Here is a 51,240-nt window from a genome sequence, read left to right as displayed (position 1 = left end):
AGCGACTCTGATTCTGACAGCGACTCGGACTCTGACAGCGATTCGGACTCTGACAGCGACTCAGACTCTGACAGCGACTCAGACTCTGACAGCGACAGTGACTCAGACTCTGATTCCGACAGCGACTCTGATAGCGACAGCGACAGTGACTCTGATTCTGACAGCGACTCTGATTCTGACAGCGACTCAGACTCTGACAGCGACTCAGACTCTGACAGCGACTCGGATTCGGACTCTGATAGCGACAGTGACTCTGATTCTGACAGCGACTCTGATTCCGACAGTGACTCAGACTCTGACAGCGATTCTGACTCTGATAGCGACAGCGACTCTGATTCCGACAGCGACTCTGACTCTGACAGCGACTCTGATTCTGACAGCGACTCGGACTCTGACAGCGACTCTGATTCTGACAGCGACTCGGACTCTGACAGCGATTCGGACTCTGACAGCGACTCAGACTCTGACAGCGACTCAGACTCTGACAGCGACTCGGACTCTGACAGCGACTCAGACTCTGACAGCGACTCAGACTCTGACAGCGACTCGGACTCTGACAGCGATTCGGACTCTGACAGTGACTCAGACTCTGACAGCGATTCAGACTCTGACAGCGACTCTGATTCTGACAGCGACTCGGATTCGGACTCTGATAGCGACAGCGACTCGGACTCTGATAGCGACAGTGACTCTGATTCTGACAGCGATTCGGACTCTGACAGTGACTCAGACTCTGACAGCGATTCTGACTCTGATAGCGACAGCGACTCTGATTCCGACAGTGACTCAGATAGCGACAGTGACTCTGATTCTGACAGCGACTCTGATTCCGACAGTGACTCAGACTCTGATAGCGACAGCGACTCTGATTCCGACAGCGACTCGGACTCTGACAGCGATTCGGACTCTGACAGCGATTCGGACTCTGACAGTGACTCAGACTCTGACAGCGATTCAGACTCTGACAGCGATTCAGACTCTGACAGCGATTCAGACTCTGACAGCGACTCTGATTCTGACAGCGACTCGGATTCTGATTCTGATTCTGACTCTGACAGCGACAGCGATTCTGATTCCGACAGTGACTCAGACTCTGACAGTGACTCGGATTCGGACAGCGATTCTGACTCTGACAGCGACTCTGATTCTGACAGTGACTCTGACTCTGATAGCGACAGTGACTCGGACTCTGACAGTGACTCGGACTCTGACAGCGACTCTGATTCTGACAGTGACTCGGACTCTGACAGCGATTCGGACTCTGACAGCGACTCGGATTCGGACTCTGATAGCGACTCTGACTCTGATTCTGACTCTGACAGTGACTCTGATTCTGACAGCGACAGTGACTCTGATTCTGACAGCGACTCGGACTCTGACAGCGATTCTGACTCTGACAGCGACTCGGATTCTGACAGTGACTCGGATTCTGATAGCGACAGCGACTCTGATTCCGACAGTGACTCAGACTCTGACAGCGACTCAGACTCTGATTCTGACAGCGATTCGGATTCGGACTCGGACTCTGATAGCGACAGCGATTCGGACTCTGATAGCGACAGTGACTCAGACTCTGACAGTGACTCAGACTCTGACAGTGACTCTGACTCTGACAGCGATTCGGACTCTGACAGCGATTCGGATTCGGACAGCGATTCGGACTCTGACAGTGACTCGGATTCTGACAGCGATTCGGACTCCGACAGCGACTCGGATTCGGACTCTGATAGCGACTCTGATTCTGACTCTGATTCTGACTCTGACTCTGATAGCGACAGTGACTCTGATTCTGACAGCGACTCGGACTCTGACAGCGATTCTGACTCTGACAGCGACTCGGATTCTGACAGTGACTCGGATTCTGATAGCGACAGCGACTCTGATTCTGATAGCGACTCAGACTCTGACAGCGACTCGGATTCGGACTCTGATAGCGACAGCGACTCGGACTCAGATAGCGACAGTGACTCTGATTCTGACAGCGACTCTGACTCTGACAGCGATTCGGACTCTGATAGCGACAGTGACTCTGATTCGGACAGCGATTCGGACTCTGACAGTGACTCGGACTCTGATAGCGACAGCGACAGCGACTCTGATAGCGACTCAGACTCTGACACTGACAGCGATTCGGATTCTGACAGCGACTCGGATTCTGACAGCGACAGTGACTCAGACTCTGATCTGGTTGCGAATGATGACTTGGCAACGCTTGATGCTAATATCGATCCAACTACAAGCCCAGTACCTACACAATCTAAGACATCTGTAGTTTTACCTTCTTATGATGGTTTGATTCTCGATTGGACATGGGCTGTGAACAACGCCTTGCAAGTAGAAGTTCCTCAAGGAACACTTCAAGATTTCAATATTGATATCAGTGGTTTGTATTTGGGTGCAGGTATTGTGAGTTTAGGCCTCGATGTTCTTCGTTTGAATGAAAACACTGGTCAGTATGAGCTTTATGAGCATATTCCAAATGCTGGAACTGCTTTTGCAGCACTTGTAGGATTCTATACAGGTGGCACCACGATTAATGATTTACCTGAAGGTCAATATGCCATCGTCATGACAAATGACCAAGGACTTAACTTTACAGGTTTAGGTTTCCCAACTTTAACAATCCCATCAGGTGGTGTAGCAACTGATTATGGTGAGGTTGTTGTAAGTGGTAACGTCATTGTTCCTGAGGGAGCAGGGGATGTAGCGGATGTCGATCCTGAAGGTCAGCCATTAGTCGTTACGCAAGTAATCTCTGAAACGGGTAACACGTTAACTGTTGATCAATCTGTTAATGGTTTCCAAAAAATAGAAGGTGCTTATGGTGACCTGTATATTGATAAGGATGGGAATTATGAATACATCCGAAATCCGGAAATTCCTAACTCAGTAGGCAAAGTCGATACGTTTACTTATACAATTCAAGATGTTGATGGAAATACGGCAACAGCTAATCTTAATATCCGAATTGATAGTTCTCAAGTAGACATTAATTGGCCAACTGATCCTACTTTGGATGGCACAGTTGACTTAGTTGCTACTAATGACAGCAATGGAGCTCAAGTAGATTATAAAAACTTTGTTGAAACAAAATCGGCAGATCTTGGTTCAATGACTGCTTCCGTTACTCGTACTGGTAGCTTATTTGGTGGTTATACTTATACGCGTAATCCTGGCACGGATACTTCAGATGTTATTACTGTAGATAAAAATGCGTCAGCTGTCTTATCTATTAAAGTTACTACAACTGATTCATCTGGCGCCAATAATGATACCTTTGGTTATAGCGTACAAAAATTGGTAGGTGGTAGCTGGCAAACTGTATATGTTTCACCAACTACAACTTATAGTCATCCATTCCTAGGGGGGTCAAATGCTACGATCATTGATAATAGTTATTCGATACCAGCGGATAGTGTGGCGACACAATGGCGTGTAATTTATACAAGTACTGAAAGTAATGAGTCATTCCTTGTTAATGGTACTAATTCAACTTCAGTTCAAACTTCAGTTCAACCAACACTGACACATTATGATGCATTTACTGCTTCTGGAGAATTTACTCCAGCTACAGGTAATGTAATTACAGATGATAGCGGTAATGGTACTGATGTAACAGGCGGTATAGGTACTAAATTATTTGTAGAAAATGCAGCTGGAGTATTTGTTGAAGCTACTGGTCAAACTTTAGTTTACAGTAATGGAACATTAAATATTGCAGCAAACGGCACATATACATTTACTCCAAATGCCACAGCAGATGGAAGCCAAACTACAAGTTTTAATTATAAACTTATAGCTGCGAATGGTGATGAAAGTAATGTTGCTGCATTAACAATTAATTTGGGTAGACATTATGAAACTGGCGCTGGAAATGATTTAATTTCTGGCACATCAGGAAATGATGTTTATACAACTAGTACTGGTGCAGATACAGTTATATTTAAGCTTCTTAATGCAACGGATCCTACAGGTGGAAATGGTTTAGATACCTGGAGTGATTTTAATAAAGCACAAGGAGATAAAATCGATATAAGTAGTTTATTATCGGGTCAGTCTGTTAATAATACAAATATCGGTCAATATGTAACTGCTACACAAGTAGGTGGTGACACAGTAATTAGTATAGATAGAGATGGAAGTGGAACTTCTTATAATTCTACAGAAATCTTAACTCTTAAAAATACTAATACTACAATTGATGAATTGCTACAAAATAGTCAAATATTATTTTAATTTGATTGTTTGAATAAAAAGAGGATCTACGGGTCCTCTTTTTATTTTGTTTAAATAATTTTGAAATTAAATGTGATATGTTATAATAAGTTAAAAGATTTTTTGAAGTGATAATATGGAAATTAATACATATAGTAAATTTGAGGAATTCAAAGAAAAATTAAAAAACTGGTTGTTAATTCAATTGAAAACTCATTCTGAATATGAGAATGGTATGTGTATTTTTTTATCTATGGGTGATAATAAAAAAAGATGTGAAGTATGGAACACTTTTGATAAAAATTTTAATACAGTGTTAAAAAGAATATATTCATTTTTGGATAAGTTATATTCTAAAAACAGAAGAATACCTGAGTTTTTTAAAATAGATATTGCATGTAATATTAGTGAAGAGAGCTGGAGTGAAGTTGACTTTGATGTTTTAAATCAAGAACATAATAATCACTACAGGAAAGGAATTAGCTTTGATGATAAATTTCACATATGTTTTCTAGAGCAAGAAATATATGGGAAAGCTATTATAAAAGGTATTTCTTTTGATAAACCTAATTTTTTTGATGAAAAAAACCTTAATGATGCAATAAAATCTAAATATAAAAATATTACTAAGGTATTTAAACTAGATGATATAAAAAAAGTATGGGTTTTTGATACTGTATCTGCTTTTTATGAAAATGAGAAGTTTATTGATTTACAGACTGGAGGAGTTGTAAACGGAATAAGATATAAGTCTGAAAATTATAAGGACGAAATAAAAGAACTTATTATTAATAATTCCGAGTTTTTATATAATCAAATTTTGGATGATGGTCGTTTTATTTATGGTTATTTTCCAGCTTATGATCGAGAAATTAAGAGTTATAATACTGTTCGACATTGTACGTCGATATATGCATTATTGGAAACATTAGAAGTAGTTTTTAATAAAAAATATTTAAATAAAATTGAAAAATCTATTGAATATGCCTTTGATAATTTTTATAAAATTATAGAAGAAAAAGGATTTATGATTGATGGTGAACAAGATTTAGAAATAAAATTAGGATCAAATGCAACTGCAATTTTTATGCTTGCTAAATATCAAGAAATAACTGGTAATGATAAGTATTTGAAAAATGCTGAAATGCTAGCAAAAGGAATACAATATATGATTGATGAATATGGTCAAACTAGCCATATTTTAAATTATCCGTCATTATGCGTAAAAGAAAAGTTTAGAATTGTATATTACGATGGAGAAGCTGCTTTAGGGCTCCTACGTTTATATCAGATTAATAAAAATAAAGACTTACTTGATACTGTTAAGCTAATGTTTGATAATTTTATTTCTAAAAAATATGATAAATATCATGACCATTGGTTGAGTTACTGTACAAATGAATTAACAAAAATCTGTCCAGAAGAAAAGTATTTTAGATTTGGAATGAATAACTATCTTAATCATATGGAATTTATTAAAAATAGAAAAACTGCTTATGCAACATTTTTAGAAATGATGATGTCAGCATATAAAATGGTTTCATATATGAGAGATAATGATTATCTCGAGTTGTTTGAAGAAGCCAAGTTTAATGAATTAAAAGAATTAATTAAATATAGAGTTGAGTTCCAGCGTTCTACAGGATTTTTTTATCCTGAATTAGCAATGTATATGGCTAGGCCAGATAAAATTAAGAATGCATTCTATGTTAGACATGATCGTTTTAGAGCACGAATAGATGATCAAGAGCATAATTTATCTGGTTTAGTAGCTTTTTATAACTATTTTGAGTGATATATGAAAAGACAATATAAAGAGCTAAAAAAAGTTATGAGTGAATATCATATATATTTTACTCGTAATGGTAACTCAAGATTCCTCGACGAAGATTACATTAATTTTCTCGAAAAAGTAGAAATTGAACCCTTTTGCGCATTTTTAGTCGGTAACAATATTTGGAATATGGGAGCATTTTCCTATAGTTGGTCTCTATTGCCAATTACTACTAAAGTAGGTCGGTATTGCTCAATAGCAGAGGGAGTAAGGGTACTAGGTTTAAGGCATCCTCATGAATGGCTAACGACTTCAGCAACAACATATGATCGAAATTTTATAATTTATCAAAAATATTTAGAAATTAATAAGATGGATCAAAATGCTCGAAGGTTACCAAATAATATTGAACAAAAAGTATTGGATATTGGACATGATGTTTGGATTGGGGCAAGGGCATTGTTGAAACCAACAATAACTATTGGAAATGGGGCAGTAATTGCTGCAAATTCAGTCGTTACAAAAGATGTACCACCTTATGCAATTGTGGGTGGTAATCCAGCCAAAATTATAAAATTCAGATTTGATGAAGATACTATTGATAGATTATTAGAGTCAAAATGGTGGGAATATGGATTTTCAGACATCCAAAATCTAGAAATAGATAATATTCAATGTTTTCTAAATGAATTTGATTTTCAAAAAAATAATATAGAAAAAATGAAATTGGAAAAATTAATAATGGAGTAAACTATGAGCACTATTACAAGTACAGATACGAAAGTAATAGGATTAACTGAATTTAATTCAATTATGAAAAAAATTGAGAGAATTTCTGCTAAATCTTTATCAATCTTTATTATTGATAATGAGCATATTATTGAAGTTTATTCTAAGAATAAAAATATCAAAATTGTACCTGGTTCAGTTATAAAATTATTAACATTATTTTTAGTATTTGATTTAAATATTTCTTTAAGAGAAATTGTAAGAGTTAAAAAAAATAATTTAATAGTTGGGAGTGGTTATAATTTATTTGAAAATGATCTTATAACAATCAATGATTTACTTAAAAACATGATATTTAAATCAAGCAATACGAGTGCCGAAGTCTTAAAAGAAGTAATTGAAGAAAAAACGAATATTTCTTATGAAGAACATGTAGAAAGATTAATAAATAGAATTGGGATGAAACTTACAAATATTTTAAATTCGCATGGTTTATATAAAAGTAAACAATATACAACTGTCGATGACTTATTAAAATTAGTTATTAATATATTAGAAAATAAAAAAATAGAGTCTTTTCTATTTTATAGTCATCAGAGTATTGTTGTTCAAAGAAATAAAAGTTATGTCAATATTGATTTTGATACTAATGAAAGAATATTTATTAAAACAGGAACACTTTTTCCTAATGTATTTAATAGCGTACAGATAGTAAAAAAACGCAATAATTATCTTATTGCTTGTCTAGGATATTCAAAAAATGATCACACTAGATTGATTGATCAAGAAATGATTAATGATTTAATTGGAGTAATATAATGTCTGTATTTGGAATTTTAAAACCAGCAAAAAATTTAACTGATGTAGAAGAAATCTTCATCATTGTTGCTCAAAGCCGTGGGCATGAAGCTTATGTTTTTACAGCAAAAGATGTGTGTTTTGAAACTGAAAAGGTGATAGGCAAGACTATATTAAATGGAAAAGTTTTAGAAAAAGAATTTAACTTTCCTAATGTAATTCAAAATAGACTCGCTGTTAAGGCAGAAGATAAGGAAATATATTTAAAATTAGCAGAAAGAATTCCTTTTACATCAAATAGAATTGGGACAAAAAAGAATGTTGATCTAAAACTTCAGAAAATTGAAGATATTAACGAATTTTTGATAAGTGTTGAGGACTGTAAAGAATTTGAGGATCTTTTGGGTGCAATTCAAAAATATAAAAAAGTTATACTAAAGCCCTTATCAAGTAATCAGGGGAAAGGAATTTTTTCCGTCGAGTTTTTAGATAAAAAATATATAGTAAAACAGTTAGATAGAAAAAATGAGTTTAATAAAAATGAATTGAGAAGTTTTTTTGATAAAGAAATTAAGAATAAAGGCTATTCTCTAAGCAGATATTTCAACAGTTCTACAAATAATGCACTAAACACAGTCTTCCGGATGCAAATTAGTAGGGGGGCTGGTGGTAAGTGGAAATTAATAAAATTTTTCCCTTATGTAAATATTAATAATAATATTGATATTACGAATGGTATGCAAGGAGCATTAATCACAACACGTGAAAAATTGTTTTTAGAACAATATTATCCAAAGTCATTTGAAAAAATTAATAAAAGTATAAAGAAAATTTTCGAAAAATTTCCACTCGCTTTTCAAAAGCAATATGCATGGCGCTTAGATTCATTAGGTTTAGATTTAGGTATCGATCAAGAAGGGAATATTGCTATATTTGAAGTTAATGCCGGGCCAGGAATTGGATTTATGGCTTATCCGGTAGCAAAAGCTCAGGTTGATTATTACGAATGGTTGCAAGAAAATGCAAAACCACCTTTCAAGAATAACTTTTTACCTATAAATCTAAGATAAGAGAATTCTAATGTTAAAAGAAAAGGGTATATATATGCTTTATCCTGCAATTAAGCAGGAAAAAAATGGTTTATTAATTGCGCTAATAAAAAGAGCAGATTTATTTAGTAGAAATGGAATTAAAGTAAATATATGTACTCTTTCCTATAATCCTATGGTTAATCTTCTTTATAAGGATTTGTATACAAGCAAATTGTTAGATTTAGATGCAAGTAAAAATATTAATTTTTTCAATTTATATTCTTACTATCAAAAAAGCAAATTTTCAATTGATTTTAATCCAGAAGATAGTAGTAAAATTACCATCGAAGAAAAAAATATTGAAAGTGATAGTTTAGGGAATATTAAAGTTTTTGATGAAAGAAATAAACTCTGCAAATATTATGTTAAAAATAAGCAAGGTCTTTTGAGTCATATAAATATTTTTGAATCTGGCAAAATAGTTAAAAGATTAAAATTTAATGAAAAAGGGATTTTAAGCTCATCACAAGTTTTAGATAGTAACAGATTAATTCTTGCTGAAGATTTCTATGATATTAATAATCATCTTGTCTTATCACGAAATTATAATAAGGAAGGGAAGGTCGTTAGTCTATATTTGTATGAAGACGGTGGCATAATTTCACGAAAATTTAGTTCGGAAATTGAACTATTTGAATATACTTTATCTAAAATTAATGCAAATGAGCATAAGGTTTATATTATTGATAGAGCTATAGTTTTTGCAAAAAATATACTATTGAATAAAAGGGAGAACTCTACTGTTATTGGCATTATTCATGCCGCACATTATTCAAAAGCTAGAGAAAAAGATTCAAAAACTAATGCTCACTACAAGAGTTATATTGAAAACTTAGAGAAAATAGATGATCTCATATTTTTAACAGAGAAACAAAAAAATGATTTTAGTGAAAGATTTGGTTCCTATCCAAACTACACTGTTATTCCCCATTTTTATAAAAAAGCAACATTCGAAAATAGCTTAAATTCCAGACAAAAATATAAGTGTGTTTGCTTAGCACGGTTTGATAAAGTAAAAAGATTAGATCTACTTATAGAATTGTTTGGTGAAATTCATAGAAAAGTTCCTAAAGCAACCCTAGATATTTATGGTTTTGGACCTGAAAAGGAAAACTTAATAAAAACTATAGAAAATAATAATTTGGTAGGTGTAGTACGGCTATGTGATTTCGTTTCTGATGTAAATTCTGTACTCAAAAATGCAGATCTAATGTTATTTACTAGTGGATCTGAAGGATTCTGTATGGCTATATTGGATTCTTTAAAAAATGGTTGCCCAGTAATTTCTTTTGATATTGATTATGGTCCAAGTGAAATGATTATTAATGACTATAATGGCTATTTGATTGAAGATAATGACAATGAGAAATTTATTAACTCTACTATAGAATTATTGAATAACAGGGAGAAAATAAGTTTCTTCCATAAGAACTGCGCTAAATCTGTATGGAGATTCAATGATGAAAATAATTTTAAGTTATGGAAAAATATTATCTTTAAATAATATTTTAAAGATTATTTTCTTTTTTGGAGTCTCATTAATGAGCTTGGCTTGTTTGGCGGCGGACAAAAAAAATATGACGGTCGATGAAGAAAAAAAATATTATAAATCTGCAAAAGTTAGGGTGATTTATAGCCTGAATGAGATAGAGCAGACAGATATCAATAAAAATAATATTCCAGATTATATAGAAAATATTGCAATTCAAGCTAATGCAACTATAGATGCACTGGACTATTTAGGTTTTGTTAATCCTCTTAATAGCCCTCGATATAAATCTCAAGTGAATTATATTGATATTCATGTGGTTAGCATAAGTTATAACGGTATTGCTTACGATAAACCTTACCTAGCTAGTTTTGATGGAATAAAAAAAGATAAAGCATTATTGATTAAATTAAACAATAGATTAGAAAATTTTCCAGGAAATTACTGGACTGTTGTTGCTCATGAGATATTTCATCTTTATCAATACGGATATAGTCCATTAAAACCAAGTTGGTATCTTGAAGGTATGGCAAATTGGTCGGAAAGATTATTAAGAAAAGATGATATTGATAGAAAGGGTAGAATTCTTTTACCAACTAGTACTAGTAGTTTACAAAATAACATTTATCAAATAGCTTACAATAAGTTGTGGTATAGATTAGCTTTTTTGTCTAATAAAATGAATGACATTAAATTAAATTTGCCAGACAGTATAATAAAACGAAAATACGTTGATGGGAGCCCAGTTTTTAAAGATAATTCGTTCTCTGGTTATATATTTATGAGAAATTTTTTATCAAATTTATCATTAGTAGCAAATGATAGGAAGCTTTTACTTCCTTTAAATAAATATAATAACTTTTATAATTCTTCAATAATTGTTAATTGTCTTAAAAAAACAATAGTAGAATCTGGCATAAAACTAGATTCTGATGAGAAGGACTTCTTAAATTTATAACTTTAATCATACTACAAGTTTTAGAACTCTTTTCTTAAAATTTTAGTAATAATTATTTGTATTTAAAACATGTATTTAAAACATTTTTTAAGATGTGCGTAGCTTTAGTGTATGTAAAGTAAGAATATTTTTTTTAATAGGTAAAAATATTTTGAACTTAATTAATTCATAATTGATACTGATGCATTCTCATGTAAATATAATCTTGAGGGTGTTAATTATATAACTATCCTCGTATTTCAGGTTTGAGTGATATTCACTAAGTCCACCGCCTTTTAGGAGGTGGACTCTTCTTAATTAATAGAGAACTTGGAATTATATTGATTTCTTTTATCCTAATTTAAAAGGGTAAGATTAAATTTCACTTAAAATTATTTTATTGATATATCTATTGTTGATAATCCTAATTCTATAAAATTTATTTTAAGAGGGATTTTATGAAAATGGATATTTAAATATTTAACATGAGGATTAAAATTAATGAAGAATTTAATTCTAACTCAGCTCGTACTTACATTGACACTAATCTTGATAGGATGTGTTAATCAGCCATATGGGCATCAATCAGTTTATTCACCAGCTTCTATTAATACCATTGCTAGTCATAAATTGTATTTGATAGCAGAAAAATCAGGCCATCCTAGCTTAGGTACTGGTGAAGTTACAACAGATAAAGCTACTCAATACGCAAGTAATCATAAGAAAACAGTGATTTGTGATAAACATCATTACTATGCCGCGAGTGATGTTAGTAGCGATGTGAAACAGACAAAGATTACTTTAGTAAGTGGTGAGAAGATTAATGTCTCTAAATCGTGTTGGGTAGAAGATGCAAACCCACAAAATTCAATTTACGTTTCTAAATCATCTGTCAGCCATGGTTTTTGATAACTAAGTATAAAAAAGTAGACTAAGCTTTAGGTAGCTTAGTTTTTTTATGAATTATTCAAATAATTTTAAGATCTTGTCTTTAAATCCATTAGCTATTTAAACTAAAGCAATTGATTGATGCGATAGCTTGAAAATAATCTTTATATAATTCTATATTGGAATCTATTAGTTTGTTTTTTTCAATTTTTATTAAATATAGCTTATTAATATTTACTTCATTATGACTTAAAATAAACTCTATTATAGTACCTATTTCATCTTTTTTATTTAATTTTACTATAAAAACAGAAAAACCTATTTCTTTCATTCTTTTTGCATAGAAGTTAGCATAAGTTTTTGTACTTTTCATTAAACCTGTATCAAAAATAATAATTGTTGGAAAAGGTCCAATTCCTGTGGGAATATAAATCTTACCTGTGGTTGAGCCTATTAAAAAATTCAAAAAAATATCATTCATATTAAATATTTATCATATTTTAAAATAAATAAATTTTCATAACAAATACTTTAAGAGCATAAAATCGCTTTTTTAAAGCTAAAATTTATAAATTTCAAATGGTTGAATTGTTAAGTCAGTGTTTTAAATTGATTTTGATTGTCAAGATTTTCTTGATAATTGGATCATTTAAATTTATGCAAAATAACTCTACGATGTAAATATAACATAATCAATAGTAAATATATAAAATATTTTTTTTTAATATATTGAAAATAAGTATTATTTTTACTTATTAAGCACACCTCTATTTAGTAATTATTCTATAGGGAAATAATTATAATAGAAAGTTTAAAAATTACTTTTAACAAATCATAGGAAAAAGTAATTTATAATAAACTATTTCTAAATTTAGATCTTAAAATATTATTTAATTTCAAAGGGTTGAATATATTTTTTCTGGGCTTGAAATTTAATATTATCTCGAATTAAGTATACTTGGTAGTCTAATACTTATTAAAAATAAATTAATCATTACTTTCCTTTTTATATTATTCCATGTGCATATAATAGAGTCTAAAGTTAAAAAAATTAATGATTACAATGCATTACCTTTCGTTGCATTATTTAAAATCCTTTGAATTACTGTTCTTGTAACTGAAAATTCTTTAGCGAGTGAATAGACACTATAACCTTTCTTAAATAGTTCAATTACTCTATTTTTTTGTTCATTATTTAATATTTCTGGCCGACCAACTTTTCTTGTTGGTTTTTGATCCTTCAACCTCTTATTGTCCGACTTGAACAACTTCTCAAATTCGGCTGATAATTTGAGAAAATGGAGGAAGAAAATTTTCAAATCACCATTAATTTCATTTTTAGAATAATCCAAGCAAATTAGTCGGATTTTTTTTTGATCAATTTTATCAACTATCCCTAAAATTTCTTCAAAACTATTACCCAAGCAATCCATGCTTTTTATCACTAAAATATCGCCTTCTTCTAATGAATAACTTATTAAGTTAAGAAATTTATCTCTATAAATAATAGATTTATCAACAGATACTTCTTCTACTACTAATCTATTCTTTTGAATCTTATAACCATACTCACTAAAAAAGGAGATATATCTAGAAAATTCAAATTGCAAATTAGGCTCTATTCTAACATAGGCATATGTACGCATATTAAAAACACCAAAATTAAACAAAAACAAAACAAATCTTAGCATCTTATTTTTTTAAAAAAAACATGAACTAAATCACAAAAGTGTACTATACAGTGTTTAAAACATATTAATTAAATGCATAGTTAAAGCATCACTGTTCATCAGATTTTTTGATCATTATTATATTAGTTATGAATTTTATGAGTTTGTTGTGGGTATTTTTTTTCATGTTTAATTACCTTGTTACTAAGTCTTTCTAAATTTAATATTAATCTAATATTAAAATCTAGCTTTATTTTTTTACTGGATTAATTTGAATATATATAACATAAAAAAGTAGCATATGGCTAATGATGTAATGTTATTTTTTTTAATATCTTTATGATAAATAAGTGTTTTTTATTTTTACTTTATGTTTAAATTTATTAAAATAAAATGCAGGTTTTAAAACATCTTCGTATAATGATTTATGAAAAGTTATAATTTTAAATTTTCTTAATTTTTAAATTTATATCATTTATTTTTTCGTTTTGTCTCTATTTATAATATTCTTATATTACTTTATAAGATCTAAATTTAAATATTAAAGTACTTTTTTACTAATTTGTTATTTATATAATGTTTTAAAATATTATATTTTTAATTGTTGTGATGGTTGAGCTTTTAAAATAGTAGAAATATGAAAATTATTACACTACTATAAAACTATGAAATTAATAAACTAATTATATAACAATCAATAAGTGAAGAACTAAGAGTATATTTTTAATTTACTTTAGTAGACATACTTCACTTCGCTCTAAGGGATAGGGGGGAGCTATGCGTATTTATGCATATATACGAACAAATTCAAATATTGAAGATCTAGGAAAAGAAAAAGAATCTTTTATTTCCTTACTAGAAAGCTTTAATCATAAAGTTCATCCCAATAGAGTAATTTTTGAATTGGTAGCAGTAGATAAATCTATTGCTATAAGGAATATTTTTTTTAATCTAATTAACTATTCCTTGGAAGAAGGTGATTTTCTCATTGTTAAAGGGATTGATTGTCTTGGGAATAGTTTTCAAGAAATATTATCTACAGTTATCTTAATTGAGAAAATGAAAATTAAATTAATTATATTGGATTATGCGAATTTTGAATTGAAAGAAGATATTAAAAATAACTTTATCCATTTTATAGAAATTTGCATTGCTTTTGAAAAGCTTTTTATATCTAATCAAGTTACACAAAAAAATCATAGATTATCTAAAAAGGTAGGTAGACCTGAAAAATTAACGGATTCTCAAAAACAGGATGTTATTAATAAATTTAAAAAAGGATTTACTGTATATTCTTTAGCTAAGGATCTTGCTGTTTCAAGGACTGTAATACAAAGAGTAATTGAAAAATCCAATGATTAATTTTGTGAGTAATATTAAATCTAATAATAGATTGAAATGATTTATTTTTTGTTACGTATTAAATTGTGTTTTAATTTTTAATTTAATGCATATTAAATTAAAAATTAATTTTAAAATTAAATTCATATTGATATTTTTATTTTTTATTCATATTGTTGTATGTGTTGTATAAAATAATTTTAATTTATTAAAAGTTATCTATTTAGTTGATTTTTATGATCTGGTAAAATTAAATATGGATAAGAGTATTGATTTAGAGAAATGGAAGTGCTCTAGATGTAATGGTTTTATTGTAGTTGATCATTCAAAAATTCAAAAAGAAGATTCTGTACAGTTTGTATATAGACGAATAACTAATAATGATTCTATTTATTTTATTTATAGAGTTGGTCTAGTGGTTAGCCGAAAGGAAAAATTATTAACTATTAAATATAAGAGCAGGTTATATAAGGTGCTGGATAGTGGTACTTATCCTGTAAATGCTCCAGCTCTTATTGTCTATAATATGTTTTGGATTTGTGGTTGTTAGTGTCTGAATATTAAAAATGCTTATTTTATCCAGTTGAAATTAATATAAATTTAAATTTATATATTGTTGATTTTGTTATTTATTTTATCTGCTATTTTTCTAATTTAATGAAATATGTCTTAAATAAAAAAACCGCTATAGATAGCGGTTTTTTATTCAGCAGATGCTTAAACTTACCAGCTTAACGCACCACCAGTTTGGTAGTCAGTTACGCGAGTTTCAAAGAAGTTCTTCTCTTTACGCAAGTCCATCATCTCAGACATCCAAGCAAATGGGTTAGTTACACCAGCAAATTGCTCTGGTAAACCAAGCTGCGCTAAACGACGGTTACAGATGAATTTCAAGTATTCTTCCATCATGCTTGCGTTCATGCCCAATACACCACGTGGCATAGTGTCACGCGCATATTCGATTTCAAGCATTGTGCCTTCAACAATCATTTGAACCACTTCTTGTTGGAACTCAGCGCTCCAAAGGTGAGGGTTCTCAATCTTGATTTGGTTAATCATGTCGATACCAAAGTTCAAGTGCATAGACTCATCACGCAAGATGTATTGGAATTGCTCAGCAACACCGTTCATCTTGTTACGACGACCCATACTCAAAATTTGAGTAAAGCCACAATAGAAGAAGATCCCTTCAAGAACACAGTAGAACGCGATCAAGTTACGAAGTAAACGTTGGTCGTTTTCAGGTGTGCCTGTGTGGAAATTAGGGTCAGTTAAAGATTGAGTATATTTCAATCCCCACGCTGCTTTACGAGCAACAGATGGAACTTCACGGTACATGTTGAAGACTTCGCCTTCATCCATACCTAAAGATTCGATACAGTATTGGTAAGCGTGAGTGTGAATCGCTTCTTCAAATGCTTGACGCAAAATGTACTGACGGCATTCAGGGTTAGTAATGTGGCGGTAAATTGCCAATACTAAGTTGTTTGCAACCAAAGAGTCCGCAGTCGAGAAGAAACCTAAAGAACGCATAACAATCGTACGCTCATCTTCAGTTAAGCCGTTTTCAGACTTCCAAAGCGCGATGTCTAGGTTCATGTTTACTTCTTGCGGCATCCAGTGGTTTGCACACCCGTCAAGATATTTCTGCCAAGCCCATTCATATTTAAATGGAACAAGCTGGTTCAAGTCCGCACGACAGTTAATCATTGCTTTGTCGTCAACTTGAACACGTTGCGCGCCCATTTCTAGCTCTTCAAGGCCAGGGGCAACATCTAAGTGTTCTAAGGCTGCAGAGGCTCTAGCCACCGTATCGGAGGCAACTGTTGGTCGCACGGAATGGGTTCCAGCGGATTGTGGAGCTGCCACGCTCTGCGATGATGACTGCGCAGCAGATACATTCTGCGAATCAGACGTTTTTTCCGGTTGGATGGGCGCAGACTTGTGTTCAGGTGCAGCCGGTTTTTGCGAATCATCTTCAAAATCGTCCCAACTAAGGATAGACATATCAATTCTCTCAAAATTTATACGCCCAATTAGGAGAAACTTATGAAACAAATATACCAATATTGTTCAGAAATTCAGTGGGCGAATTTAGTTCTTAATAAGTTGAGTACTATTGTAGTTATCAAATGATAATTTTGATAGCTGTTTTAAGGGTGAATAGATGATTTTTGAGCATAGGGTGGATTATATAATTGTTTTTGAATGCAATAAAAAATGTAAAAAAATCATTAACTTGTATTTTTGTTTTATAGCCTTTATCACCCCGATCTAGGTCGAGGTAATAAGGGACTTTGTTTATATTTAAGGGATAAATTATCCTTTAATATTCCTAGGATCATTTCCGTTTGGAATAGTGTTTTTTTCTCTGATAAGTTGATTAACTCCTTTAATAGTCAATTCACCACCACCAGAGTTTTTCAACATAGTTCTTGCAGAATCAATAGCATCACGTTGTGTGGTATGGGTTGAAGAAGCACGGCTATTGCCATTAGCTTTATTTACCCATTCATTACCACGTTTATATACCATTCTGTCAGTTGATTTGCTCATAAGAATACTCCTAAATTTTGAGCCATTAACATCGGTTAATTTGACGATGGCTTTAAACTAGTTCAGAATATTCCCTAGCTGTTTCGTAAGAATAGTCATCGCCCAAAAGATAACCTTATGTCTTTTGGGAAAAGGGAGACATCGTTGACGCGATGTTTCCCTTTTTCATTTTGGTATTTAGAGAAGAATTTCTCCTACATAACCAAAAGAAATAATTCATTAATTTTAAAATTATTTATTTTGCTTACGCTGTTGCTTACGTATTGTGAAAAATGCGTAAATCAGCGGTATATAAAAGAAAAGAAAGGCAAAGATTAAAACTCCAACACCAAGCATATAGTTATGGCTGAGATGAAAAAGCATAATCTTTACCTCTTAAAATTGCTCTTTAGTGAAAAAGAGCAATTTTATTGAATGTTATTGGCAAGCTTCACAATCTGGGTTGTCGATTGAACAAGCCATTGGAACTGGAGCCGCTTGAGTAAAACCATCTTCTTCAACAGCTTCTGGTTTTTTCGCTTCTACAACAGGGGCAGCAACTGCCGCTGCTTCAACAGTCGCAGGTTTAACTGCGTTTAAAGCACCTGTGTTGATTGTAGATTTTTCAGCAGAAGTTGCGCCTAAAGCTCGGAGGTAATAAGTCGTCTTAAGACCGCGTAACCATGCCATCTTGTAAGTGATGTCAAGTTTCTTACCATTTGCACCAGAGATGTAAAGGTTAAGAGACTGAGCTTGATCAATCCACTTTTGACGGCGTGATGCAGCATCAACGATCCAACGTGTATCTACTTCAAACGCAGTAGCAAAGATTGCTTTTAATTCTTCAGGAATACGAGCAATTTTTTGTACTGAACCTTCAAAGTGTTTCAAGTCATTAACCATCACTGTGTCCCAAAGACCACGATCTTTTAATGCACGAACGAGGTAAGGGTTAATAACAGTGAACTCACCAGACAAGTTAGATTTCACATATAAGTTCTGGAATGTTGGCTCAATAGACTGAGAAACACCACAAATATTAGAGATGGTTGCAGTAGGAGCAATCGCCATCACGTTTGAGTTACGCATACCGTCTTTTTGAACTTTGGCACGTAAAGTGTCCCAGTCTAAACGTTGAGTACGGTCAACTTCGAACATGCGTTCTGGACGAGATTTCGCAACAATTTCTAAAGAGTCGATTGGAAGGATACCTTGATCCCACAATGAACCTTTAAATGTTGAGTAAGAACCACGTTCAACAGCCAAGTTGCTTGAAGTTTCAATCGCGTAGTAGCTAATCACTTCCATTGATTCATCAGCAAAATCAATAGCAGCATCTGAACCGTAAGCGATGTTCATTTCATATAGAGCATCTTGGAAGCCCATGATACCCATACCCACTGGGCGGTGTTTCAAGTTCGAGTTTTTCGCTTGTGGTACAGCGTAGTAGTTAATGTCGATAACGTTATCGAGCATGCGTACTGCTGTTTTAATTGTGCGAGCTAACTTCTCACGGTCTAACACACCACCTTGAACATGTTGTACAAGGTTGATTGAGCCCAAGTTACATACTGCAATTTCGTCTTGATTTGTATTCAAGGTAATTTCAGTACATAAGTTAGATGAGTGAACTACACCAACATGTTGTTGTGGTGAACGTAAGTTACATACATCTTTGAACGTAATCCACGGGTGACCAGTTTCAAACAACATAGAAAGCATTTTGCGCCATAAGTCTTTAGCACGTACTTTCTTGTGTAGCATGTTGGTTTCTTTCGCTACAGACTCATAGTAAGCATAACGCTCAGCAAATTCAGCACCAGTTAAGTCGTGCAAGTCTGGAGTTTCAGAAGGGGTAAATAGTGTCCATTCACCATCTTCAAATACACGTTGCATAAACAAGTCTGGAACCCAGTTCGCAGTGTTCATGTCGTGTGTACGGCGACGGTCATCACCAGTGTTTTTACGAAGTTCTAAAAACTCTTCGATGTCTAAGTGCCAAGTTTCTAAGTATGCACACACGGCACCTTTACGCTTACCACCTTGGTTTACGGCAACAGCTGTATCGTTCGCAACTTTTAGGAATGGAACTACACCCTGAGACTTACCATTTGTACCCTTAATGTAAGAGTTCAAGGCACGTACAGGTGTCCAGTCATTTCCTAAACCACCAGCCCATTTAGAAAGCATAGCGTTATCACGCATTGCGCCATAAATGTCGTAAAGGTCATCACCAATAGTTGTTAAGTAACAACTAGAAAGCTGGGGACGTAACGTACCTGAGTTAAACAGGGTAGGCGTAGACGCCATGTAGTCGAAGCTAGACAATAAGTTATAGAACTCGATTGCACGTTCTTCTTTATCTTGCTCATTTAACGCAAGACCCATCGACACACGCATAAAGAATAATTGTGGTAATTCGAAGCGAACGCCGTTTGAGTGAATGAAGTAACGGTCAAATAGAGTCTGTAAACCTAAGTAGGTAAACTGATTAGAGCGTTCTGGCTGAATTGCTGCTGCCAGTTTCTCTAAATCGAAATCAAGCAAGTCTGGTGAAAGCAAGTCAAGCTCTACACCTTTTTTCAAAAAGGCTTCGAGTGCATTGTTTTCAGGCGTATCTGTAGGTAAGCCTAAGAATGCTAAACCTGTGCTCACTAATTCACTAGAAAGCAAACGTGCAGTTACGTAAGTATAGTTTGGTTCTTGTTCAATACGAGTACGTGTTGCCATCATCATTGTAGTGGCAATATCAGACTCTTTTACGCCGTTATATAAGTTTTTAACGGTTTCATCGACAATAGCCTGAACGTCAATACCTTCCAAACCTTCAGCTGCTTTCGCTACAGTTGCTTGCAATGCACTTAAATCAAGTGGCTGAAGCTGACCGTTAGCATCGGTCACTTGTAACGTAGGATGGTGGTTTGAGTTTGTTTGCTGACGAGCAGTAGTACGTTGTTCGCGGTAAATCACGTAAGCGCGGGCAACTTTCTGTTCTCCGGTACGCATTAAAGCAAGTTCAACCTGATCTTGAATTTCTTCAATATGGATCGTACCGCCTGATGGTAAACGACGAGTGAAAGTATTTAATACCATTTCCGTCAGTTGGGTAATACGGTCGTGAATACGGCTTGAATCCGAACTCTGTTGACCTTCCACAGCAAGAAAAGCTTTACCAATCGCAACAGAAATTTTCTCTGCATCAAATGCAGCAACATCTCCAGTGCGTTTGATCACCTGAATTTGACCGGGAGTCGAAGTAATTACGCTCATGCCAGCATAGCTCCATTGTCACTTTTGTTATGTTTATAGACCGTTTGAACCGAGCAAAAAGTATGCCACGATGTTTGAGGGATAAACACAAGACTTAGTAGTTAAAGTTTATTTTGAACACAAGATACGGGATTTTTCATAGCAGATCAATCTTGACTTTTTAGTAATTTTTTATCTGTATGATTTGATGGGAGATAGCATAGCAAAGCTGTTAAAAAACACTTATAGATAAGTTTGTGGATAACTCAAAAAACAAACACTTAAATAAATTTAAACTAAACAGAGAAATAATTTGTTTAATATTCATACATTGGAAATATGAATAGAATATGAAATTTAATAACAATAAATAAATGTTAAAAACACGTGAAAATTCAAAGGCTAATAAAATGCAACAAAATACGATTGTCATGTATCAGTTTGGTGAACGCCTACTTGTTTACAATGTAAACGTGTGTATATTGCAAATGATAAACGAATGTATCTGCAAGATTTTTAAGATGCATTGAAACGAGATTTATAGGGGCAATGATATGAGCCAAGAAGAAAAGTTACCAAAGATTCTGATCGTTGAAGATGATGAGCGCTTAGCGCGATTAACTCAAGAATATTTAATTCGCAACGGTTTAGAGGTTGGTGTAGAAACTGATGGTAACCGTGCAATTCGTCGTATTATTAGTGAACAACCAGATCTAGTGGTCTTGGATGTCATGTTGCCGGGTGCCGATGGCTTAACTGTTTGCCGTGAAGTTCGTCCACATTATCATCAACCAATTTTGATGTTAACTGCACGTACAGAGGATATGGATCAGGTACTTGGTCTAGAAATGGGTGCAGATGACTATGTTGCTAAACCAGTTCAACCACGTGTGCTATTAGCGCGTATTCGTGCACTATTACGTCGCACAGATAAAACTGTAGAAGATGAAGTTGCACAGCGTATCGAATTTGATGACCTTGTAATTGATAATGGCGGCCGTTCTGTAACACTGCATGGTGAGCTTGTTGATTTCACTAGCGCAGAATATGACCTATTATGGTTGCTTGCATCAAATGCTGGCCGTATTTTATCGCGTGAAGATATCTTCGAACGTTTACGTGGTATTGAATACGATGGTCAGGACCGTTCAATCGATGTCCGCATTTCACGTATTCGTCCAAAAATTGGTGATGATCCTGAAAATCCAAAACGTATTAAAACAGTACGTAGTAAAGGTTACTTGTTCGTTAAAGAAACCAATGGGTTATAAGATCTGAATAAACTTCCTATAAGGTTGGTCGAGTGTTTAAACACAGTATATTCCTGCGAATCTATGCGGGACTGGTAATTCTTGTTGTTTTGGTTGCGGTTTTTGGTTATTTGCTTGTACAAATTATCAATTATCAACGTGCTCAAGAATACCGTGAATCCTTAACTGATGGGATTTCTTATGTCATTAGTGAGGGGGTCGCTCGACAACCCGGGAAGCAACAGAAAATAGACTGGGTTTCAGATGCATCAGATTTATTGGAACTTCCAATTTATTACACTGATGCGAGCAAGGTTGAGTTATCTCGTACTGAGAAAAAACGGATCGAAGCTCAAAAGTCTGTTGTTCGTTACGATGCTAGTAATAGTATTGCGTATATCATTATTGGTTTACGTGACGATCCTCAGCACTTTTTATCGATAAAAGTAGACAAAATTAGTGAGCGCCAAATGAAGGCTCTCCCTATTTTTGTACTTGATTATCTAATGTTTTATCCGGGGCAAGAGCAAGAATATCTTGCCAAGATTCAAAAACATTTTTCATATCCAATTAATATCTACAATATTCAAGATATTAATCTAGACTCTGAGCAAATTGGTCGTTTACGCCAAGATCAAAGTGTCATGTTGTACAAAGATAGTGCAACAATGCGTGGCACAACCATTTCAATCGTATCTCCAATACCAAATCATCCTACACAAGTTCTGGTTCTTGGACCGGTTCCAATGTTTAACTGGATGCCTTTACAGCTTTCTGCCGGAATTACCTTATTTAGCCTATTCTTATTGAGTTTGGGGGTTTATGGTCTCATTTTGCCGTTAGAGCGTAAAATTCGCCAAGTACGTTATGCGTTAAATCGTATGAAGTCAGGTGACTTGTCATTGCGTGTTCCTATCGAGGGAAGTGATGAAATGGCAAACTTGGCGTCAAGTTATAACAATATGTCTGATCATATTCAGCGTTTAATTGAGGCTCAGCGTGAGTTGATGAGAGCTGTATCTCATGAGCTTAGAACACCAGTTGCTCGTATCCGTTTTGGTACGGAGATGTTGGCAGAGGAAGACGATTACAATCATCGTATGCATCAGGTCGATATGATTGATAAAGATATTGAAGCGCTCAATACTTTAATTGATGAAATCATGACTTATGCAAAGCTAGAGCAGGGTACACCTTCATTAGATTTTGCTGAAATTACGCTATTTGATGTATTAGATCAGGTTGCGGTAGAAACCGAAGCTTTAAAAACGCAAAAAGAAATTGAACTTGTTGCTCCTCCTGTTTATTTGAAAGTCGATGCAGAGCGCCGTTATTTACATCGGGTGGTTCAAAACTTGGTGGGCAATGCCGTTCGTTATTGTGATAACAAAGTTCGTATTACAGGTGGTGTTCACAGTGATGGCATGGCCTTTGTTTGTGTTGAAGATGATGGTGCCGGAATTCCTGAGCAAGATCGTCAAAGAGTATTTGAAGCCTTTGCTCGTTTAGATGACAGTCGTACGCGTGCGTCAGGTGGATATGGCCTAGGATTGTCTATTGTAAGTCGTATTGCTTACTGGTTTGGTGGTGAGATTAAAGTAGATGAAAGTCCTACCTTAGGTGGAGCTCGCTTTATCATGACATGGCCTGCAAAACGCTTTAAACAACCTCCTTTGAAAGCCAATAAAAAAGCACCTTCATAAAGGTGCTTTTTTATTGCATTACTTATAATTGAGTTGCATCTGGTTCCAAAATAGGTTTCCCGCTTCTTAAGCTGGTCAACGCATCGGAATTAAAGTCGATCAGTAATGAATTGTTTTTTGCATCAATCTGGTATTTTTGAATAAGAGGTTGATCTCCATTAAGCGTTTCTATTTTATATTCATCTGCAATATGCAAAATACCTTCTAGGTTTGTTGTCGTTGACGCAAAATCCTGTCTAAATATTTCATAGACATCTCGCAAGTCAAAAATTGCATTGTTCGCATCTGGATGTTTGTGAATATAGCTTTCTATATGTCGCACAAGTAACTGAGCAAACAAGTAGTAGTTTGGTTTGTGCGTATATTCTAGAGTCATGCATTTTTCTCCTTATTATCTGTTATTAGCATACATGGCAAAATACAGGTTATTGTATAAAATTCATTACACTAGATGATTAAATGAAAACCTATAAAGATATAAAGACCCGATTACGCCCTTGGCGTTTTGCTTGGTATAAAGCGTCATCTGCTTCTTTAAATAAATTTTCAATCGCTCTATGTGATGAAGGGGAATATAAACTTATACCAATACTGACTTGTATAAAAATTGGTAATTTCCCATAAATATAAATCGGTTGCTGACTAATTTTAATTCGTATTTGCTCTGCAAGGTCAAATGCACTCTCTTTTGTAGTATCTGCAATGAAAATTGCAAATTCTTCACCGCCAAATCGTCCTAATAAATCATGAGGATGCAAAATATTTTGAATAGTAGTGACACAGGTTTGTAGGGCGCGATCACCTATTTGATGGCCGTAGTTGTCATTAACTTGTTTGAAATGGTCTACATCAAGCATGAAAAAGGCTGAGGTTTTATTTTCTTTATACACTTTTTCTTGAAGTAGTCTGACCGACTGCAAAAATTGGCGTCGAGTGAGACTTGAGGTTAGCTCATCATGCGCAATCGCGTGTTGAAGCTTTTGAATTAATTCTGAGTGTAAAACGCTAATACTGGAAACCGTAAGAGGGGCAATCGTCATCATGATTAATCCAATACGAATTGAAATCGTATTGCTGAAATAGTCATTTGGATAGAGTAAAAGATAATGTCCAGAAACATGATAAATAATGTAGGCACTAGTAAGACTTGTAATGAGTGCAACAACAATAGGTTTGTAGCGAATTGCACACCAAATCAGTGCAGCAATTGGGTAGAGTAGCGAACCGGGACCAGAGTCATAATAACTGGCTGCAATAGAAATGAGGACGGCCCCGAAAGGTAAAAGATCGGTTGCTTGTAAGCCACGATTTCTTGAAAAATAATGTTTTATCTGACTATATTGAGGTAAGTTCAATATGATCGGTAAAAGAAGCAAAGCATTTTGCAATTCTGAAGTGAACCAGTAGCCAAATTCATCCCACAAACCACCCAGCATAAATTTAGTATTAAACATGGGCACGAAAGTTGCTGCAAACAATCCACCTGCTACGCTTCCTACTCCGCATAAAGCAAATAAAAAAAGGTAAGAATAACCTCGATAGGCCGCTTTAATATGCTGATTAAAAAACATATAGAGTGCAAATGTAGTAACAACATAAAGAAAATTTGACGTTGTTAAAACGAGTGTAAGAGCAAATGGAGTACCCTGAAGTAGATCAGCGATGACATAGCCGCTATAAGCCCCTACAAATGAGCTTAATCGCCGTGTGCTTGGAAAACGAATAAGTAAACCAAGCAAAACCGAGTTAGCGGGCCAGAAGAACGCGAGAAAGCTTAAAGGACGAGATGCAATGCCAATAAAACAACATACTGCAATAATGAAGCTAAACAGGAGAAAAATTTTTAAAGAGGAGAAAAATGAAAATTCACGAAGTGAGTATGGCATCAGCTGCCCTTAATGATAAATACTCTTATCCAAGAGTAATAAAATATTATGCATGACTAAACATTCATCATAATTCAGAGGAGAAGCTGAATACAATAAAAAACAAACTAATATTATAAAAAAGTAAGTTATTAAAACTTAATAGTCGATGAACTGTGTAAATATTCTAAAATTAAAAAATGAAAAAAATCATCATAAACAAAAAAACTATTAAATAAACCGATTATGTGCGGTGAAACCCCCCTTACAACCCATAGAAGAATAGTTTTGTTTAGAAAATCATCCGAAAGACTAAGACGCTTCAACTAGCATGCGAAATTAGAAATCAGGTACAATTGGCGGGATTAATTTTGTGTTTGGTGTATTTGAAGGCCAATACATACATTCTTTGTTAAATAATAGGCCTGCCAGGAGTTATCCCCGCATGAGTGCCATTACTCCATACGACTGGGCGATTATCGCCTTCGTGATCGGCGTTACATTTCTTTGCGTCTTTATGCTCACAGTTCCCTTACTCCTCGGGGGGAAATCGTGGGGGCGTGCTAAGCAAGAGCAGTTTGAATCGGGTGTCGTGAGTGCTGGTGGCGCTCGCATTCGCCTGTCTGCAAAGTTCTATTTAGTTGCAATTTTCTTTGTTGTCTTCGACTTAGAGGCACTTTACCTCTATGCATGGTCTACTTCTGTGCGTGAAGTAGGGTGGTTGGGATATACCACTGTCGTGATCTTTGTCGTTGATTTATTGATTGCGCTTGTTTATGCCTTCTCTGTAGGTGCTTTAAGTTGGTCACCAGCAGATCGCCGTAAATCAGCAGGTGAGGCGATTAAAATCGGTTCACCAACAATGAACATTGCTGAAATTACACGCTTTAACTCTATTGAAGAGCTCGTAACTGACCCTACAGGCCAGATTCCAGCTCAATCATCAGGTCGTGTTAAGTCAAAAACTACACCTGCATTGTCATCTGAAAAGGAGTAAGTCGGGATGAAATATACTCTGACCCGCGCGAATCCGGATGCTGATCAATACCCATTGCAAGAACGTCAAATCGTGACAGATCCACTAGAAGAGGAAGTGAATAAAAACGTATTCATGACTCGTTTAGAGGATGTCTTGCATACAGCAGTAAACTGGGGGCGTAAAAACTCCTTGTGGCCATTTAACTTTGGTACCTCTTGTTGTTACGTTGAATATGCAACGACCTTAACAGGTGTGCATGACTTGTCACGTTTCGGCGCAGAGGTTATCCGTGCTTCACCTCGTCAAGCTGACTTGATGATTGTTGCAGGAACCTGTTTCGTAAAAATGGCACCAGTTATTCAGCGTCTATATGAACAGATGTTAGAGCCTAAATGGGTCATCTCGATGGGTGCTTGTGCAAACTCTGGAGGTATGTACGACATCTATTCAGTAGTTCAAGGTGTAGACAAAATTATTCCTGTTGACGTGTACGTCCCAGGTTGTCCACCTCGTCCTGAAGCATTAATTCAAGCTTTAATGCTTTTACAAGACCAGATTCAATTAGAGCGACGCCCGCTTTCTGCCGTGATCGGTGATGATCTTCAGCCAGTGTATAAGCCAAAGATGATGCCAGAACGTGACCGTAAGAATGCAGAGCGTATTGCCGTTAAAAACTTACGCTCTATGGATGAGATTAAATAATTTTTTGACGGTGCTTTGACATATCTAACCGATATGTTCATCGAGAAAATTGACAGAATTTGTATTAAATAGGAAGCCAAGCCAATGGCTGAAACTGACATTGCTATGCCAGAGTCAACACCAGTTGATTCACGCCCAGCATTTGCAATCGTAGAAGAACTCAAAACCAAATTTGGTGAGAACTTTTACGTGCAGGCGACTTTTGAAGAGTTTCCAACAGTCTGGGTTGAGCGCGCACGCGTGCAAGAAGTCCTTATGTTCCTACGTAAAGTGGAACGTCCATATGTAATGCTGTTTGACTTATCTGCGATGGATGAGCGTTTACGTGTTCATCGTGATGGTTTGCCAGCATCTGACTTCACTGTGTTCTATCATTTATTATCGCTTGAGCGTAATAGTGACATTCGTATCAAGGTTGCCTTGAACGAAAATGATCTAAACCTTCCGACAGCGACTAATATCTGGCCAAATGCCAACTGGTATGAACGTGAAGCTTACGATATGTTCGGTATCAATTTCGAAGGGCATCCAATGCTTCGTCGTATCTTGTTGCCAACCTATTGGGAAGGTCATCCGCTTCGTAAAGAATATTCAGCACGTGCGACAGAATATACGCCGTACATGCAAGACAAAGCGAAACAAGACTTTGAACAAGAGCACTTACGTTTTGTGCCAGAAGACTGGGGTCTTAAGCGTGGTAACGCTGACGAAGATTTCATGTTCTTGAACTTGGGTCCTAACCATCCATCTGCACATGGTGCGTTCCGTGTTGTATTGCAGTTAGATGGCGAAGAAGTGAAGGACTGTGTTCCTGATATTGGTTATCACCACCGTGGTGTGGAAAAGATGGCTGAACGTCAAACATGGCATTCTTTCATTCCTTATACTGACCGTGTCGACTACTTAGGTGGTTGTGCTCAAAATATGCCTTATGTGATGGCTGTAGAGCAAATGGCCGGTATTAAAGTTCCTGAACGTGCGCAAGTGATTCGTGTCATGTTGAACGAGTTGTTCCGTATCAATAACCACTTATTGTTCTGTGGTACGGCAATTCAGGATGCCGGTGGTATGACGCCAGTATTCTATATGTTCGCAGACCGTCAAAAAGTTTACGACATTGTTGAAGCAATCACGGGTTACCGTATGCATCCAGCATGGTTCCGTATTGGTGGTACAGCACACGACCTTCCAAACAACTGGCAAAAGCTTGTTAAAGAATTGCTAGAGTGGATGCCTAAGCGCTTAAACGAATACTACACAGCAGCATTGAAAAACTCTGTGTTTATTGGTCGTACGCGTAACGTTGCGCAATACGATGCCAAATCTGCACTCGCATGGGGTGTAACTGGTACTGGTTTGCGTGCGACAGGTATTGATTTTGACGTTCGTAAATATCGTCCATACAGTGGCTATGAAAACTTCGATTTTGATGTGCCAGTTGAGTATGAAGGCGATGCATATGCACGTGTACTCGTTCACTTCCGTGAAATTACTGAGTCGTTAAAAATTATTCAACAGTGTTTGGATAACATGCCTTCTGGTCCATATAAAGCGGATCATCCATTGGCTGTTCCACCACCGAAAGATAAGACATTACAAGATATTGAAACCTTGATTACGCACTTCTTGAGCGTTTCATGGGGTCCTGTCATGCCAGCGGGCGAGTCATCATTTATGACTGAAGTGGTTAAAGGCGCAAGTACTTACTACTTGACTTCAGATAAAGCGACGATGAGTTATCGTACTCGTATTCGTACACCGACGTTTACTCACTTACAGCAAATGCCTTCAGTGATTAACGGAAGTTTGGTATCTGACTTAATCATTTATCTGGCGACCATTGACGTGGTTATGGCTGACGTGGATCGCTAAGAGGTAACACATAATGATGATTTTGACTGATAAAAAGCCACGTGTGAATGTTGAAGGAATTTTGACTGCGGACGAAATTCACGATATCGAACATCACATTGGTCACTATCCATACCCTCGTGCAGCCTCTTTGGATGCATTGAAGTGTGTACAGCGCCGTAATGGTTGGGTAGATGACGCTCAAATGAATGCCATCGCACAGTTGTTGTCGATGAGCGTTGCTGATTTGGAAGGTGTTGCAACATTTTACAACCGTATCTATCGCCATCCGGTAGGTCGTCACGTGATTTTGCTTTGTGACTCAATTGCTTGCTTCTTGATGGGTGCAGAAACACTTGCTGAAGCATTCCAGCGCGAATTAGGAATTCAGTATGGTCAAACGACGCCAGATGGTCGTTTTACGCTGCTTCCAATTTGCTGCCTAGGCAACTGCGACAAAGGCCCAACTTTAATGATTGATGAAGATACTCACGGTTTAGTTGAAGTGACATCAGTCAAACAGTTATTGGAGAAGTATGTATGAATACTGAACCAAAACCAATTTATGGCGACGGTAATCCAGAAACTCATCCATTAACTTGGCGTTTAAGTAAACGTGACGAAGTTCGTGGTGCTGATGATTACGAAGCACTTGAAGGCTATGCCGGCTTTAAAAAAGCATTAGGCATGAAACCTGCTGAAGTGTTAGACGTCATTAAAGCTGCAACCGTAAAAGGTCGTGGTGGTGCGGGTTTCCCAGCGGGTATTAAATGGTCATTAATGGCACCAAATGATGGTGGTCCACGTTACTTGATCTGTAATGCCGATGAAATGGAACCGGGTACCTTTAAAGACCGTTTGTTGATGGAAAAACTTCCACATCAATTGATCGAAGGGATGTTAATTGCGGGTTATACCTTAGAAGCAACTCAAGGTTATATCTTTATCCGTGGTGAATACATCGAGGCTGCTCAATATCTAAATGAAGCGTTAGAACAGATTCGTGCTAAAGGTTATTTAGGCGAAAACATCTTAGGTTCTGGCTGGAATTTTGATCTGCATGTGCATACGGGTGCAGGGCGTTATATCTGTGGTGAAGAAACTGCATTGATTAACTCGCTTGAAGGACGTCGTGCTAACCCTCGTACTAAGCCACCGTTCCCGCAAGTTGCAGGAGCATGGGGCCGTCCAACAATTGTGAACAACGTTGAAACTTATAACAACTTGCCAGCAATTATGCTTCGTGGTCCAGAGTGGTATATCGGTTTATCAGCAGGTAAATCAAAAGACCCAGGCACTAAAATTTATGGTGCGTCAGGTAAAGTGAAATTCCCAGGTCTTTGGGAATTACCATTTGGTACAACTGCGCGTGAAGTGATTGAAGATCATGCTGGTGGTATGCGAGAAGGCTTAAAGCTTAAAGCATGGTTACCAGGCGGTGCTTCAACTGACTTTTTACCAGCAGATACCATTGATTTACCAATGGATGCAGACACGATTATGAAAGCAGGTTCTCGTTTGGGAACATGTTTATTGATGGTTGTAGATGAAACCCAGTGCATGGTATCGCTTACTCGTAACTTAGAAGAGTTCTTTGCGCGTGAATCATGTGGTTTCTGTACACCATGTCGTGATGGTTTGCCATGGGCTGTTAAAGCGCTTAAAGCACTTGAAGCAGGCGAAGGTAAGAAAGAAGATATCGACCATTTACAAGAATTGACTCGTAAATTATGGATCGGTAAAACTTTCTGTGCCCACGCACCAGGTGCGATGGAGCCGCTTATGGGCGCACTCAAACATTTCCGTGGTGAGTTTGAAGCGAAAGTGACGACTCGTCCTGTCGTGCAAACCAGCAACGTAGAACAAGCTTAAGGAATTCGACTATGGCTACAATTCATGTCGATGGAAAATCGTATGAAGTCAACGGCTCGGAAAACTTGCTACAAGCATGTTTGAGTCTGGGCATCGACATCCCATATTTTTGTTGGCATCCATCCTTAGGTTCGGTTGGTTCTTGCCGTCAATGTGCTGTTACGCAATATGCGAATCCAGAAGATACGCGTGGTCGTTTGGTCATGTCTTGCATGACACCAGCATCTGACAATACCTATATCTCAATTGAAGACAAAGAAGCAACGGATTTCCGTGCATCTATTGTTGAATTTTTGATGACGAATCACCCACACGACTGTCCAGTCTGTGAAGAGGGTGGTCACTGTCACTTACAAGATATGACTGTAATGACGGGTCATGACCGTCGTCGTTACCGCTTCACAAAACGTACGCATTACAACCAAGAACTCGGCTCATTCATTGCACATGAAATGAATCGCTGTATTGCTTGTTACCGTTGTGTTCGTTACTACAAAGATTATGCGGGCGGTACAGACTTTGGTGTGTATGCCAATGCATCTCGTGTTTACTTTGGTCGCCCAGAATCAGGTACTTTAGAGTCTGAATTCTCTGGTAACTTGACTGAAGTATGTCCAACAGGTGTATTCACTGATAAGACTCATTCAGAGCGTTATAACCGTAAATGGGACATGCAGTATGCACCAAGCGTGTGTCAAGGCTGCTCTTCTGGTTGTAACATTTCTCCGGGTGAACGTTATGGTGAAATCCGTCGCGTAGAAAACCGTTTTAATGGTTCGGTTAACCAATACTTCCTTTGTGATAAAGGTCGTTTTGGCACAGGTTATGTAAACCGTGCAGACCGTCCACGTCAGCCTCAGTTCCGTAACGGTGAAACTGTTGCAACTGTTTCTGTTGATCAAGCTTTAGACCAAACGATTGCAAAGCTTCAAGGCAAAAAAGTCTTGGGTATTGGTTCTCCACGCGCAAGCTTGGAATCGAACTACGCACTACGTGAGCTTGTAGGTCAGGCAAATTACTCAACTGGTGTTGCACAAAAAGAGCAAAAACTTGTTGAACTTGCTGCATCTATCATGCAAACCGAGGGTATTTACAACCCGAACATGCGTGAAATTGAAAGCTACGATGCTGTTCTGATTTTAGGTGAAGACCTGACTCAAACTGCTCCACGTATGGCATTGTCTGTTCGCCAGGCTGCGAAAAACAAAGCTCGCGAAATGGCTGCGAAAACACGTACTCCAGATTGGTTGGCTGAACCTGTACAACGTATTGGTCAAGAAGCAAAATCTCCAATCTATATCTTGGCTGCAACTCAAACTCGTCTTGCCGACGTTGCAACTGGTGAAGTTGTTGCTTCTCCAAATGATATTGCACGTTTAGGCTTTGCCGTAGCAGCAGCTGTGAAAGGTGATGTATTAACTGGTTTAGATGACGATGCAAAAGCATTCGCTCAAACTATTGCTGACACTTTAAAAACAGCAAACAAACCATTAATCATTGCGGGCACAAGTTTGCAAGATGCTTCTATTATGGAAGCTGCGGCTGAGTTGACTCAGAACTTAGGTTCTAAAGCTGGTTTAAGTCTTGTGGTTCCTGAAGTGAACTCTATGGGCTTGGCATTGTTTGGTGGCTTAAGCCTTGAACAAGCATTTGCTCAAGACTACGACACACTTGTTATTGTTGAAAATGACTTGTTCCGTCGTTTACCTGCTGCTCAAGTAAAAGCTGCACTAGATAAAGCTGAAACAGTAATCGTGCTTGATCACAGTGAAACTGAAACAGTGAAACAGGCTGATATCGTTCTTTCAGCAGCAAGCTTTGCAGAAGGTGACGGTACTGTTGTAAGCCAAGAAGGTCGTGCACAGCGCTTCTATCAAGTTTACGATCCAAGTTATTACAAGCCTGAATATGCAATTAAAGAATCATGGCGTTGGTTACATGCCATTGAAACTGGCATTAAAGGTAAGGCTGTAGATTGGACATTGCTTGATGATGTGATTGAAAGCATCGTGAAAAATGTACCAGTACTTGAAGCAATTCAAGATGTGGCACCTGATGCTGGTTACCGTGTACATGGTTTGAAAATTGCACGTGAACCACGTCGTTATTCAGGCCGTACAGCAATGCGTGCGCCGTTATCGGTTCATGAACCGAAACAGCCTACCGATCCAGATTCAGCATTAACATTCTCAATGGAAGGTTATGTTGGTCCGCAAAAAGCATCATCATTAGTACCGTTTGCATGGGCTCCGGGCTGGAACTCTCCACAATCTTGGAACAAATATCAAGATGAAGTAGGTGGTCACTTAAAAGGTGGTGATTCAGGTGTTCGTTTATTTGATCGCTTGGCAAAACGTCCTGCACGTAGCTATGTTGCTCCAGTGCCTGTAGTTGCAAACCCTGAAAGTTTCCGCTTAGTACCAATGCATCATATTTTTGGTTCTGGTGAATTCACTATTAAAACACCTGCAATGGAAACTCGTATTCCAGAAGCTGTGTTTGCAGTGGGCGAACAAGATGCAACTCGTTTGAACCTTCAAGAAGGTCAACGCATTACTGTAAAAGCAGGCGAAACCAGCGTGAGCTTGCCTGTACAAGTAATTGAATATTTACCTACAGGTTATATTGGTTACCCAGTTGGTTTAGCACCAATGGTGTCACTAGCTGAGCCTGTTTCAGTGGCTTTAGGAGTGTAATTCATGAATCAAGAAATTATACGTCAAACGCCACTTTGGGCTGAGAACTGGCCAATCGCCTATGCTGTAGTTCAAGCAGTTGTGATTTTGCTTGTTGTTGTTTTAGTTGCAGCGTTGATGTCTTTTATTGAACGTCGTTTACTTGCTTGGTGGCAAGACCGTTATGGTCCGAACCGTGTCGGTCCTGGTGGTATGTTCCAGATCGTTGCCGACATGCTTAAGATCATGTTCAAAGAAGACTGGACACCAAAATTTGCTGACAAACTTACATTCCGTTTAGCACCAGCTGTTGCAATGGCAACAGCGGTTCTTTCATTCATGGTAATCCCGGTGAGTCCTTCACTGGGTGTTGCCGACATGAGTATCGGTTTGTTGTTCTTCATGGCAATGGCTGGTATTGCAGTCTATGCAGTATTGTTTGGTGGTTGGGCTTCAAATAACAAATACTCATTGCTTGGTGGTTTACGTTCAGCTGCTCAAACCATTTCTTATGAAGTGTTCTTGGGTATCTCATTGATGGGTGTGGTTGCAATTGCAGGCTCATTTAACCTTCGTGAAATTGTTGAAGCACAACGCGATGTTTGGTTCGTTATTCCACAATTCTTAGGTTTCTTGATTTTTGTGGTTGCTGGTGTTGCGGTAACTCACCGTCATCCATTTGACCAACCAGAAGCAGAACAAGAATTGGCTGAAGGTTACCATGTTGAATATGGCGGTATGAAATGGGGTATGTTCTTCGTTGCTGAATATGTCAACGTGGTACTTATTTCTGCATTGATCGTAACTTTATTCTTTGGTGGTTGGTTAGCACCATTCAATTTAGAAATTCCATTTGTTCCGCCAGTATTCTGGTTTGTGATTAAAACAGCATTCTTTGTAATGATGTTTGTTTTGGCTCGTGGTTCTTTAATGCGTCCACGTTATGACCAAGTCATGAACTTTGGTTGGAAAATTTGTTTGCCATTGGCGTTGGTCAACTTGTTAGTGACTGGTGCTGTGATTCTGATGAATCAGGCCTAGGACAGCAGGGAGTACAAAATGTATAAATTTCTAGCTGGATTCGGATCGATTGTACGTTCGTTGTTTATGGTATTTAGCCATGTAACGCGTAAACGTGACACGATTTTATATCCAGAAGTACCGGCTGAACAGATTGTGCCGCCACGCTTTCGTGGTCGTATTGTGTTGACGCGTGACCCAGATGGGGAAGAGCGTTGTGTGGCATGTAACCTATGTGCGGTTGCGTGTCCAGTTGGCTGTATCTCACTACAAAAAGCAGAAACAGAAGATGGACGTTGGTATCCGGAATTTTTCCGCATCAACTTTTCACGTTGTATTTTCTGCGGTATGTGTGAAGAAGCTTGTCCAACCACTGCAATTCAGCTCACACCAGACTTCGAGTTAGGCGAATACGTACGTCAAGACCTTGTTTATGAGAAAGAAAATTTACTCATTTCAGGTCCGGGAAAATACCCAGACTACAACTTCTACCGTGTAACGGGTATGGCGATTAACGGTAAAGAGAAAGGTCAAGCACAAAAAGAAAGTGCACCAATCGATGTACGGAGTCTATTACCATGATGTGGCCGTTTTATTTGATGGCACTCGTGGCCATCGTTTCTACGGTTCGTGTAGTGACTAACACGAACCCTGTACACGCTTTACTTAGTCTAATTGTTTCATTGCTTGCTGTTGCTGGTATTTTCATGATCGTGGGGGCGCCTTTTGCAGGTGCTCTTGAAATCATCGTCTATGCCGGAGCAATTATGGTTCTGTTCGTATTCGTTGTGATGATGCTTAACTTAGGTCAACACACTGTTGAACAAGAACGTAAATGGCTTTCTTCAGATGCTTGGGCATATCCAGCACTCATGAGTTTCTTACTCGGCTTGCTTTTAGTTTGGATGCTTGGTGGTGAATACACTACTATTTCAGCACCGCTTGGGGCACAAGTGATTGGACCAAAAGTAGTTGGTCAAGCACTCTTTACTCACTATTTATTATTGGTTGAAGTTGCCGCGATGTTATTGCTAGCAGCCCTTGTTGCAGCATACCACTTAGGTAAACGTGAACCAGGTGCAGAAGAGGAAAAAGAATAATGGGCCAGATTCCTTTAGAACATGGTTTGATTGTTGCAACCATCCTTTTTGCACTCGGTTTTTATGGTGTAATGGTGCGACGCAACCTATTATTTATGTTAATGAGCCTTGAGATCATGATGAATGCTGCAGCATTGGCATTTGTTCTTGCGGGTAGCGTATGGGCACAACCAGATGGACAAGTGATGTTCATCCTGATTTTGACCCTTGCAGCAGCAGAGGCATGTATCGGTCTTGCGATTGTCCTTCAGTTCTATCATCGCTTCCATCATTTGGATGTGGATGCTGCTAGTGAGATGCGCGGATGAGTTATTTATATCTAACAGTATTATTTCCGCTAATCGGTTTTATTTTATTGGCGGCGGGACGAGACAAACTCTCTGAAAATGTTGCAGCAATTATTGGTGTAGGTTCTGTAGGTTTATCTGCATTATTTGCACTAATTGCTGGAATGGCATTTACCACAAGTGGTCAGCAAGTTTTTGTTCAAAATCTGTGGACATGGTTCAATGTTGGTGGTTTTGCACCAGGCATTAGCTTACATTTAGATGGCTTATCTTTACTCATGATGGGCATGGTGACAGGTGTTGGTTTCTTAATCCATATCTTTGCATCATGGTACATGCGCGGTGAAGAAGGTTATGCGCGTTTCTTCTCTTATTTCAACCTGTTTGTTGCCAGCATGCTTGTGCTTGTATTGGGCGACAACTTAGCGTTGTTATTCTTAGGTTGGGAAGGTGTAGGTCTTTGCTCTTATTTGCTGATCGGTTTCTATTATGCAAACCCTGCAAATGGTTGGGCTGCGATCAAAGCATTTACAGTTACCCGCGTAGGTGACGTATTCTTACTTATCGCTTTATTCTTGCTTTACCAACAATTTGGTACGCTGAATACTCAGTACATCGTTGAACACGCAGCAGAAGTAATGACGAAGAGTTCGTCTCTTACGATCTGGACTGCATTAATGTTGTTCTTGGGTGCTGCTGGTAAATCTGCGCAAATTCCATTGCAAACATGGTTGGCAGATGCAATGGCAGGTCCAACGCCTGTTTCTGCATTAATCCACGCTGCAACAATGGTAACGGCTGGTGTGTACTTATGCTGTCGTCTATTCAGCGTATTTGAACTTGCTCCTGAAGTGATGCAATTCATTTCAGTAACTGGCGCGGTAACTTTGTTAGTTGCAGGTTTTGCTGCACTCGTTCAAACAGACATCAAACGTATCTTGGCTTACTCAACAATGAGTCAGTTAGGTTATATGTTTATGGCTGTAGGTGCGGAAGCTTATCAAGCTGGCTTATTCCACATGTTGGCTCACGCATTCTTTAAGGCATTATTATTCTTGTCTTCTGGCGCGGTGATTTTGGCTTACCACCACGAGCAAAACATCTTCAAAATGGGTGGTTTGTTCAAACGTAACAAATTCCTGTTTGCTTGTTTCGCGATTGGTGGCGGTGCATTAGCAGCGATTCCATTCTTGACCATTGGCTTCTTCTCTAAAGATGCGATTCTTGGTGAAGTTTGGGTACAAGGTCAATCAGTTGCTCTATATCACACCTTATATTGGGTGGGTGTAGCAGGTGCATTCCTGACTTCAATCTATACATTCCGTTTAATCTGGGTTGTATTCTTTGGTCAAGAAAACACGCCTTACCATGAAATTAAAGGTGCAACTTACTGGGCTCCATTGGGCATTTTAGCTGTACTGTCTACTTTTGTTGGTGCTGTATTAAAAGCGCCTGTAGCTGGTATTCTTAATACTGCAAAAATCCCTGAATTCCATGTGGCTGAACAATTTGTTGAAGGCATGCATGGGGCAGAGCATTTAGCAGTAGGAATTGCGCTAGTTGGTCTAGTTGTTGGTATAGCATTATTTACATTTGCTTATGGTGCAGTGAAATCATTTGCTCAAACAAGTTTGGGTTCAGGTTTGGCACATATTTGCCGTACCGCTTTTGGTTTTGATGCATTGTATGACATCGTTTTTGTTAAACCTTATTTATTCTTCGCCAAAATCTTTGGCCGTGACCCGATTGACAGTTTGTGGTTAGTTCTTCCTGCACTTGTTAAAGGCGGAAACAGTTTTACAAGCTCACGTCAAACCGGTTCATTGCGTGAATACGCATCAAGTATGTCACTCGGTGTAGTGGTGTTATTGATGATCTTGATCGTTATTCAGGTAGTGGGGAAATAAAATGGAAAACAATTTAATTTTACCCGCGCTGATCCTTGTTCCGTTCATTGCTGGTTTTATTTGTTGGTTAGTCGATAAGCTCGACAAAACCTTGCCACGCTGGATTGCCTTAATTGGTATGCTCATTACTTTGGGCCTAGGTCTTGCACTTTGGCAAAATGGAACTTATAGCTATGAGATGGGTTCAAAAATCCCAACTTGGTCTGCTGAGTTCTATTTACCGTGGATTCAATCACTCGGTATCGGCATTCACTTAGCTGTGGATGGTTTATCTTTACTCATGGTGTTATTAACAGCGTTACTTGGTGTACTTGCTGTTGGTTGTTCATGGGGCGAAATTCAAAAGAACGTTGGTTTCTTCCACTTAAACCTTTTATGGAGTTTAGGTGGCGTTATCGGTGTATTCTTAGCGATTGACCTGTTCTTGTTCTTCTTCTTCTGGGAGATGATGCTTGTACCAATCTACTTCCTGATTGCGTTATGGGGTCATAAAGGTTCAAATGGTCGTTCACGTGTTTACGCAGCTACTAAGTTCTTCCTTTACACGCAAATCGCTGGTTTAGTGATGTTAATCGGTATTCTTGGTCTTGTAGTTTATGGCTACATGATGACCGGAATGATCGGTTTCGATTACAACTATTTATTAGCTGTAGCTAACCACTTACCTGCGGGATTAGCATACGGTTTCATGATCTGTTTCTTCATCGGTTTTGCGGTGAAGTTACCAGTATTCCCATTACACGGTTGGTTACCAGATGCGCATGCTCAAGCACCTACAGCAGGTTCTGTAGACTTAGCGGGTATCTTGATTAAAACAGCGGCGTATGGCTTACTTCGTTTTGTTATTCCATTCTTCCCGACAGCTTCTGCACAATTTGCAGACATTGCGATTATTTTCGGTTTGATTGGTATTTTCTACGGCGCATGGTGTGCTTATCAGCAAACTGACATGAAACGTTTACTTGCGTATACGTCGATTTCACACATGGGCTTTATTTTACTTGCGATCTACGCAGGTAACATTTTGACCTTCCAAGGTCTAATGATCATGATGTTGGCACATGGTTTGTCATCAGCTGCATTGTTCATTATGTCTGGTCAAATCTACGAACGTTTACATACACGTGACTTGCGTTTAATGGGTGGTCTTCGTGGCCAGCTTCAGTACTTGCCATTTTTCTTGATGTTCTTCGTTGCTGCTCTTGTTGGTGTGCCAGGTTTAGGTAACTTTATTGGTGAATTCCTGATTTTGATGGGTTCATTTAATAAATATCCTGTATTCACGATTCTTGCTTCTATCAGCCTTGTATTTGCAGGCTTATACGGCTTGATTTTGATTCACCGCGCTTTGTTTGGTGAACCAAATCCTGAACAAAAGCAACACTACACTAGTCCACTAAAAGACTTATCTGCTCGTGAAGTTGGTATTTTGATGATTTGTGCGATTGGTCTCGTTTGGCTTGGTATCTACCCACAAACATTCTTGGATGTATCTCATTCAAGCATGCAGTGGTTCGTCAATAGTTATGTGCCAGTTCAAGAAGTCGTTGACACTGTTCAGCAAACAGCTACTCAACTTGACCATGTGGAGATCCAATAATCATGAACTTCACAGTATCATTCGCTACGCTTATGCCTTTAGCTCCGGTGATGATTGTTGCTTTAACAACAATCGTCGTCATGCTGTTAATTTCAATTAAGCGTAATCATAATTTAATCGCAACAGCTTCTGTTGTTGGTTTAAACCTCGCTGCACTTTATATTTTATTTGCAGTATTTGGCGGTAAGTTTGTACCGTCAAATGTGATGGGCATGTTTATGGTTGATCCATTTACCATGTTCTATCAATTTATGATTTTGATTGCGGCGTTGGCTTGTTGTACTTTGTCTCACGCTTACATCGAAACCTATAAAGATAACCGCGAAGAACTCTATCTTTTGTTACTTGCTTCAGTAGCAGGTGCAATGTTGATGGTTGCAAGTTCTCACTATGCATCGTTCTTCATTAGCCTTGAGTTAATGTCGATCCCTGTATACGGCTTACTTGCTTATACTTATCAACGTAGTAGTTCACTTGAAGCTGGTATTAAATATCTTGTACTTTCAGCGACAGCTTCTGCAATGTTGTTGATGGGTATGGCATATATCTATGCATATACTGGTTCACTTTCATTCTATGATTCTGTACAGGCTTTATTTGGCGCAATCAAACAGCCAATGGTGTTATTAGGTTTAGCACTCATTATCTTTGCTGTTGCGTTTAAATTATCGCTTGCGCCGTTCCATAAATGGACACCAGATGTCTATGCAGGTGCACCAGCGCCAATGGCAACTTTCTTGGCGACTGCTGCTAAAGTTGCAACCATTGGTTTGTTCGTGCGCTATATGCTTGCTTCAGGCGCAATTATGGTAGATTCGTTAGTTACTATTTTGACAATCATTGCAGTATTGTCGATTTTAGTTGGTAACTTGCTCGCTGTTCGTCAAGTTAACTTAAAACGTATTCTCGGTTATTCATCTATTGCTCATTTTGGTTATTTGTTAATTGCTTTAATTAGCATGACTTATGCGAGCTTGGGTAGCGTAACTGTATATGTGGTGTCTTACGTATTAACAACTATCGGTGCTTTTGGTGCTGTAGCGTTAATGTCTAGCCCATATAACAACGTAGATGAAGCACAAAGTCTTGCAGACTACCGTGGTTTGTTCTGGCGTCGTCCAGTACTTACAGCAACGTTAACAGTCATGATGTTATCTTTGGCTGGTATTCCATTAACAGCAGGCTTCATTGGTAAGTTCTTGGTTGTAATGGCTGCTGTAACAACTCAACACTGGTTCTTGGCTGCAATGATTATTGTGGGTAGTGGTATTGGTTTGTACTATTACTTACGTGTGATGGTTGTAATGTATATGACACCACCAGAAACTCCTCGTATTGATGCAGACGCTCATTGGGGTCAAAAAGTAGGTGGTTTAATGGTATTAGCTGCTGCTGCATTAGTTATTATTTTGGGTGTATATCCAGATCCAATGATTAATTTAGCATTAAAAGCAGAAATTTTATCTCCATTACATTTCATGCTTTCACAACAACACTAATTCTAGTGTACAAAAAAGCCTCCAAATCTGGAGGCTTTTTTTTATTGAGCATTAAAAAAAGATTATAATAAATACGTTTTTATATTTTTAGGTAACATCTGTGGCCATTCAAGAAATTCGTCACCCACTTATTCGTCATAAATTAGGTTTGTTGCGTCGTTCTGATATCAGTACTAAGAATTTCCGTGAGCTTGCTCAGGAAGTGACTATGTTGTTGACTTATGAAGCAACAAAAGATTTACCAGTAGTGGATTGTGAAATTGCTGGATGGGCTGGAACTGTTACTACACAGCGTATTGCTGGTAAAAAAATAACGGTTGTACCGATTTTACGTGCAGGAATTGGTATGCTGGATGGTGTACTTAATCTGATTCCAAGTGCAAAAGTAAGTGTTTTAGGTCTTGAACGTAATGAAGAAACATTAGAAGTTCGTACTTATTATAAAAAACTAGTTCCAGATGTGGCTAATCGTCTTGCAATGATTATCGATCCAATGTTGGCAACAGGTAATTCATTAGTTGCTGCGATTGATGTATTAAAGGCGAGTGGCTGTAAAGATATACGTGTTATGGTATTAGTTGCTGCTCCGGAAGGTGTTGCTAAAGTTGAAGCAGCTCATCCAGATGTACAGATTTATACAGCATCTATTGATAATGGCTTAAATGAACAAGGCTATATTGTTCCTGGTCTAGGTGATGCGGGCGATAAAATTTTTGGTAGTGTCCAAAAAGACTAATTTTTGAAATAACGATAAAAGAGACTTAATCAAACCGTAAAGTTTTGAGTGCGGATTGAAAGTCTCTTTTTAATTTTCTGCTGTAACAACAGTATTGAAAAAGTAAGGTAAAGATCATGAAGCAAGAATTTTATACCGGAAAAGTTAAACAATATGATCCTGATAAAGGATTTGGTTTTATTTCGACTACTGAAGGAGATATTTTCTTTCATATTTCTGATTTCCCTGCATCCGAAGGTGAGCCAAAAAGAAATGAAAAAGTGAGATTTCTTGCGGCAGATAATCAGGGGAAATTTAAGGCTATCAAGATCGAGCGTATCGATCCTAATCCGGCTAAAACAAAAAAGAATAAAATCGCTGATCATAATAAAGCGATTACGTCAGAGTTGTTATCACATTTTCGACGTTAATAGAGACTCTCGATCTTCAAGGCTAGCTTAGTGTTGAGTTTAGCTGTGACGGACAGAGATGATTGTTGATAATGTTTTGAATGAGTAAGTAATATAATTTAAGGGAGGCATTGGCTTCCCTTAGTTGTCTTAAGCAATAAATAATAAAATGGTGAGCCTTGTGAGAATGACTCAAGATGGCACTAGAAGATCAGGTCTTAAACTTGATCTTCACAGAATTGCAAGAATGCTTTAAGACCAGGGCCTTGGTATTTTTGACGATGTACCAACATGTAAAGTGGGCGAGTAAGTTGCCAGAATGGTGTTTCTAAAATCACTAATTGTCCTTTTTCAATTAAAGGTTCAATAGCGAGTTTAGAGATACAAGACATTCCTAAACCACCAGCAACGATTTTCAAGATTGCTTCATTGTGACCTAGGGTTAGGCGAATATTGGCATCTGGGAGATCTTGCAAAATAGCATTATCAAACACTTCACGAGTTCCCGAACCTTCCTCACGTAAAATCCATTCAACTTGATAAAAATCATTTGCTGTTAAAGGTCGATTTAAACGTGCTAGAGGGTGATTAGGGGAGCAGCATACTGCAAGCTCATCATCTCGCCAGTGAATACATTGAAGTTGAGGCAGATGACATGAGCCTTCAATTAATGCCAAATCAAGCTGAAACTGATTGACTGCTTCAATCATTTGGCGTGTGTTACCCACCTGTAATTGCAAATGTGCCTTAGGGTGATACTGTAAAAAGTTTGCCATTAAATCTGGCATGAGATAATCACTGATCGTTAGAGTTGCCCCAATACGTAAATCAATGCTTTGTAACTCACCTTTTGCAGCTTGCTCAAAAGCTTCACAGCGACCTAATATTTCTAGCGCTTGAGGCAATAAAAACCGACCAAGATCATTGAGTTGTAGTCGTTTACCTAAACGATCAAATAGAGGGGCACCAAGACCATCCTCTAAATCGGCTAAAGCCATACTTGCTGCACTTTGCGTCAGTCTGACCGCATCACTGGCTTTGGTGACAGTTCCTTCTTGAGCGACTGCTACAAAAACAGCCAACTGGCGTAATGTCATGCGCATGTTTAAAAAGCCTTAACGTTTAAAAGTATTCATTATTTCGGCTGTCATGCTAACATGAGCGCACTATTTCATGCCACGTTGAAATCATGTCAATTGAAAAATTTAGCGTAGAAAAAGTTTTATCTGTACACCGCTGGACGCCAACTCTTTTTAGTTTCACCATGACTCGCCCTGCACATTTTAAATTTACGGCTGGTCAATTTGCGCGTATTGGACTGAAAGTTGGAGATGAACTGGTTGTTCGTGCCTATTCAGTGGTGTCGTCTCCATTTGATGAAACGCTAGAATTTTTCTCGATTGTAGTGCCTGACGGTGCATTTACCTCTAATCTTCAACATTTGAAGGTGGGTGATGAGCTTTACTTAGAAAAAATCCCTTATGGTTATCTTACTCTAGCTCGCTATCAACAACCTTTACCGCACGATTTATGGTTATTGGCAACGGGTACGGGTTTAGCGCCGTTTTTGTCGATGCTACAAGATTTTGATACATGGTCTAAATATCAAAAGATTAATCTGGTCTACAGTGTCCGTACCGCAGCTGAATTAGCTTATGTCGACCGTATTCAAGAAATTGCTGAAACTTTTGGGGAAGGGCACATCGGTTTTAAATTTATTTCAATTATCACTCGTGACCCATCAGCACAGTTACATGATCGTTTACCAGTTTTGATTGAGAACGGTGAATTAGAAAAAGTTGCTGGTATCGCACTGACCCCTGCAACAAGCCATGTCATGCTTTGTGGAAACCCAGAAATGGTAGATGACACGAAAGATGCTTTAAAGCGCCGTGGTTTGACGATGAATCGTCGAGGTGAGGGAAATATTGCAGTAGAAAATTACTGGTAACAAACAACAATTAAAAGAACTTTAAAATTATTTTTATGGATATGTTTATTAATGGACAAACATATCCATAAATTCACGAATTTCTGCAATTGCACTGTCTACATCGCTTGAAAGCCAAGTCGGTTCAAAAAGGCCTGCATAATGTTCTAAACGATCTTGAGGAACAACTAAGCGAACAGGGCAGTCTTCTTCAAGTAAACGCCAAGGTAAAATTGGAACTTCATTGTCCAGAAAAATATTGATATTACGAATATCAACAATCATGGCGTTAATGCAGTCAGGAAATGGCATGACTGAAAACTCTTCAGTACGACGACGAAAATACTCCAGATCACCCCACTTGAGTTCATAACTTGGTTTATTAAATTCAATAATACCAATCAGATGTTCATCTCTCGTCTGGTGTATATAACATTGATGTGTGACGTCAGTGTCGAGATCAAGAGTTACGTTTTGCTGACGATACATCATAAAATAGAGCAGCTTTAAAACAAGGGGGCTTATTATAGCCTATTTTATAAAAAGTAAGCGCTAAAACATATTGTATTACAAATGGGTGATAGGCGAAGTTTGTGAATAACGAGAAATTATTTTTAAACGTCTAAATTAATGTGTGAAAATTTTATACTATTTTTATTATTTTAAAAGTAGAGTTTTGCAACTACAGACACCTTCGAATAATGCTTTTTCACACAATGCAACAAAGCAAATTGCTATGATGAATATAAAGTTAATGATAATAGAAGAGGGGAAAGAAGATGCATGACTTTTCAAAACCACCTCATGTGACGAGTCCTGAAGAAACTGCGAAAAAAAGAAGATTGCCAGTTTACATTTTAATTATTGTTGGGCTTTTTCTTATTGCGCTTATTGTCTATATGGTTGCTGACCACAGCCAGACTCCTAAAGAAGAAGGAGCTTTTCAAAATGAAACTACACCACATGTAATTAAAGGTAGTTCTGATTTGAATTTAAAGACCTATGAGGGGTAATAAGCGAATCAGTTTAACTTGATATCAAGCCTTTAGGTGTAAACCTGAAGGCTTTTTTGCAACCTTTTGCATCAATTTGTTGTATTTGTGCAGAAGTGTGTTGATTAGAAAATATTCAAAACATAATGTGAGATAGACCGCATTCATCGTCATTTTTTACAACGAATGGTGTTTCCTAGAGATAACACTGAAAAGAACATAACAATTGAGGACATAACAATATGAATGAATTTTTTGATGGGCCTCGCGGCGCTCAATTTGATGCGATGTATTACTGGGATCAGTTTCATCCTATCCTGGCTGCAGTAGTGATCTTATTGGTTGGTTGGATAATTGCTTTATTAGTAGCAGCAGGTGTGAAAAAGCTTCTACAAAAAGTAAATACCAATGCCAAACTATCTTCTGCTACTGGCAGAGCGCCAAATATTGAAGGTCTGATCTCCAAGGTTGTATTCTGGTTTATTCTGATTTTAGCTGTTGTCGCGGCTCTAAATGTGCTCAACATTAGTGGAGTGAGTGGCCCATTCAGCAATATGGTGAATCAGGTACTGGTCTACATTCCAAATATTATTGCTGCTGTAGTGGTGGGTTTCATTGGTTGGATCGTTGCTCGACTGGTGCGGGCAGGGATTACCAATGTTTTATCCAGAACCCAACTCGATGATAAATTAAGCAGTGAAGTGGGTGTAGGTGGAATTAGCCAGAATATTGGTGAAATTCTTTACTGGCTTGTATTGTTACTTTTCCTTCCGATTGTTCTGTCAATATTAGGACTTACAGGCTTACTCATTCCAGTTCAAAATATGGTAAATGACGCTGTAGCTTTCTTACCAAATATCTTTATTGCTGGCGTGATCGTTTTTGTTGGTTATATCTTGGCAAAAATTGTACGCGGTATTGTTGAAGGTCTAGTAAATAGCTTAGGTGTTCAGGCTCAAGCTGAAAAAATTGGTCTTTTCAAAAGCTCTAATGTAGGCAAATTCTTAGGTTCATTTGTTTTTGCTATCATCATTATTACTACATTAATTGTAGCGTTCGAAGCTTTAGGTATTGAGACAATTTCTCAACCTGCGACAGCAATGCTAAATGAAATCTTGCAAGCAATTCCAAACATTATTGCGGCTGGTTTAATTTTACTGGTTGCTTATATTGTTTCTCGTTTTGTTGGCCGCTTAGTAGCTGAACTCATTGCAGGTACAGGTGTTGATGAAATTCCTGCAAAATTAGATGTGCAACGCTTTTTAGGTCAAACTAAAGTTTCTAATGCAGTTGGCTGGCTAATTGTATTCTTTACTATGCTGTTTGCAGTATCTGAAGCAGCGGACCGTCTTGGTTTCGATCAAATCAGTGGTCTCATTGCAATGTTTATCCATTTCGGTGCAAACATTCTATTGGGTGCTGTAATTTTAGTAATTGGTTTCTGGCTAGCGAATATTGTAGCGAATGTGGTTCAACGTGGTGAATATAATAGTTCGCGTTGGTTAGCTAGTTTAGTTCGTGTTTTAATTATTGGTCTGGTACTTGCGCTTGGTTTAAGAGCGATGGGTATTGCAGATTCAATTGTTAACCTTGCATTTGGTTTGACTCTAGGCGCGGTTGCCGTAGCTTTCGCTCTTGCATTCGGTTTAGGTGGTCGCCAACCAGCAGAACGACTTTTAACTGATTTACTTGATAAAGCGAAAAAAGAAGCCAATCAACCGAATCCTCTTTATCAACCACCTTCTAGTACGAGTAGTTCAGCTCCAGCTACAACTATGTCGCCAACTCCATCTACACCAACAACGCCACCATCAACAGCTCCATCTGATGCAAAACCAACAGATTCTGTACAGGTGAATCCAGCACAACCGCCAGTGAATAAACCGTTTGGTTCTACAGGCGAAAATGATGAAATTTAAGGGAATTAAATTAAATTTCAGATAAACAGTACAAAAAATCTTTGATTTTTGTGATAAGTTCGACCACTCTATATTGAGTGGTCGTTCTTTTTTGACCGTTATAAAAACAAATAAGTGAGGAAAATACGATGAAGAAACCAGGTCGTTTTTTAGCACCGATTGTCATTGCCGGAATTACGGTAGGGTTTTTAGCAAGTGCTTATAAATTTGTATTTAGTAAGTCGGAAAGCTCAAAACAGACTACTTCTCAGCCACAAGATTCATCGAATGCATCAAGTGGTTCGAAAAACTCAAATTAGCTTATACATATTGGGCAGCAGCATAGGCAGAAGACCATGCCCACTGGAAGTTGTAGCCCCCTAAGTGGCCAGTGACATCAAGCACTTCTCCAACAAAAAACAGTCCTTTCTGCTTTTTACTTTCCATGGTCTTAGAAGATACTTCTGTTGTATCTATTCCACCTAAAGTAACTTCAGCGGTACGATATCCTTCTGTGCCAGATGGTTTAACTGCAAAACCATGTAGCTGCTCGGCAATATGATCTAGCTGTGCATCACTGATATTGCCAATCGCTATTTCGCTTTGTTCTGGCCATATGAGTTGTTGTAACTCTTGGATAATACTTTTGGCAGTAAACTCATTAAGTAGAGTGCGTAATAAAACTTTAGGCTGTGCTTTCTTTTTATCTTTTAAATAGGTCGCTAAATCTTGGCTTGGGAAAAAGTCAATTTTAAAACTTTCGCCTGAGTTCCAATAGTTTGAAAGCTGTAGAGAACTTGGTCCACTTAAGCCACGATGGGTAAATAATAATGCTTCAGTAAAGCTATTTTTTGAGTTGCTTAACGTCACATCTAAAGCATTACCACTTAAACGTGTGGTCACTTCTTTAATGTGATCTGAAAAAGTAAATGGAACTAAACCAGCACGGGTTGGAAAAACTTGATGTCCAAATTTTTGTGCTAGTTCATAGCCAAATCCAGAACCACCCAAAGTTGGAATGGATAAGCCACCAGTGGCAATAACTAAAGAATCACAAGTGTAATGTCCTTGATTGGTGTTTAGTGAAAACCCACCTTTTTCTAAGGGGGTAATTTGGCCAACTTCGCAATGGGTTTGAATATCCACATTTTTGGTTTTATTACACTCACTCACAAGCATTTCTAAAATTTCTTTAGCGCCGTTTAGCGTAAATAATTGTCCGTGTTTACGTTCTTCATAGGCAATTTTGTAGTCACATACTAAACCGATAAAGTCCCAGTTGCTATAGCGTGACAGGGCAGAAATAACGAAGTGCGGATTATGAGAAATATAGTTGTCAGGTTCGACATACAGATTGGTAAAGTTACACTTACCGCCACCTGACATTAAAATCTTTTTACCAATTTTATTGGCTTTTTCTAAAATTAAAACCGAGCGTCCACGTTTAGCAGCATGTGCAGCCAACATGAGTCCAGAAGCACCTGCACCTAAGACAATGACATCGACATGACTGTTAGACATAAGAGATTCTCGATTAATCTTGAAAATTAAAAAGGGGCATATACTATCATGCCGAGCCTTAGTCATGCTAAAGACATTTACAGCTCTGGTGAATAAGGCTCCCTAAATATTTGTGAGTCAGTAGCTTGGTTTATTTCTTATATCTGCTTGTAAACCACCAGAATGAATTGCCAGAATACGAGTTCCTGCAGAGAAGTAATTGTTCTTGATAAGGTCAAACAGACCGAACATCATTTTTCCCGTATAGATCGGTTCAAGGGGTACAGCGTATTGTTCTTCAAAATTTTCTATAAATGCCAGTAAATCAGATGAAGTTTTCGCATAACCACCGCAGCAATAAGCATCTGTCAGCGACCAATTTTGTTTTTTAGTCCACTGCATAATATCTTGTTGTAGAAAGTCGCCTTTTAATGCTGAAAATCCTAGAACCTTTTGATGCGGTGCGCTTCGTTCAATGAGTCCTGAAATCGTTCCTCCAGTTCCAACTGTACAGCAAATTACATCGTATTGTTCTAAATCACTCTGACTAAGAATTTCCTGACATCCTTGTACTGCTAGCTCATTAGAGCCGCCTTCAGGAATAATGAAGGTTTCAGGAAATTGATTAAGCAATTGTTGAAGATAGTTTGCGTCATCCCTCAAGCGATATTCAGTGCGCGAGACAAAATGTAAATGCATTCCTAAACTTTGAGCTTTTGCCAAGGTGGGGTTAAGAAGCTGGGTCGCTAATTCTTCCCCACGAATAATGCCTACACTTTTAAAGCCAAAAAGATGAGCTGCATACGCAGTTGCGGCAATATGATTTGAATAAGCTCCACCAAAAGTTAAAACGCCTGATAACGCTTGTTGTTTTGCGGCAAGCAGATTGTATTTTAGTTTGAAAAACTTATTACCCGAAATTTGAGGGTGAATTAAATCTAACCGCTTAATGTCGAGATGCAGGGGGGAGAGTAGTTGAATATATTGATAAGGAACTGATTGAGCAATGTGATCAAACATTAGAAATTGAGAAAATAATGATTGATCACATTGTAACTTTTTAAATAGAACTTTAAAAAGCTGTTTACGAATTTGTATCGACAGAAGTAACCACTGACATGCCAGGACGTAAATGTTCCATTCCTTCCTGATTTGGATCAATAGTAATGCGTACGGCAATTCGTTGCACAACTTTAGTAAAGTTACCTGTCGCATTGTCAGGTTTTAACACACTGAACTCGGAGCCAGCAGCAGGCGAGATCTGCTCAATATGTCCCGTAAATTTTTTGTGTTTCATCGCATCGACTGTAAACCATGCCTTCTGACCAATTCGCATATTGGCAATTTGGGTTTCTTTGAAATTGGCGATCACCCAAGTTTGCTGTGGAATGAGGTAGAGTAACTGTGAGCCTGCTGCTACATATTGCCCAACACGAGGATTAACTTCACCAAGTTGGCCATCCATCGGAGCAACAATAACGCTATAGTCTTTGGTGGTTTGTGCTTGGTCTAACTGTGCTTTAGCACTTGAAACTTGTGCTTCTAAACCAGTTTTTGCAACTTGTGCTGTTTTAAGTGCTTCATTTGCAACTAATACATTAGCTTCTGCTTGCTTAAGTGCTGCAAGATTATTTTCAGCATCTGCTGCGGCTTTATCTTGCTCAGATTTAGAAGCTGCGCCACTGTTTCCTAGCTGTTGATAGCGTCTAAGCTGGGCTAAAGAAAGTTCATATTGAGCTTTGGCTTGATCCACTTTGGCTTGTGCCGCCACAATGTCAGCTTGTTTCTGGGCAATGGATTGCGTTTGATTGGCTAAGGTATTTTTAGCTTGCTCAACACCTGATGCTGCTTGTGTTACTTTTTGGTCATAAGTCGTTGCATCAATATGCATGAGTACTTGACCTTTTTTGACATGATCAAAGTCTTTAACGACTACATCTTTAACGTAACCATTAATTTGTGACGATAAAATGGTGGTTTTACCTTTGACATAACTATTGTCAGTTTGCTGAACACTCGTTGCAAATGGCCCGATTCTCCATGCCCATAAAATCACTAAAACACCGACAATAAGAACACCTAACATCCATAACAGTGTTGAGCGTTTTGTCGGAATCAGTTTACTTGCAGGTGCAGGTGCAGGTGCAGGTGTTGGCTCGTTGGCGGGTGCCTGAGCTGGTGTTGGTTCCGGTTTTTTTTGATCATCTGACATATATCAATCTCAATTTCTATTTCATCAAATACGAAAGCCATTAAGGACGGCTAATTCCTCTGCGTTGTAGATATTTACTACGTGCAATATTAAATCCACCCCATAAGAGTAGTGCGACGGCAAAAATACCGTTTAAAGCAATAACGTCATTGTAGGCACGAACCTGGGCTTCACGAGTGACCACTTGATTAAGTGAACGCATAGATTGAGCTGTTTGTAATGCTGGGTCAGTAGTGGTGATTGATGCGCTGCGTTGATAAGTAGAGAGCCTTTGAGCGACTAGAGGGTCTGCTTGTTCTAAATCTTTAATAATCTCTGCCTGATAGTTTTGCGTACGATGTTGTTGATAGGTCGAGAAGAAAGAAGACCCAACAAGACCACCGAAAGTTTGGGTAGCTGAAAATAATACGATAAAGGTCACTACATAAGATGGGCCTTTAGCAAGTGTTTGCGCAAAGCCAATCAGAAGTAATGGACCAATAAATAGACCACCAGCAAAACCGACTAAAAACTGACTTGCAAAGAAATTCACAGGTCGAACATCACTGGTTAAGTGA

44 protein-coding genes and 1 pseudogene (1 of these 45 running past the window's edge) are annotated in these 51,240 nt (G+C 37.6%); 31 read left to right on the top strand and 14 right to left on the bottom strand.

What is annotated here, in order from left to right:
* The 8 genes from ACT53H_RS06780 to ACT53H_RS06745 all read left to right on the top strand — a co-directional run.
* Positions 1–4,236 (top strand): BapA/Bap/LapF family large adhesin (locus ACT53H_RS06780; protein ID WP_476008899.1); only part of this gene is annotated, 4,236 nt, incomplete at its 5' end.
* 115 nt (positions 4,237–4,351) lie between these two features.
* Positions 4,352–6,010, top strand: a complete 1,659-nt coding sequence (locus tag ACT53H_RS06775; RefSeq protein ID WP_474772228.1) for a glycoside hydrolase family protein — start codon at positions 4,352–4,354, stop codon at positions 6,008–6,010.
* A gap of 3 nt (positions 6,011–6,013) precedes the next feature.
* Positions 6,014–6,739, top strand: a complete 726-nt coding sequence (locus ACT53H_RS06770; protein WP_004794365.1) for a CatB-related O-acetyltransferase — start codon at positions 6,014–6,016, stop codon at positions 6,737–6,739.
* Between the two features lie 3 nt (positions 6,740–6,742).
* Entirely contained in the window at positions 6,743–7,537 is a 795-nt protein-coding gene (locus ACT53H_RS06765; RefSeq protein WP_440202982.1) for a serine hydrolase, read from the top strand.
* Positions 7,537–8,586, top strand: coding sequence for a YheC/YheD family protein (locus ACT53H_RS06760; protein WP_476008898.1), 1,050 nt, complete (start codon positions 7,537–7,539; stop codon positions 8,584–8,586). The genes ACT53H_RS06765 and ACT53H_RS06760 overlap by 1 nt, the downstream gene beginning before the upstream one ends.
* A gap of 10 nt (positions 8,587–8,596) precedes the next feature.
* Complete coding sequence (locus tag ACT53H_RS06755; RefSeq protein ID WP_476008897.1) at positions 8,597–10,111, top strand: glycosyltransferase; 1,515 nt, start codon at positions 8,597–8,599, stop codon at positions 10,109–10,111.
* A complete protein-coding gene (locus tag ACT53H_RS06750; protein WP_476008896.1) occupies positions 10,065–11,054 on the top strand; it encodes a hypothetical protein in 990 nt (329 codons plus the stop codon). Before ACT53H_RS06755 ends, ACT53H_RS06750 begins: the two co-directional genes overlap by 47 nt.
* Before the next feature lie 480 nt (positions 11,055–11,534).
* The gene (locus ACT53H_RS06745) at positions 11,535–11,942 is read left to right on the top strand and encodes a hypothetical protein (protein ID WP_004794355.1); all 408 of its coding nucleotides are present in this window, start codon (positions 11,535–11,537) and stop codon (positions 11,940–11,942) included.
* A 91-nt stretch (positions 11,943–12,033) separates the two neighbouring features.
* On the opposite strand, the gene ACT53H_RS06740 is transcribed toward ACT53H_RS06745, so the two are convergent.
* Together ACT53H_RS06740 and ACT53H_RS06735 are read right to left on the bottom strand one after the other, a co-directional pair.
* Positions 12,034–12,402, bottom strand: a complete 369-nt coding sequence (locus ACT53H_RS06740) for a hypothetical protein (RefSeq protein WP_004794354.1) — start codon at positions 12,400–12,402, stop codon at positions 12,034–12,036.
* Between the two features lie 577 nt (positions 12,403–12,979).
* A complete protein-coding gene (locus tag ACT53H_RS06735; RefSeq protein ID WP_034596371.1) occupies positions 12,980–13,567 on the bottom strand; it encodes a recombinase family protein in 588 nt (195 codons plus the stop codon).
* Between the two features lie 801 nt (positions 13,568–14,368).
* Here ACT53H_RS06735 and ACT53H_RS06730 point away from each other — a divergent pair.
* The gene (locus ACT53H_RS06730) at positions 14,369–14,953 is read left to right on the top strand and encodes a recombinase family protein (RefSeq protein ID WP_004794350.1); all 585 of its coding nucleotides are present in this window, start codon (positions 14,369–14,371) and stop codon (positions 14,951–14,953) included.
* A gap of 702 nt (positions 14,954–15,655) precedes the next feature.
* Here ACT53H_RS06730 and ACT53H_RS06725 read toward each other — a convergent pair.
* The 4 genes from ACT53H_RS06725 to ACT53H_RS06710 all read right to left on the bottom strand — a co-directional run bounded on the left by ACT53H_RS06725 (position 15,656) and on the right by ACT53H_RS06710 (position 20,737).
* On the bottom strand, positions 15,656–16,939 hold the full coding sequence (locus ACT53H_RS06725) for a ribonucleotide-diphosphate reductase subunit beta (RefSeq protein ID WP_174731256.1): 1,284 nt from the start codon (positions 16,937–16,939) through the stop codon (positions 15,656–15,658).
* 312 nt (positions 16,940–17,251) lie between these two features.
* Positions 17,252–17,488 (bottom strand): DUF2188 domain-containing protein, encoded by a 237-nt coding sequence (locus tag ACT53H_RS06720; protein WP_060466158.1) that lies wholly within the window; start codon positions 17,486–17,488, stop codon positions 17,252–17,254.
* Between the two features lie 231 nt (positions 17,489–17,719).
* Positions 17,720–17,851 (bottom strand): preprotein translocase subunit YajC, encoded by a 132-nt coding sequence (locus ACT53H_RS06715; RefSeq protein WP_081399559.1) that lies wholly within the window; start codon positions 17,849–17,851, stop codon positions 17,720–17,722.
* Positions 17,852–17,905: 54 nt separating this feature from the next.
* Positions 17,906–20,737, bottom strand: coding sequence for a ribonucleoside-diphosphate reductase subunit alpha (locus tag ACT53H_RS06710; protein WP_004794340.1), 2,832 nt, complete (start codon positions 20,735–20,737; stop codon positions 17,906–17,908).
* A gap of 353 nt (positions 20,738–21,090) precedes the next feature.
* On the opposite strand from ACT53H_RS06710, the pseudogene ACT53H_RS06705 reads away from it, so the two are divergent.
* The 3 genes and pseudogenes from ACT53H_RS06705 to bfmS all read left to right on the top strand — a co-directional run bounded on the left by ACT53H_RS06705 (position 21,091) and on the right by bfmS (position 23,669).
* A pseudogene (locus ACT53H_RS06705) lies at positions 21,091–21,274 on the top strand (hypothetical protein).
* Positions 21,271–21,987 (top strand): response regulator transcription factor BfmR, encoded by a 717-nt coding sequence (bfmR, locus tag ACT53H_RS06700; protein ID WP_003653488.1) that lies wholly within the window; start codon positions 21,271–21,273, stop codon positions 21,985–21,987. Before ACT53H_RS06705 ends, bfmR begins: the two are co-directional and overlap by 4 nt.
* A gap of 32 nt (positions 21,988–22,019) precedes the next feature.
* Positions 22,020–23,669 carry an ATP-binding protein gene (bfmS, locus tag ACT53H_RS06695; RefSeq protein WP_213072133.1) on the top strand — a complete coding sequence of 550 codons (1,650 nt, stop codon included), beginning with the start codon at positions 22,020–22,022 and terminating at the stop codon, positions 23,667–23,669.
* A gap of 22 nt (positions 23,670–23,691) precedes the next feature.
* Here bfmS and ACT53H_RS06690 read toward each other — a convergent pair whose 3' ends face one another.
* Together ACT53H_RS06690 and ACT53H_RS06685 are read right to left on the bottom strand one after the other, a co-directional pair.
* The gene (locus ACT53H_RS06690) at positions 23,692–24,045 is read right to left on the bottom strand and encodes a hypothetical protein (RefSeq protein ID WP_002120022.1); all 354 of its coding nucleotides are present in this window, start codon (positions 24,043–24,045) and stop codon (positions 23,692–23,694) included.
* A 91-nt stretch (positions 24,046–24,136) separates the two neighbouring features.
* Positions 24,137–25,555, bottom strand: a complete 1,419-nt coding sequence (locus ACT53H_RS06685) for a GGDEF domain-containing protein (RefSeq protein WP_474772230.1) — start codon at positions 25,553–25,555, stop codon at positions 24,137–24,139.
* A 424-nt stretch (positions 25,556–25,979) separates the two neighbouring features.
* On the opposite strand from ACT53H_RS06685, the gene ndhC reads away from it, so the two are divergent.
* The 15 genes from ndhC (at position 25,980) to ACT53H_RS06610 (ending at position 42,172) form a co-directional block, all read left to right on the top strand.
* Complete coding sequence (ndhC, locus tag ACT53H_RS06680) at positions 25,980–26,531, top strand: NADH-quinone oxidoreductase subunit A (protein WP_003653481.1); 552 nt, start codon at positions 25,980–25,982, stop codon at positions 26,529–26,531.
* Between the two features lie 6 nt (positions 26,532–26,537).
* The gene (locus ACT53H_RS06675; RefSeq protein WP_002120034.1) at positions 26,538–27,215 is read left to right on the top strand and encodes a NuoB/complex I 20 kDa subunit family protein; all 678 of its coding nucleotides are present in this window, start codon (positions 26,538–26,540) and stop codon (positions 27,213–27,215) included.
* Positions 27,216–27,299: 84 nt separating this feature from the next.
* A complete protein-coding gene (gene nuoC, locus ACT53H_RS06670) occupies positions 27,300–29,087 on the top strand; it encodes an NADH-quinone oxidoreductase subunit C/D (RefSeq protein WP_004794331.1) in 1,788 nt (595 codons plus the stop codon).
* A 13-nt stretch (positions 29,088–29,100) separates the two neighbouring features.
* Entirely contained in the window at positions 29,101–29,610 is a 510-nt protein-coding gene (gene nuoE, locus ACT53H_RS06665; protein WP_004794328.1) for an NADH-quinone oxidoreductase subunit NuoE, read from the top strand.
* Positions 29,607–30,938: an NADH-quinone oxidoreductase subunit NuoF gene (gene nuoF / locus ACT53H_RS06660; RefSeq protein WP_151964521.1), complete on the top strand. Its 1,332-nt coding sequence runs from the start codon at positions 29,607–29,609 to the stop codon at positions 30,936–30,938. The genes nuoE and nuoF overlap by 4 nt, the downstream gene beginning before the upstream one ends.
* Positions 30,939–30,949: 11 nt before the next feature.
* Positions 30,950–33,634 (top strand): NADH-quinone oxidoreductase subunit NuoG, encoded by a 2,685-nt coding sequence (gene nuoG / locus ACT53H_RS06655; protein WP_476008895.1) that lies wholly within the window; start codon positions 30,950–30,952, stop codon positions 33,632–33,634.
* A gap of 3 nt (positions 33,635–33,637) precedes the next feature.
* Positions 33,638–34,654, top strand: a complete 1,017-nt coding sequence (gene nuoH / locus ACT53H_RS06650) for an NADH-quinone oxidoreductase subunit NuoH (RefSeq protein ID WP_004703499.1) — start codon at positions 33,638–33,640, stop codon at positions 34,652–34,654.
* Positions 34,655–34,672: 18 nt separating this feature from the next.
* Positions 34,673–35,215: an NADH-quinone oxidoreductase subunit NuoI gene (gene nuoI / locus ACT53H_RS06645; protein ID WP_004794319.1), complete on the top strand. Its 543-nt coding sequence runs from the start codon at positions 34,673–34,675 to the stop codon at positions 35,213–35,215.
* Positions 35,215–35,733, top strand: coding sequence for an NADH-quinone oxidoreductase subunit J (gene nuoJ, locus ACT53H_RS06640; RefSeq protein WP_014205902.1), 519 nt, complete (start codon positions 35,215–35,217; stop codon positions 35,731–35,733). Before nuoI ends, nuoJ begins: the two co-directional genes overlap by 1 nt.
* On the top strand, positions 35,733–36,041 hold the full coding sequence (nuoK, locus tag ACT53H_RS06635) for an NADH-quinone oxidoreductase subunit NuoK (RefSeq protein WP_000529822.1): 309 nt from the start codon (positions 35,733–35,735) through the stop codon (positions 36,039–36,041). Before nuoJ ends, nuoK begins: the two co-directional genes overlap by 1 nt.
* Positions 36,038–37,927, top strand: a complete 1,890-nt coding sequence (gene nuoL / locus ACT53H_RS06630) for an NADH-quinone oxidoreductase subunit L (RefSeq protein WP_004794316.1) — start codon at positions 36,038–36,040, stop codon at positions 37,925–37,927. The genes nuoK and nuoL overlap by 4 nt, the downstream gene beginning before the upstream one ends.
* A gap of 1 nt (position 37,928) precedes the next feature.
* The gene (nuoM, locus tag ACT53H_RS06625) at positions 37,929–39,527 is read left to right on the top strand and encodes an NADH-quinone oxidoreductase subunit M (RefSeq protein ID WP_476008894.1); all 1,599 of its coding nucleotides are present in this window, start codon (positions 37,929–37,931) and stop codon (positions 39,525–39,527) included.
* 2 nt (positions 39,528–39,529) lie between these two features.
* Entirely contained in the window at positions 39,530–41,026 is a 1,497-nt protein-coding gene (gene nuoN / locus ACT53H_RS06620) for an NADH-quinone oxidoreductase subunit NuoN (RefSeq protein ID WP_476008893.1), read from the top strand.
* 100 nt (positions 41,027–41,126) lie between these two features.
* Entirely contained in the window at positions 41,127–41,762 is a 636-nt protein-coding gene (upp, locus tag ACT53H_RS06615; protein WP_151964524.1) for a uracil phosphoribosyltransferase, read from the top strand.
* Between the two features lie 116 nt (positions 41,763–41,878).
* Complete coding sequence (locus tag ACT53H_RS06610) at positions 41,879–42,172, top strand: cold shock domain-containing protein (protein WP_004794308.1); 294 nt, start codon at positions 41,879–41,881, stop codon at positions 42,170–42,172.
* A 197-nt stretch (positions 42,173–42,369) separates the two neighbouring features.
* Here ACT53H_RS06610 and gigC read toward each other — a convergent pair whose 3' ends face one another.
* Complete coding sequence (gene gigC / locus ACT53H_RS06605; protein ID WP_004794306.1) at positions 42,370–43,254, bottom strand: LysR family transcriptional regulator GigC; 885 nt, start codon at positions 43,252–43,254, stop codon at positions 42,370–42,372.
* 86 nt (positions 43,255–43,340) lie between these two features.
* Here gigC and ACT53H_RS06600 point away from each other — a divergent pair, with 86 nt between their 5' ends.
* Positions 43,341–44,102 (top strand): ferredoxin--NADP reductase, encoded by a 762-nt coding sequence (locus tag ACT53H_RS06600; RefSeq protein ID WP_476008892.1) that lies wholly within the window; start codon positions 43,341–43,343, stop codon positions 44,100–44,102.
* A 48-nt stretch (positions 44,103–44,150) separates the two neighbouring features.
* On the opposite strand, the gene ACT53H_RS06595 is transcribed toward ACT53H_RS06600, so the two are convergent.
* Positions 44,151–44,570, bottom strand: coding sequence for a hypothetical protein (locus ACT53H_RS06595; protein WP_171065174.1), 420 nt, complete (start codon positions 44,568–44,570; stop codon positions 44,151–44,153).
* Between the two features lie 290 nt (positions 44,571–44,860).
* On the opposite strand from ACT53H_RS06595, the gene ACT53H_RS06590 reads away from it, so the two are divergent.
* The 3 genes from ACT53H_RS06590 (at position 44,861) to ACT53H_RS06580 (ending at position 47,291) form a co-directional block, all read left to right on the top strand.
* Positions 44,861–45,094 (top strand): hypothetical protein, encoded by a 234-nt coding sequence (locus ACT53H_RS06590; RefSeq protein ID WP_004794299.1) that lies wholly within the window; start codon positions 44,861–44,863, stop codon positions 45,092–45,094.
* Positions 45,095–45,315: 221 nt separating this feature from the next.
* Positions 45,316–46,992, top strand: a complete 1,677-nt coding sequence (locus ACT53H_RS06585) for a mechanosensitive ion channel (protein ID WP_476008891.1) — start codon at positions 45,316–45,318, stop codon at positions 46,990–46,992.
* Positions 46,993–47,120: 128 nt separating this feature from the next.
* Positions 47,121–47,291: a hypothetical protein gene (locus ACT53H_RS06580; RefSeq protein ID WP_238612669.1), complete on the top strand. Its 171-nt coding sequence runs from the start codon at positions 47,121–47,123 to the stop codon at positions 47,289–47,291.
* Position 47,292: 1 nt separating this feature from the next.
* On the opposite strand, the gene ACT53H_RS06575 is transcribed toward ACT53H_RS06580, so the two are convergent.
* The 4 genes from ACT53H_RS06575 to ACT53H_RS06560 all read right to left on the bottom strand — a co-directional run.
* A complete protein-coding gene (locus ACT53H_RS06575) occupies positions 47,293–48,492 on the bottom strand; it encodes a BaiN/RdsA family NAD(P)/FAD-dependent oxidoreductase (RefSeq protein WP_111855911.1) in 1,200 nt (399 codons plus the stop codon).
* A 117-nt stretch (positions 48,493–48,609) separates the two neighbouring features.
* Complete coding sequence (locus tag ACT53H_RS06570; protein WP_476008890.1) at positions 48,610–49,491, bottom strand: 1-aminocyclopropane-1-carboxylate deaminase/D-cysteine desulfhydrase; 882 nt, start codon at positions 49,489–49,491, stop codon at positions 48,610–48,612.
* A 64-nt stretch (positions 49,492–49,555) separates the two neighbouring features.
* Positions 49,556–50,683, bottom strand: a complete 1,128-nt coding sequence (locus ACT53H_RS06565; RefSeq protein ID WP_476008888.1) for an HlyD family secretion protein — start codon at positions 50,681–50,683, stop codon at positions 49,556–49,558.
* Positions 50,684–50,723: 40 nt separating this feature from the next.
* Positions 50,724–51,240 carry the end of an MFS transporter gene (locus ACT53H_RS06560; RefSeq protein WP_174729950.1) on the bottom strand. It continues 1,127 nt past the right edge of the window, so the window shows 517 of its 1,644 coding nt (coding positions 1,128–1,644); its start codon lies off the right edge, out of view; the stop codon is at positions 50,724–50,726.

The sequence above is a fragment of the Acinetobacter sp. DMC2 genome, from assembly GCF_056314305.1.
The sequence above is the reverse complement of the archived record's forward strand: the minus strand, read 5'-3'. Positions and strand labels throughout refer to the sequence as shown.

Bases quoted from the DNA above. Each gene is read 5' to 3' on its own strand.
- ACT53H_RS06775 (WP_474772228.1), top strand. From the start codon at position 4,352: ATGGAAATTAATACATATAGTAAATTTGAGGAATTCAAAGAAAAATTA.
- ACT53H_RS06770 (WP_004794365.1), top strand. From the start codon at position 6,014: ATGAAAAGACAATATAAAGAGCTAAAAAAAGTTATGAGTGAATATCAT.
- ACT53H_RS06765 (WP_440202982.1), top strand. From the start codon at position 6,743: ATGAGCACTATTACAAGTACAGATACGAAAGTAATAGGATTAACTGAA.
- ACT53H_RS06760 (WP_476008898.1), top strand. From the start codon at position 7,537: ATGTCTGTATTTGGAATTTTAAAACCAGCAAAAAATTTAACTGATGTA.
- ACT53H_RS06755 (WP_476008897.1), top strand. From the start codon at position 8,597: ATGTTAAAAGAAAAGGGTATATATATGCTTTATCCTGCAATTAAGCAG.
- ACT53H_RS06750 (WP_476008896.1), top strand. From the start codon at position 10,065: ATGATGAAAATAATTTTAAGTTATGGAAAAATATTATCTTTAAATAAT.
- ACT53H_RS06745 (WP_004794355.1), top strand. From the start codon at position 11,535: ATGAAGAATTTAATTCTAACTCAGCTCGTACTTACATTGACACTAATC.
- ACT53H_RS06740 (WP_004794354.1), bottom strand. From the start codon at position 12,402: ATGAATGATATTTTTTTGAATTTTTTAATAGGCTCAACCACAGGTAAG.
- ACT53H_RS06735 (WP_034596371.1), bottom strand. From the start codon at position 13,567: ATGCGTACATATGCCTATGTTAGAATAGAGCCTAATTTGCAATTTGAA.
- ACT53H_RS06730 (WP_004794350.1), top strand. From the start codon at position 14,369: ATGCGTATTTATGCATATATACGAACAAATTCAAATATTGAAGATCTA.
- ACT53H_RS06725 (WP_174731256.1), bottom strand. From the start codon at position 16,939: ATGTCTATCCTTAGTTGGGACGATTTTGAAGATGATTCGCAAAAACCG.
- ACT53H_RS06720 (WP_060466158.1), bottom strand. From the start codon at position 17,488: ATGAGCAAATCAACTGACAGAATGGTATATAAACGTGGTAATGAATGG.
- ACT53H_RS06715 (WP_081399559.1), bottom strand. From the start codon at position 17,851: ATGCTTTTTCATCTCAGCCATAACTATATGCTTGGTGTTGGAGTTTTA.
- ACT53H_RS06710 (WP_004794340.1), bottom strand. From the start codon at position 20,737: ATGAGCGTAATTACTTCGACTCCCGGTCAAATTCAGGTGATCAAACGC.
- bfmR (WP_003653488.1), top strand. From the start codon at position 21,271: ATGAGCCAAGAAGAAAAGTTACCAAAGATTCTGATCGTTGAAGATGAT.
- ACT53H_RS06690 (WP_002120022.1), bottom strand. From the start codon at position 24,045: ATGACTCTAGAATATACGCACAAACCAAACTACTACTTGTTTGCTCAG.
- ACT53H_RS06685 (WP_474772230.1), bottom strand. From the start codon at position 25,555: ATGCCATACTCACTTCGTGAATTTTCATTTTTCTCCTCTTTAAAAATT.
- ndhC (WP_003653481.1), top strand. From the start codon at position 25,980: ATGAGTGCCATTACTCCATACGACTGGGCGATTATCGCCTTCGTGATC.
- ACT53H_RS06675 (WP_002120034.1), top strand. From the start codon at position 26,538: ATGAAATATACTCTGACCCGCGCGAATCCGGATGCTGATCAATACCCA.
- nuoC (WP_004794331.1), top strand. From the start codon at position 27,300: ATGGCTGAAACTGACATTGCTATGCCAGAGTCAACACCAGTTGATTCA.
- nuoE (WP_004794328.1), top strand. From the start codon at position 29,101: ATGATGATTTTGACTGATAAAAAGCCACGTGTGAATGTTGAAGGAATT.
- nuoF (WP_151964521.1), top strand. From the start codon at position 29,607: ATGAATACTGAACCAAAACCAATTTATGGCGACGGTAATCCAGAAACT.
- nuoG (WP_476008895.1), top strand. From the start codon at position 30,950: ATGGCTACAATTCATGTCGATGGAAAATCGTATGAAGTCAACGGCTCG.
- nuoH (WP_004703499.1), top strand. From the start codon at position 33,638: ATGAATCAAGAAATTATACGTCAAACGCCACTTTGGGCTGAGAACTGG.
- nuoI (WP_004794319.1), top strand. From the start codon at position 34,673: ATGTATAAATTTCTAGCTGGATTCGGATCGATTGTACGTTCGTTGTTT.
- nuoJ (WP_014205902.1), top strand. From the start codon at position 35,215: ATGTGGCCGTTTTATTTGATGGCACTCGTGGCCATCGTTTCTACGGTT.
- nuoK (WP_000529822.1), top strand. From the start codon at position 35,733: ATGGGCCAGATTCCTTTAGAACATGGTTTGATTGTTGCAACCATCCTT.
- nuoL (WP_004794316.1), top strand. From the start codon at position 36,038: ATGAGTTATTTATATCTAACAGTATTATTTCCGCTAATCGGTTTTATT.
- nuoM (WP_476008894.1), top strand. From the start codon at position 37,929: ATGGAAAACAATTTAATTTTACCCGCGCTGATCCTTGTTCCGTTCATT.
- nuoN (WP_476008893.1), top strand. From the start codon at position 39,530: ATGAACTTCACAGTATCATTCGCTACGCTTATGCCTTTAGCTCCGGTG.
- ACT53H_RS06610 (WP_004794308.1), top strand. From the start codon at position 41,879: ATGAAGCAAGAATTTTATACCGGAAAAGTTAAACAATATGATCCTGAT.
- gigC (WP_004794306.1), bottom strand. From the start codon at position 43,254: ATGCGCATGACATTACGCCAGTTGGCTGTTTTTGTAGCAGTCGCTCAA.
- ACT53H_RS06600 (WP_476008892.1), top strand. From the start codon at position 43,341: ATGTCAATTGAAAAATTTAGCGTAGAAAAAGTTTTATCTGTACACCGC.
- ACT53H_RS06595 (WP_171065174.1), bottom strand. From the start codon at position 44,570: ATGTATCGTCAGCAAAACGTAACTCTTGATCTCGACACTGACGTCACA.
- ACT53H_RS06590 (WP_004794299.1), top strand. From the start codon at position 44,861: ATGCATGACTTTTCAAAACCACCTCATGTGACGAGTCCTGAAGAAACT.
- ACT53H_RS06585 (WP_476008891.1), top strand. From the start codon at position 45,316: ATGAATGAATTTTTTGATGGGCCTCGCGGCGCTCAATTTGATGCGATG.
- ACT53H_RS06580 (WP_238612669.1), top strand. From the start codon at position 47,121: ATGAAGAAACCAGGTCGTTTTTTAGCACCGATTGTCATTGCCGGAATT.
- ACT53H_RS06575 (WP_111855911.1), bottom strand. From the start codon at position 48,492: ATGTCTAACAGTCATGTCGATGTCATTGTCTTAGGTGCAGGTGCTTCT.
- ACT53H_RS06570 (WP_476008890.1), bottom strand. From the start codon at position 49,491: ATGTTTGATCACATTGCTCAATCAGTTCCTTATCAATATATTCAACTA.
- ACT53H_RS06565 (WP_476008888.1), bottom strand. From the start codon at position 50,683: ATGTCAGATGATCAAAAAAAACCGGAACCAACACCAGCTCAGGCACCC.